Source organism: Pseudomonas sp. TE6288, from assembly GCF_054062095.1.
Genome location: NZ_JBSSEW010000013.1, coordinates 113,396 through 168,401, shown reverse-complemented (window position 1 = coordinate 168,401; position 55,006 = coordinate 113,396). Strand labels below are relative to the sequence as shown.

Sequence of the window (55,006 nt, the reverse complement as noted above, 5' to 3'; positions counted from 1 at the left end):
CGATGCCACCACCCTGGGTGCCGGCTACCAGTACGAGTACAGCAAAGTGGTCGGCGGCGGCTGGGGCGCCAACATCCCGATCTGGTACGGCGACGGCAGCAAGACCGACCTGCCGCGCAGCACCAACGTGGTGCCCAGCTGGAGCTTTGGCGAGTACATCACCCGTACCGCCTTCGGCTCGCTGGCGCACCGTTTCGATAACGACTGGAGCCTGGACCTGAAGGTTGCGCAGAGCAGCGGCGAGGCGCTCAACCACCGTGGCCTGGCCAAGGTCAACTCGTCCGGCCGCGGTGTCTACGGCGGCTACTGGAACCAGGACGGCAGCGGCGCGGTGCTCAACGGCCTGCACAGCTCCACCGACACCACCCAGCAATCGGCGCAGATCGACCTGTCCGGCCCATTCCAACTGTTCGGGCGCACCCATCAGGCGATGGTCGGCTACAACGACAGCCGCACCGTGGCCTGGTCACCGCAGTACACCTGCAGCATGGTTGGCGGCGGCAAGGCAGTGAACAGTGGCGTGGGTTGCCAGTTCCGGGCGAACAATGGCCTGGGGCTGGGCAACTGGCTCGACGGCGTGGACGACGACTACGCCATGCTGGCCTCGAAAACCGGCCTGCACAGCAAGACCACCACCCGTCTGCAGGGCATGTATGCCGCCACCCGCCTGAGCGTCACCGACCCCCTGTCGCTCATCCTCGGTGTGCGCAGCACCGACTATTCGGCCACTACCGTCAGCGTCAACGGTGCGCGCAGCAACCAGCAGAACAATGGCATCGTCACCCCTTACCTGGGCGCGGTGTACGACCTGGACGACAACTACTCGCTGTACGCCAGCTACACCGACATCTTCAACCCGCAGAGCGAAGAGAGCGCCAGCGGCACCAAGGTCGAGCCGATCCGTGGCCAGAGCTACGAAACCGGGATCAAGGGTGAATGGTTCGATGGCCGCCTGAACGCGTCCGCGGCCTACTTCCGCACCAGGCAGGAGAACAAGGCAGTGATGGACGGCGACCTGCTGACGCCGACCGGCGCCACTGCCTACAAGGCCGGTTCCGGCCAGGAAACCGACGGTATCGACCTGGAAGTCGCCGGCGCCCTGACCCCGAACTGGAACGTCTATGCCGGCTACACCTACCTGCACTTCCGCCGCCTGGACAGCGACGGGCGCAGCGATCCTTCGCACCTGTTCAAGGCCTCGACCACCTATCGCCTGTCTGGCCCGCTGGACCGCCTGACCCTGGGCGCTGGCGTGAGTGCGCAAAGCAACATCCGCGCGGTGTCCACCCCTGCCGGGCAGCCGAGCAACGGCGTCAGCCGCAGCGCCACCGACGTCAACTGGTCGGGCTATGCGATCTGGAATGCCATGGCCAAGTACCAACTGACCGACGACACCAGCGTCAGCCTCAACGCCAACAACCTGTTCGACAAGCATTACTACACCCGTTACGGGTTCTATGCCGGGGCAATCTATGGCGACCCGCGCAACCTGGCGGTGACGGTGAGCACGGCGTTCTAGAACAGCTTTTGATACCGTTGATGCTGGTTGATTTTTGATCATGTTCCTTATACGTTACACTCATCTAAACTTGTCACGTATAGAGAACATGGATCACTCATTGATCGTTGAGCGCCTGGGCGCGCAGGTTCGCTCGCGAAGGCTTAACCGGGGATTGACCCAGCAGGCGCTCGCAACCTTGGCCGGTATCACCCGGCAAAAGATCATTGCCATGGAGAAAGGTAGCCTGTCAGTGGCCATCGGGGCATATGCACGTGCATTGGCGGCGCTCGGCTGCGAACTGCAGGTCATAGCGGCGGTGATGCCGACGCTTGACGAAATCGAGGGGATGTTCGAATGACGCCGCTGATAGTCGCGACACCCGAGGGTGACAGTGGAGCATTGCTGACCAGTTCAGGCGACTACCTCTTCCGCTATGGCCCGCACACCGTTGCTGATGCGGCGATCAGCCTGTTGATGCCGGTCCGCACCGAGGAATACAGGCATCGCGAGCTGCATCCGGTGTTCCAGATGAACTTGCCCGAAGGGTATGTGCTCGAGCAATTGCGCAACCGCCTGGCGAAGATCGTTCAGGTCGACCCCATGCTTCTCCTGGCGTTGTCCGGCAGCAGTTCGCCGATCGGGCGTGTGCATGTCAGTTCGCAGGTAGTGGACACATTGCTGCGGCGGCAGACGTTTCCGGGAGAGAAGCTGGCGAACATTCTTTCATGGGATGGGGGAGAGGATATCTTCGCCGATCTGGTGGATCGCTACATTCTGCGCGCAGGCATTTCTGGTGTGCAGCCGAAGGTCCTGGTTCCGGAGCAACTGGACCCGTTGTCACAGCGCTTTACCTCGAAAACAGCCGAGCTGATCATCAAGAGCGGGCGCCACGAGTTCCCGGGCTTGGCGATCAACGAATTCCTGTGCATGTCGGTTGCGCAAACCTCTGGCCTGCCAGTGCCTCAATTCTTCTTGTCCGACAACGGCAAGCTGTTCGTCATGCGCCGCTTTGATCGTGACGAGCAGAACAATCCACTTGGTTTCGAAGACATGGCTGCCTTGATGGGGCTTGGCGCCGAACAGAAGTACAGCAAGAGCTACGCTGCCATTGCCAAGGCGATCCGCCTGTTCTGCGCGCCTGAGCATCTTCGGCTATCGCTGCGGCAACTGTTCGAGATGGTTGCGCTCAGCTGTATCGTCGGAAATGGTGATGCCCATCTGAAAAATTTCGGGTTGTTGTACACCGATCCTCTTCGAGGCGATGCGCGCCTGGCTCCGGCGTACGACATCGTCAATACCACGGCTTACATACCGGAAGACGTGCTGGCGCTTTCGCTATCCGGCAACAAATCCTTGTTTGCGTCGCGGCAAGGCTTGCTGGACTTCGCACCGCTTTGCGACGTGAGCAACCCGGCTGAAGTCATTCGCAATCAGCTTGAAGCATTGGAGCGAACACTGGCCAGGGAGTCCGCGCTTTGCGATCAGGCACCCAAGGTGGTTGCCGCCATCAAGGCGAGCGCGGCGCCGTTCATTCAGACTTTTGGTTGAGCGGCATTTCCTGTCCGGGCGCGGCATGCGAAGTGGCCATGGTCACATCCAGATGATCATCGAGCTGTTCCCAATCCTCGCCGAACAACTCCACCGGGTGCATGGTCCGGTCCGCGCCATTGCCGCAGGCCAGCGCCTTGGCTGGGCAGTACAGGTCGCAGCCCCAGCAGATCCGTTCGGGATGGCTGGGGTTCGTGGGAAATCGCTTGGCCATGGTCTCCCTCCATGAAGTGGATGCCTGCGCTCAGGCTATGCCGCGCATGGCCAAGGGGTTTGATCCGGATCAATACCGCTAGCGGATCGGCCCGGGCGCCTGCACCTGTTTCATCAGGTCGTCATTCCACTGCCCCTCCACCTGCACATGCGCGGCGGCGCCGAGCATCACCGCCTCGATCAGGTTGTGGTTGAGGTAGGTGTACAGGCCGGGCTGGCGGAAGGTGTACAACGCCGCCCCCGCCGCGCCGCCGGGGATGAACCAGGTCTCCAGGTTGCGCTGCGGCGGGTTGGCGAACTTGCCCGAGGCCCAGACGTAGTCGCCGTGGCCGCCGATCAGGTGCGGGCGAGTATCACGGTTGGCCTGGGAATGAACGATCAGCACGGTCTCGCCCACTTTGGCGGTAAGCGCCTGCTTGCCGGTCAGGGCACCGACGCTGCCGTTGAACACCACATGGCTGGGCACCAGCCCCTTCATCAGCTGGCTCATGTCGCCGAAGCTGGCCATGGGGTTGGCGTAGCGCTTGTACTTGCCGTCCTTGTCGCGCGGGATGTAGTAGTCCTGCTCGCCGATGTACCAGACCTTGTCGTACTGCAACGGGCGGCCTTCGGGGTCTTTCAGGCCGTCGCGGGGCAGCACCATGATCGCGCCGTTCATGCCGCACACCACATGCCAGGGAATCATCACCCCGCCCGGCGCGCAGTGATACACGAACACCCCGGCACGGTCGGCCTTGAAGCGCAGCACCACCTGCTCGCCAGGCTTCACATGGGTCAGCTCACCGCCGCCGAGGGCGCCGGTGGAGGCGTGGAAGTCGATGTTGTGCATCATGCTGTTGCTGGTCGGGTTGACCAGCGTGAGCTCCACGTAGTCGCCTTCGTGCACCACCATCAGCGGGCCGGGCACCGAGCCGTTGAAGGTCATGGCGTGGATATAGGCACCGGCGCTGTCGACGGCCAGTTCCTTCTCCTCGATGACCATGCGGAACTCGACAATGCGCGGCTTGCCGGGAGCGCGCTGGCTGTGGGGGTGCACCTGCGGCGGTGCCACCAGTTCGACGCTTACCCGCTCCAGTTTCGCCAGGTCAGGCATCGGGCCGGCGGCGGGCGAAGCGGTCGCGGCCTGGGCCAGGCCACTGCCAAGCGCCGAGGCACCGACGCCCAGCAACACAGTGCCGGCCAGCATGCCACGCCGGGTCAGGGACACGCCTTCTTGCTCGTTCATGGGACTTCTCCTTAAGTCGACGAAAGTCGTCGGGCACAGGAATAGCCGCTTTGAAAGTAGGGTTTATTGAGCGAAAACAAGAAGTGGAGAGGGTGGACAATGTGTCGCAGGAGCGGAAACGAAAAAGCCCCGACATTCGTCGAGGCCCCTGCGATCTGTGGGGAGTGTCCTCTTGAGCGGCCAATCAAGGCGCTGACGGAGTCGGTGGGGGCGGGCGCGATAGAGCTCATCATCAACGGCAGCCCTGCATTCCGCTGCGTGTACGTGGCCAAATTTGCGGACATGGTCGTTGTGTTGCATTCGTTCGTGAAAACGACCAACAGGTCCGACCGGCATGCGATGCAGGTCGCTGAAGACCGCATGAAGGAGTTCAAGCACGAACTGCGGAAGATGGGGTACAGGGTTTAGCTGCCGGGCGTTTGAGTGATCACGATCTGCGCAGGCGAATCGGCATCGTTCGAAGGGAGGGTCAGGCTCGTTCTAAAGCCGAGTTTGTCGAGCATGTCCATCATGGCGTCCAGCGTGAATTTCTCGATCTTGCCATTGGCCAGCTCGGATACCCGGGACTGTGTCACGTTCAGCCTGGCTGCGGCTTCGTGCTGTTTGAGGCCCATTTTTTTGATGCAATGCGTGATGAAGATAGACAGGTCCATCTTCAAGGCCATTTTGCTGGCCGTCTCTGCATCGTGGGTGGCGTGGAAAGGGCTTTCGTGGAATTGAAGCGCCATGGGGTTGCCTCAGCAGAAATATCTAAAATTTAAGATAAAATCGTAGCTGGGCTTGTTTGGCAAGTCAAAGCGTTTGTGTTTGGAGGCGTGTCTTGCTGGGTTGTCAGAGATTGCCGGGGCCGCTGTGCGGCCCATCACAGGCAGCCCGCTCATTGATCGGGTTGGCTTTGAGGGATTTGTTTCGGCTGAGGGGCATGAAAGCAAAAAAGGCCCACCTTTCGGTGAGCCTTTTTTGATACTGCGTATGGTGCGGCACCAGGAGTCGAAAATTTCCGCAACAGTATGATAAATAGAGGTAATTTTTTGTGGCTAGCAATACGCTATCTCTAAAACTATCCATTGGTTCATTTTGGCTTGGATATAGCGATCAATAACAATGAGGTAGTCTGTAAAGTATCATTGTTGGGTATAGGAGGCTGGTAGTTAATTTTATTGGTTAAGGCTAGTAGCTCTTTCCGGACGGAAATTAGCGGGCCAGAAGTGTGCATGTGGCTGACTTCGAGATTGCCAGTTTTTTCGTAAAAGTCGCTTTTCGCCCTATGAATGGGCGATGGTGGGGCAAAAGTACAATCCTTGGTTCGGGAAAGCGACCTCAAAGGCCTCAGGAATGGCATTGGCTTAATGGTGGCAATGGGCTATTCTCACTCCGGTCCCTGGTCATTTGGATCTGTAGCAGCCTCTTCTACCAGCTACCTAGCGCCCCATCAAAACGTTAAAACTTGGAAAAGGATTTTTGCCTTGAATATGCCGGAACAAAAAAATAGATCAGAAATCGCACCTCAATCACAGCATCAGATAATAGCGTTGAATGCAATTACGGTCGATCTCTTCAAAACTCAGAATAAAGGTTTGGCTTATTATGATGCCAAGGTGGGTAAGAGCTGGGATCTCAGTAAAGATACGGCCATTCATTTTGTCAATGTGATTGAGCGAAAATTTGCAAACAATAATAAATTCCATGGTTATTTTTCTCCAACTAGCCAGCATATGGCCCCGGAAGTCTTGTTGAAGTTTGTTGATGGGAAAATATGCTTTGACCAACTAGTTGAGGAGTTTGTCAGCAGTGCCTGCGACCAGGCAAATTCACCAATACGTGGTACATTGACCTTGGGGCACCTGGTGATGGTGCACTATAAAACTCATAATGATCTAGATGACATTGGTAGGTTTCTGGCTGTCCTAGTGGGTAAACAGGATGGGTTTGACTTCGACTCTGATCTTCAGCCTGTTGATCTAACTAGTATCAATACCAGTGAACTTCGACATGCCGCAATGTTTGATTTGACACTTTTTAAAGAGACTTTCCCGAAGAATGACGGAGATGCTTATTTAAAGTTCATTACTGGGAAGTCAAAAAGTGCATTCTTTAAGGACGCATTTGGTTGCGCTGATCATATACCAAACAAGAATAGTGTCGAACAGGTGCGGGTTGCTGTATTAGATTTTCTTGATGACCCGTCGATACCAGAACAACGGCGTATGAAAATTGTAGATGGTGTAAGTAATCATCTTGCTGCTGCTGCAAAGAACAATACTCCTGTATCAATAAGAGATATTCAAAAGGTAATTAATGATTCGCTTCCTTTTGGATCGAAGAAAATTGATGGTTTTAGCGGTTTTGTTAACGAAGGTGGATATACAATCAGCGAAAGGTTCCAGCCGACTCGCCTCAGTGCGCAGACTATGAGAAACGTTGAGATATCAGATGCTAGCGCTGGTTTTAAGTGTAGCGTCAATCTCGAAGCTATTAGCTACGTTGATGCGGAAAACAAAAAAAACATAACAGTGGATGAGAATTTAACAAGTATAAATATTCCACTTACGGCACAGGCTAGAGAAGTGATTAAGAAGATTTTAGGCGAAAGAGTAGAGCCAGGTCAGTCTCGTAACAATTCAAGCGAGCTCGCACTGCCTTGAGGGGGCAGTGCGTTGATTATTTAGGTTTAATGTATGAAATTAATGCATGTTTATATTCAGAGGCATAAGGCGGTTGCAGACCTTAATGTCTCAATGGGTGGTAACGCCGACTACTGGGTTGAGGATCACAGTATTGCTATTGAGTGTAGAGTGAGTACTTCAGGTTACTACAAGGGATATCACTGCTCTGCGATAATTGGGGCTAATGGAGTTGGTAAAAGTTCAATTCTTGATTTTCTTGAGTCGGTATATTTTACGACGGATTCAAGCGGTGTTCTGGTGTTTCAAGACAAATCTTCGAAAATTCATGTGTGCCCGATAAATTATTATGTAAGGCTTCGCTCTGAATTATTTGAAGTGCACGAGAATTATTTGGAATTTGCCAAAGCCCACCAAATATCTTTGGTCAAGATAAATAATGTTTCTACTGCTCAGTCTAAGTTCGGTTACGAGAAAAAATTTAAGCATTCACTGATCCAGGAAAGATCCCTGGAAACGTATGCTGAAAATAATGTTCGACGCAAGAAGTACTTTGAGAATTTGCTTGATTATCTTCGCTGGAGTCAAACCGGGCAGGGCGTTGTTCAGGATGTCGGTTTCGAATTTAAAATTCATGATTCATCTCACAAGCTGAGTTCAATGATTCGGTCTGATGTATATGAAGATACCATTAGGAGCGAGCTTGAATCCGCATATAAGTCCTATCCTGAAAAAGCGAAACTTGCTATTCCTTTCAATACCGATACCGTTTTTGATTATCTGGTCAAGTCACTATCCACGTCAATTATTTTCGAGCTATCTGCGTCCTCTAAGGCGAAGAGATCAATAGTATTCGCTGTCATGCAGGTTTATTTTCTGAAGGCGCTTTATCGCAACGGCATGGATTTCTCACTCAGTATCTCCCATGCAATCGAAGCGTTAAGGTATGAAGAAAATTGGGCTGTTTTCAATAACTCAGAGAATAATAAAATCCTTACTTCGCATGGTGCTGGTGCCGTTGGTGTTGATATAGATAGACTTCAGGTGTTGTACATGGAGTATCTTGATATTCTTAAAGATATTTCTAATTATTTGGCTCCTGGAATTATATCTAGCGAAGAAAATGGAAGTTTAGTGGTTCTGGTAGATGATTTTTCTCCTGCTAGTAAAGTGATTCATCTGGCATCTAGACTTCCTCGAAACGTATTGTCTAATATTAATTGGGGCTGGCGAGGAATTAGTACGGGTGAGATGGCTTACGCCCATCTTTTCTCAGAGACATACAGTTGTGCAAAAAAATCGAAAAACGCAAGCCATATAATTGTTATCGATGAGGCAGACCTTTACCTTCATCCAGAGTGGCAGAGGAGCTTCCTAGACTCGTACCTTGAGTTGCTGGAAAAATTGAACTGGGGTCGTGTAAAGCCGCAGCTACTAATAACTACGCACTCGCCAATTATTGTAAGTGATTTTTTGCCTCAAGATATTGTTTCATTGGTCAAGAGTGATAGTGGTAGAGTCGAGGTTAAAGAGTCTCTAGGGTTCGGAACAAATATTACAAATCTATTTATTGATGGCATGCATCTAGCTTCGACGGTTGGCGAGCACTCTAGAAAGGCTATAGTTTCGTTAGTGAATAAATCGGAGTCCAATGAATTGGATCTTCTGGATAAGGAGTTAATTAGGGGTATGGGCAATAAATTTGTTAGGGAGTACTTGTTGAAAGATGATTAAGTTCGAATATTTGCCTGGTGCCGATCTACGTGCTAAATACGATCTGCACGTTGTCCAAAGTACGCAACAAAAAATGAGAGAGTTCATTCAGTCTCTTCCTCCGGAGCAGCAGGATAAATATGCTTATTTTGATGATGCCAAAATCAATGAGATTTTGAGTTGTCAGCCGGAGGGTATTGTTGATCAAATATATGAAATATATGGCAGGTTCCCAGAGCTTGCCGATAGATATTGGCCTACGTACTTCCTCAAGGATGCCCCTATTCCTCACAATGTCGATGAGTATGGGGCTCGTACGCGAGACGAAAAAAATGTGCTCGATGCCCTTTATGTAGATGCAATTGCATTCCTAGAAGCTGTTACGACTCCGGGTCTGACATATATTAATAGCTTGTTGGATTTGCTAAGGGCTGCAGGTGGCTATGCAAGAAAAAGGGATGCATTAGCAAATATTATGAAAGCCGCTGCGGGGGAAAATCTGGCGACAGAAAAGTTTAAAGAGGATTTTCCTGAGTGGATTAATAGGTTTGAAGGAGTGTTTAATTATTCGGCCCTGTCTTCTGATATTGGCCATGATATAACGGATGAGTGGAAAATATTTGTTTGCTTGTATTGTAATGATGAGCCTATTCAAACAAAAGGGGATCAGGTTAAATTCAGGACGGATCTGGACCATTTTTATCCGCGCACTAAGTTTCCATTTTTGGCTGTGACCCTGTCGAATCTAATTCCGGCCGGGAAAACATGTAACCAGTCGTACAAAAGAAATAAAGATATGATCGGCAGTGAGCATCCGTTTGTAAGAGGCGTCGGTCAGCCTCGCCTGTTTCATCTGGTGACGCCAGTTGGCGAAGCTATCACTGAAAATAATTTTTCTGTGACTGTTCTAGAACAAGGCGGTAAGTTGGATGCAAATTTATCTGGTTTCGAAATTGCTCATAATTATGGGATTAGTGATGAAATAAAAAGTTGGGTGGCCGATGCTTTCGGTGCAGTCGAAATGATTGTTGGATATAACGATCCTAAAGTAAAGGATATGCTATTAAAAGGGTTGGTGAAAGTTGAAAAGCCAGCTTATCGTGAGCGACATAAAAAATTTAAGACTGATTCAATCAATCAATTTGCCGGAAAAGAAATTGTGTCTTTCTTGTGAATGCATATGTAATTCCTTCGCAGTTCCAACAGTGCGTGTGCTTGATGGCCTTGCGTAAATTAGTTGTGAAAATTCTGAGGTGCATCATCTTTCGTAGTTGAAGAAAGATATTGCTGTTGTTTCATATAGATTCTCGCAGTAACAGGATTTCACAAATGGCACGTTGGGTTGTGGACGAAGATTTCTATCGCAAACAGCTTCGTTCAAAGCTTGATAACCCATGACTTTCCTAAACGCCGTACAAGAAGGCGCAACGTCAGTACGTAGTAATATCGCGTTGCCTGACTATGCCACTTTAACCGGTGTTCAATAAACCAAGCTAAATGCTTCATCTGCCAATCCCACGGCGTTACTCGTTGCCAGCGCTCTGCTATTTCAGCATGGATAATTTTCGCTTGCCGCACATGGCGTTTCCGGGTTGCGTGCGAGCCGGTCAACACTCCAGCCATGAACAGCTCCATGTCGAATGGATTACTCATGACTGCCCTCCAATGTAGGCAGTGACCACATCAATCCGACCGTGGCCCAGCTCGTAGCTGATTTGCCTTCGGGCCTCACGATCAAGGTTAATATCTACCTGGCAACATTGGCCGCCGTTGATAGGCGCGGGGTGTTGGGTGATTTGCTCATAGCGTTCACATGCGTAGGCCGCTCGTAGCTCATGGAAGCCTTTGAGCTTGTGTGCATGCAGGACGTCACGCGCTGGACGGATGATTTCCTGCAGAACATTCAGATAGCTTTCGTGTGGCGCAATCAAGTTGCGGCTACTCGCAAGCGACACTTGCCGTGCAAACTCAAGTGCTTCTTTAACATGGTGGTCCACCGCAATCCATCGTGGCGCTGAGACGCCAACTCGACCGCCTTTGGCGCCATCCTGGATGTTGATCCTGCCTAGGTCGTTAGCCTCACGGCTCAGCCGTGGCAAGTCGGCTAGGATGGCCTCACGCAAGCGCATGCCTGTGGCTCGTGCCAACAGAACGATCGCTGCAGCCCTTAGCAGATCATGGCGGCAAAGCGCATCGACGATCTGCTTAACCTGTCTGCGGTCTTGGCCCTGCGGCACTGAGTGTCGAACTCTGCTGCGCTGCATACCCAACGCCTTGCTCGGACTCGGCAATTTCACGCACTGATCACCGCGAAGCGCTGCCATGGTCCTGTTCACGCTGGACAGCCGGTTTTGTGCGGTGCTGACGGCGAGGTCGCAGCGTCTAACCACGTCGCGCAGATACGCCGCATAGTCCGCCAACACCTTCCGATCAATCTGCCGCGCATCATTAATACCAGGCCCCTGTTCGGAACGGCACCATCTGACGAATGCCTGCCACCGATCACAGTGTGCCTTGACCGTGCCGTAGTGGCCGCCGCCGAACATGTCTTTCAACGCCTGCGGCCCTGCATAGCTCAGTTGCCTGCCGTAGCCGAAATTACGGCCATCGCGTCTACCCACCAATGCCATGTCGAATCACCTCATCGCCTGGTCTCCAATCCTCGCCCCACGTCATCCCGCCAAGAATGTTGAGTGTTATCAGGGATCAAGGCCCCTGCGACCTGTGGGGATGTCCTCTAGCGCGGGACTGGCGGCTCCTTACGTCCGGGAGCAAGGGCATCTCATGATCTGGCCTCCTGAGCACCGTTACCGGTGGGCGGGTGGAGGCTGCATTGGCTGACGAGACCAGTGCCGCGAGATCCTGAGCCATGTGCAAGCAGCAATGTGATGACCGGGGCATACCTGACTGTCAGTCAGGTGCAGTCCATACCTTGGTCTGCGGCACCATCATCTACAGCGCTGTTGCTGGTGACATCGGCGTTTGTCACGCCGATTGTCACGACGGGGAATGCCGCAAAGCCTTGTGCGATCAGGGCTGCAGCGGTGGTAGAAGTGCCCGTCTCTTTCCAGAAGAAAGAGACGGGCGCAGGTTGGCGCAAGGTTTGGCCAATCGGATAGGTTGCTGCAGGGCAGCACAGTACGATGTATCTGGCGCACGAGGGCCATAGGTTTAGAGAGCATCCATCACAGGGAAGTGACCGGGCGAGCTGCCGGATGCGAATCGCCCTTGGGAGAACCACCGCGAGAGCGGCGTGGCCTTGAAGGTTCGGGCCACCTAGGGTGCTGTCATCGACAGCTCTTGCAACTCCCGGTCTACGCCTGTGGACAATATTCGTCAAGCAAAGCGATTTCAGGTATTTAGCGCCTGTGGATAAAACTATCCCCCGGTGGACATCAGTGGTTTTCCACAGACGTACTCTGTGCCAGCAGTTTTTTTCTTAGGTATGGTCCATTCAAACGGGGCGGCTTTGCAGCCCCGTTTGAATGGACCCGCGCGGAGGAGCTTCATGCGGTGCTGTGGGTAACTTCACAGCGAGTTGAGGTGGTGGTGCGGCGGGTTACTCGGTCCTCTTGGCACTGCGCAGGCGCGTGACGTTCTCGCCCGTCTGCTTGGCAAACTCATGCGGCGTTACATGGTCCTCGCGGTTAGCCTCCAGAAACCGGCTCCACCAGGTCATGATCATCCGGCGCTCTTCGAGGAACTCGGCCTTGTGGGTATAAGCGGCCCGTACGTTGTTGCGTTCCTTGTGACTCATCTGTCGCTCGATAGCCGTCTCCGACCACAGCCCGGACTCGACCAGCGCACTGCACGCCATGGCTCGGAACCCGTGGCCGCAGATATCCACCTTGGTGTCATAGCCCATCGTCCTTAGCGCGGCATTCACCGTGTTCTCGGACATCGGTTTCCACGGCTTGGCATCCCCCGCGAACACCAGCTCGAACTTGCCGGTGATCGTGTGGATCTGCTCAAGCAAGGCCACAGCCTGTGGCGATAAGGGTACAACGTGGATGTCTCCGGCCATCTTCGTACCCCTTGTGGAGAAGGGCACTCCGTCCAGCGCCGGGCGGGTGTCAGGGATCTCCCAAATTCCGCGCTTGAGGTCGAACTCATTCCAACGGGCGAAGCGCAGTTCGCTGGAGCGTACGAATACATGCAACGACAGCATCACCGTGAGGCGTGTGAGCGGGCGACCTCTGTAGTCCTCAATGCATGCCAATAGCTCTGGAAGCCGCGATAGGGGTAGTGCGGGCCGGTGAGTTACCCGCGGTGTCTTGATCGATCCATCGAGGTCGTGAGCCGGGTTCGCCGTGATCAGTCGCAGCCGTTTGGCTTCACGCATGATGCTTTGCAGGTAATTCTTGATCCTGAGCGCCACGTCGATGGTGCCGCGCTTCGTCACGGCTTCCAGTGGCTGCATGAGGTCGTGGGTGTCCAACTCAACGATTGCTCTGGCACCGATCAAAGGGAATACGTGAGTCTTCAATCGGCTAAGTACAGTCTTGGCGTGGCCGGGCGCCCACTTGGGCACCATGCTGGCGTGCCAGTCGAGCGCAACGCTTTCGAAGGTGCGGCCGTTGATCACGGCTTGGGTCTTGGTTTGTTGCTTGTACTGGATGGGATCTATGCCGTTGGCGAGCTGCTGCTTGATCTCGAAGCGCTTACGGCGTGCGTCGCCCAGCCCGACCACTGGGTAGCTGCCGAGGGCGGTCAGGCCTTCGCGGCCATCGGGTTTCACGTACCTGAGCCGCCAGCCTTTGCGGCCGTTGGGTTGCACAAGCAGGTAAAGACCGTCGCCGTCGAAGAGCTTGTACTCCCGCTCTCTGGGCTTTGCCGTGCGACAGGCGGTGTCTGTAAGCGGGGCAGTGGTGCGTGCCATAAGGGTAGTCTCCGATATCGAAACGGACCTCTATCCTTAAAACTACCCTTATTAGCGCTGGCTACCCTCGGAATCCGACGGAACGCCAAAACGAAAAAACCCGCCAGAAGGCGGGTTTTTCGGGGGTTCCAGAGATTTTGAAAGCTTTCTATGGAACCTTGAATGGTGCCGGCACCAGGAATCGAACCCGGGACCTACTGATTACAAGTCAGTTGCTCTACCATCTGAGCTATACCGGCACAGGGGCGTCATTATAGCGATGGATTCGGCGCTGTAAACCACTTCGTTGCATCCACCGCACAAAACCCTAAGTCACCGAACTGAAAGGAGAATTTTCCTACCAGCCGCGGTGGATGGAGTTGACGCTTGGCTCGGGCTGGCCGGGGTTGAAGAACAGCTTGCCGTTGTCGCAGCCGCGCTTGCGGCAGCTGCCGTCGGCGTTGTGCAGGGGCAGGCCGCGGTCACCGCCCAGCTGCATGCCGGGCATGTTCCAGTTCAGCGGGGCCGGCTTGCTGCTTGGCAGGCTGTTGGCGCAGCCGGTCATGGCCAGGGCGAGGGTCAGCAGGGCGAAAGGCTTGGTGTGTTTCACGATGTTCGAGTCCGTTCCGGGATCAGTCTTTGTTCAGGATGCGCTGGATGGTGCCGCCGCAGGCCATGTAGCAGGAGTCGTAGTCATTGCCGCAACTGTAGCTGCTCCCTGTGTTGAAGGGGTAGCTCGGGTAGTGGCAACTGTGACGCGCTTCCTTCTTGCTCTTGCCGTTCTGGCAGTACTGGTAGGCCCTCATCTCGGCCTGGTACAGCGCACGTTCGCTGTTGTCCTGCAGGCGGGCCATCTGCTGGCAGTGGTTGCGCTCCGTCGAACAGCTGTTGATGCAGTTCATGCCATGCGCGCTGGGCGGTGGCGAGTATCTATAGGTGTAGCTCGGGCCGCAGCCGGTCAGGGCCAGGGCCAGGCAGGCCAGCACGAGGGCGGCCAGGCCATTGTGGAAAAGTGCCATGGGTGTTGCAGTCCTTGATCATTCGTCGCTGAACTCCAGCAAATCGCCGGGCTGGCAGTTCAGGGCGCGACACAGCTTCTCCAGGGTCTCGATCTTGAAACCCTTGATCTTGCCGTTCTTCAGCAGCGACAGGTTCGCTTCCGTGATACCGATGATTTCCGCCAGGTCCTTGGAACGCATCTTGTTCCGGGCCATGACGACGTCGAGGCGGATGATTATCGGCATAGGAAGCAGTCAGACATAACAGTTGTGTTCATCGCTGATGGTCTTGGCGTCACGCATGAGCAGCGAGAAGGCACACAGCAGGATGCCTTTCATGATCTCGTAGACAGCCTGCGATGATACACCGATCGAGAAGCTGAAGCTCCTTTCCCCGGCCGGCAGATCGATGGCCAGGGCCAGGCCCTGCAAGGTGTAGGTCACCGGCCACAGCAACGGGGTGAAGATGCACAGCAGGCCGACCCACCACAGCAATTTGATATTGGCCGAGGTCCAGGTCTGCCCCCGCGAGAGGCGGTGGAAGAACAGGCCGGTCAGGCCGAGGGCCACAACGGAAATCAGCGTGGGAATCATGTCCACCGCCAGTACCAGGCCGACGGCCAGGGGGGATGCCTGGTAGCCGGGTTCGAGCAGCAGCGGCATCTGGTCGCCGTAGGCTTGCAGGTAGCCGTTGAAAATCTCGGGGAAGTCGAAGATGAAGAGCAAGGGCGTGATGGTCAGCTCGACGACCGCGGTTGTCCAGGCCAGGTAGGCGGCGAATGCGCCGATGGTGCGTAGGCGCGAACGCGCATAGGCCACGGATCTACTGTTCATGGGGTGCCTCCGTACAGTGATGAACGGAGCGGATTATTCTTGAATAATTATCGTAAAACAATAATTAATTTTGTATTTTGCCTCATGGCGACGGTTTGTCGCAGGAGGAGGGCCTGCACGTGGCACCGGCCTTGCCGGTGATCGCGGGGCCAGCCCGCTCCCACGCAGAAGACGGTTGCGTAACTGCAGGGCCATCCCCAGAGAACGAACATGGGGAATATAATTTACGAAGCTTTCAGCAGGCTTTAAGGGGATCTTCCTGAAGTCATCTATTTTCCGTGAGAAATAATTAGTCCTAACCTATCGTTTTGACTTAATCGATCAGCTCAGCTAATCTTGTGTTCATTATGTTGAACAGTAAAGCTTTCAAGCTCCTCTCCTCTTCCCGCCTGGTCTCCCGTGAACGTCACTGGACCGGCGACCTCTAGCGCCACCCTCCCTCTACAGCCGTAAACGTCTCTGTCTGGCGCCGATGCCTGTGCGCTCGGCCGCTGTCGCCCATGGGAGGGCACCATGCGTTCCTGGATCTACCTGATCGTTGCCATCACCTTCGAGGTGATCGGCACGGCGTCGATGAAACTCGCCGCCACTCATTTCCCTGTGATGGGGCATGCCGTCATGTACGTCATGATCTGTCTGTCGTATTTCTTCCTGGCCCTGGCGGTCAAGCGCGTGCCGGTGGGTGTGGCCTACGCGCTGTGGGAAGGGTTCGGTATCGTGCTGATCACCTTGATCAGCGTGCTCTGGCTTGGTGAAAGCCTGGGCTGGACCAAGGCCCTGGGCCTGGCGGTGATGATCGCCGGCATCCTGCTGGTCAAGGCCGGTACCCGCGCCAAGCCCGTCGAACGTGAAGGGGAGGCCGTGCCATGTTGATTCCATTTGCCTGGCTGGGCCTGGCCATCGTGCTGGAGGTATTGGCCAACCTGCTGCTCAAGTACTCCGACGGATTCCGCTGCAAGGGCTTGGGCCTGGCCTCGATCCTCTGCGTGCTGGCGGCGTTCACCGCGCTGGCGCAGGCGGTGAAGGACATCGACCTGTCGCTGGCCTACGCCATCTGGGGTGGCTTTGGCATCCTTGCCACCGTGGCCATGGGCTGGGCCTTGTTCGGTCAGCGTCTGGCCGGGCGTGGTTGGTTGGGGCTTGCGTTGCTGCTGGTAGGCATGGGCTTGCTCAAACTGGCTTGACAACTACCCCGCCAAAGCGCTTGGCAAAATTGCTTATGCACAAGTGGCATTGACCGCTTGCGCGAAAGGCATGCCGACAGCCGCTACCACCGGTCTTTGCGCAAAGGCCTGTTTTTACTGGCTTTGAGGCCCACGACGGAATAAGCAAAGCAGCGCAAATAGCCCAAGGATCCAAGATTTCGTGATTTTCATCACAAGCTTGTACACAGAGTTATCCACAGGCTGTCAACCGCGCTGCGGCGTTGCGTCGCGCTCACCCAGCAGCAACAGGTTGCGCGGGGTCAGCGGGTAATCGCAGAACACGCCTAGCCGTACCGAATAGCCTTGCTCCTGCAGGAACAGTGCGCGATCGAGCACCAGCCACATCTCCAGTGGGCGGCGGAACAGGTTGCGTACCTGTTCGAGGTTGCGTACCTGGGCCAGGCGTTGCTGGCCGGCTGCCTCCAGGGCAACCCAGTCGGGTTGGCCGTTGATCGTCAGCTGCTTGAGCTCGGCCAGGTCGCGACAGTAGTGCTCGAAAGGCTTTGCCAGCCAGCTGACCGGCAGCGAAGGGGTGGGCAGGTATTCGTCCACGTCCCGTTGCTGGCGCTGCAGCAGGTCGAACCCGAGGCGGCGGGCCATGGACTGGTCGCGCTGGCGCCGAGTGCGCTGGCTCGAGGTGACCGCTTCGCTCAGTGGCAGGCCCAGGTCTTCCTGGGTCAATGCCAGGGTCGAGGCCTGGGCGGCACCGGAGAGCGGTTGATAGCGCTTGCCCTGGATGCGGTTGTAGCAGCAGGGCGCGACGGCGATCTGTCGGCATCCCTTCTGGCTTGCCAGTTGCAGCAGCCGCACATGCAGGTCGCCGCAGGCGTGCAGAGCGACCGCGCTCTTGTCGCCATCCAGATGCCGGGCGCTGTCCATGGCCATGACGTTCTGGTGGACATGGGTGGCAGCCAGGTGGTGATGCTCGCTCAGGGCCTTGCCGGCACTGACCAGCTCGGCATCGTACTCCAGGCAGGTCAGATGCTGGCCGGGTTGCAGCAGGCGCCTGCCCAGGTGGCCTTTGCCGGAGCACCAGTCGAGCCAGTGCCGCGCAGGCTGGCTGAATGCCAGGCGGCGGCTGAAGGCTTCGATCTGCTGCCACTTGCGGCCAGGGACGTTGACGTCGAGACGGTGCCCGGCGGGGTGCAAGCCGGCATCGGGCAGCTCGCCGACGACGGACAGTGCCTGCGCCTGTGCGGCCAGTTGTGGAAATGGGGCCGGGGCCGCAGGTTGCTCGGGGGCTTCGGCTTGCTCAAGGGTGCGTTGGCGCAGCCAGCGGGATAGCTCGATGTGCTCGTCTTCCCAATCCAGGCGCAAGTGGTTGAACGGGCGCGGGCGCCACAGCTGCTGGTGCTGCAGCAGGAAATGGTCGAGGGCCTGGAAGCGCTCGAGCAGGTGCTGGTCGTGGAGGTAAGGCGTGGTCGGCATGCAGGCACCGCAGCACTATCGATGGGGGCCGCCATGCGGCCCCGATGTTGTTTACATCCTCAACGCCCTTGGCAGGCATCCACGCGCAGCCAGCGCTCCAGCACTTTGAAACCCTGAACCAGCACAAACGAGATCAGCAGGTAGAACACCCCGGCGGCAAAGAAGATCTCCACCGGCAGATAGGTGCGGGCAATGATGGTCCGTGCCATGCCGGTCAATTCCAGCAAGGTGACGGTACTGGCCAGCGCACTGGCCTTGAGCATCAGGATCACTTCGTTGCTGTAGGCCGGCAGGCCGATGCGCGCGGCGCGCGGCAGCATGATGTAGAGCAGCGTCTTGCCCCGTGACATGCCCAGCGCCCGGGCCGCTTCGATCTCGCCCTTGGGGATCGCCTGCAAAGCACCGCGCAGGATCTCGGCGATGTAGGCGGCGGTGTGCAGGGTCATGGTCAGCACCGTGCACCAGAACGGATCGCGCAGGTACGGCCACAGCGAGCTGTTGCGCACCACGTCGAACTGGGCCAGGCCGTAGTACACCAGGAACAGCTGCACCAGCAGCGGCGTGCCGCGGAAGAAGAAGATGTAACCGAAGGGCAGGGCGCGCACATACCAGTGACGCGACGAGCGCGCCACGCCCAACGGTATGGCCAGGATCAGGCCGGCGATGACGGCGATGGCCACCAGCTCCAGGGTCAGGGTGGCACCCTGGGCCAGGCGTGGCAGCCACTTGATGATGACTTCCCAGTTCATTTATTCGGCCCTCATGAAGCCGCGAGCGGCGCGCTTTTCCAGGAAGTGCATGCCGGTCATGGCAATCACGGTCAGGCCCAGGTAGATGCAGGCGGCCACGGCGTAGAAGGTGAACGGCTCCTTGGTGACGGTCACGCCGATCTGCGCGTGGCGCATGATCTCTTCCAGGCCGATCACCGACACCAGCGCAGTGTCCTTCATCAGGATCATGAACAGGTTGCCCAGGCCCGGCAGGGCGATGCGCCACATCTGCGGGAGGATGATCCGCGACAGGATGCGACCCTTGGAGAGGCCCAGGGCCAGGCCCGCTTCACGATGCCCCTTGGGGATGGCCAGGATCGCGCCGCGGAATACTTCCGTGGCGTAGGCGCCGAAGCACAGGCCGAGGGCGATCACGCCGGCAGTGAAGGCACTGAGCTCCAGGCCAGGCATGTTCAGCAGTTCGCCAAGGCTGTTCATCAGCCCGACGGTGCCGAAGTAGATGAGCAGCACCCAGAGCAGTTCGGGAACGCCGCGCACCAGTGTGGAATAAGTGCCGCCAAGCCATTGCAAGGGCTTGACCGGCGAGGTCTTGGCCAGGGCGCCGAGCAGGCCCAGGACCAGCCCCAGCAGCAAGGCGCAGAGCGCCAGTTTTACGGTCATCAGGGTACCGGCCATCATGGCCGGGCCGAATCCGTGCAGGTCGATATTCATGGGTAAGTTTGTTCAAGGGACAGGCACCGCCAAGGCGGCGATGCCTGTCGGGGCGAATCAATAGATGCTGAACGGGAAGTACTTGTCGTTGATCTTCTTGTAGGTGCCGTCGGCGACGATTTCCTTCAGTGCAGCGTTGAGCTTGTTGCGCAGCTCGTTGTCGCCTTTGCGTACTGCGATGCCGACCTTGTCGCTTTCGTTCACCGGGTCGCCTTTGAACTCGTAGTTCTTGCCGGCTTCGGATTTCAGCCAGTCGTAGTTGGCGTACTTGTCGGCGAGGATGGCATCGACGCGGCCGGAGGTCAGGTCGAGGTAGGCATTTTCCTGGCCGTCATACAGGTTGACCTTGAACTCGCCGTCCATGCCGCCGTTGTCGTCCAGCCAGGTAGCCGCCTGAGTGGCGCGCTGGGTGCCGATGGTCTTGCCCTTGAGCGAAGCACGGTCGGTCTTGAAGTCGACGTTTTTCGGTGCGATGAACTGCTGCTTGTTCGAGTAGTAGGGGTCGGTGAAGTCAACGGCCTGCTTGCGTTCGTCGGTGATCGACAGCGAGGAGATGATGAAATCGGACTTCTTGGCGTTCAGCGCTGGGATGATGCCGTCCCAGTCGGAAACGGCCACTTCGCACTCGACTTTCATCTTGGCGCACAGGGCGTCGCCGATGTCTTTGTCGAAGCCCACGACCTGGCCGCTGGCATCTTTGTTGTTGAACGGCGGGTAGGCCGCCTCGATGCCCATTTTCAGTTTCTCGGCTGCCATGGCATTGGCCGAGAACACCAGGGTGGCGGCAGCGGCCAGGAGGACTTTTTTATAGGTCTGCATTCGTGTTGCTCCGTTAGCGGTGGCTGGACATGAATTGCTTGCAACGCGCCGAGGTCGGGTTCTCGAAGACCTGCTGCGGCGATCCTTGCTCTTCGACCAGGCCCTGGTGCAGGAAGACCACTTCACTGGACACCTGGCGGGCAAAGTTCATCTCGTGCGTCACCAGCAGCATGGTACGGCCTTCTTCGGCCAGGGCGCGGATGACGTTAAGCACTTCCTGGACCATTTCCGGATCGAGCGCCGAGGTTGGCTCGTCGAACAGGATGACCTTGGGTTTCATGGCCAGGGTACGGGCGATGGCGGCACGTTGCTGCTGGCCACCGGAAAGCTGGGCGGGATAGCTGTGGCGCTTGTCGAAGATGCCGACCTTGTTCAGCAGCGCCTCGGCATGCTCGATGGCCTCGGCCTTGCTCTGGCCAAGTACGCGGCGCGGCGCCTCGATGATGTTGTCGAGGATCGACATGTGCGGCCACAGGTTGAAATTCTGGAAGACAAAGCCGATCTCGCTGCGCAGGCGGTTGATCTGGCGGTTGTCGGCGGCGATCAGGTCGCCGTTTTTCTGCGCCTTGAGCTTGAGGGCTTCACCGGCGACCAGGATCTCGCCCTGGTGCGGGTTCTCCAGCAGGTTGATGCAGCGCAGCAGGGTGGACTTGCCAGAGCCGGACGAGCCGAGGATGGAGATCACGTCACCGTCGCGCGCGGTCAGCGAAATGCCCTTGAGAATTTCCTGCTCGCCATAGCGTTTGTGCAGGTTGCGGATTTCCAGCGCGGGCGTGGCCTGAGCCATTTGCGGTCCTCATGTGTTCGGGTGCGTTCCCAGCTGTTGGCGGCCTTCCTGGCGAGCGCCACGCTAGCATAGCGGCGCAACGGCGGCCAACCGGGTCGCGGGGTGCTCGGGTCGCTGGTGGGACAGTTTGTCGCATCGCTGCAGTGGACTGTCGCCAGGATGTCCGCAATAGCGTTTTGCCCAGCACCGGAGCCTTGATGAAAAAAGGCGCGATGGTGCCAGCTTTGGCCCGGTCTGGGAAGCCGTTTTTAGCCGGGTGGCACTGTGTCGCGGACTTGACGGGGGCAAGGTTGCGCCTGTTGGTTGCGCTTTCTGTTGCGCAAAATTCGTGCACAGGTGTTACCGAGGAGCACCTTTGGTGCATTTGTAAGTGAGTATTTCCGTAATCCAGACTTGGCATGGGGATTTGGCGACCTTTCGGTCAAAGCTTGGCACAATGCGCTGCAAGCCGCGCCGTTATTGGAGGCAGAAATATTTCAGACGAAAGTCATTCTCACCTGGCCCGCTTATTGCCCTCTGGAAACCACTGAATGCGGCGACGCCTATCCACACCTCGGCGCGCTGGCCAGTCATTCGTGTAGTCCACCTCCTTACAAAGGTAGTTTTATGAGCGGTAACAATTCCAATGACCTCGCTCAGGGGCTCAAGCAACGGCATGTGACCATGCTGTCCATCGCCGGCGTGATCGGTGCCGGGCTGTTCGTCGGCTCCGGCCACGCCATCGCCGCCGCCGGCCCCGCCGTGCTGCTGGCCTACGCCGCGGCCGGTACCCTGGTCGTTTTGGTGATGCGCATGCTCGGCGAAATGGCTGTCGCCTCGCCTGACACCGGTTCCTTCTCCACCTACGCCGACCGCGCCATCGGGCGCTGGGCCGGTTTCACCATCGGCTGGCTGTACTGGTGGTTCTGGGTGCTGGTGATTCCGCTGGAGGCCAACGCCGCCGCCGCCATCCTGCATGCCTGGTTCCCCTCGGTGGACCTGTGGGCGTTCTCGTTGATCATTACCCTGGCGCTGACCATCACCAACCTGTTCAGCGTGAAGAACTACGGTGAGTTCGAGTTCTGGTTCGCCCTGCTCAAGGTGCTGGCGATCATCGGCTTCATCGTCGTCGGTTGCGCGGCCATGTTCGGCATGGTGCCGAGCAGCCAGATCAGCGGCGTCAGCCACCTGTTCGACACCCAGGGCTTCATGCCCAATGGCCTGGGCGCCGTGCTGGCCGCCATGCTGACCACCATGTTCTCGTTCATGGGGACCGAGATCGTCACCATCGCCGCCGCCGAATCGAAGGATCCGGGCAAGCAGATCAGCCGCGCCACCAACTCGGTGATCTGGCGAATCTGCCTGTTCTACCTGGTGTCGATCTTCCTGGTCGTGGCCATGGTGCCGTGGAACGATCCGACCCTGGCCGAGAAAGGCTCCTACCAGACTGTCCTCAGCCTGATCGGTGTGCCGAACGCCAAGCTGATCGTCGACATCGTCGTGCTGATCGCCGTGACCAGCTGCCTGAACTCGGCGCTTTACACCTCTTCGCGCATGCTCTTCTCCCTGAGCAAGCGTGGCGACGCCCCGGCGGTTGCCCAGCGCACCACCAAGGCCGGCACCCCGCACTGGGCCGTGCTGCTGTCCACTGCCGCAGCCTTCCTGTGTGTGTTCGCCAACTTCCTGGCCCCGGCTGCGGTGTTCGAGTTCCTGCTGGCCAGCTCCGGCGCCATCGCCCTGCTGGTGTACCTGGTGATCGCCGTGTCGCAACTGCGCATGCGTGCCCAGCGTGAAGCCAGCGGTGAGAAGATCTCGTTCAAGATGTGGATGTTCCCGGGTCTGACCTGGGCGACCATCGCCTTCATTATCGCCGTGCTGGCGGTGATGGCGCTGCGCGAAGATCACCGTGCCGAGATCATCGCCACGGCAATCCTGAGCATTGGTGTGGTGGCAGCTGGTCTGCTGGTGCACCGCAAGCGTGGCGCTGCTGCGCGTGTGGCGCTGGATAGCTGATCCACAGATGAAATGAAAAGGCCGCGTCCTGTGAAGGACGCGGCCTTTTTTGTCTGCACGGGTTGTGGACGCGGGTGCGGTTCGACTCAGCCGAACTGCTTCTGCTGTTGCTGCTGCTTGGCCACGATCTCCGAGGCGGTGACATAGGCGTCCTGGAACTCGTCGCTCTCCAGCCACGCCATGGTCGCGTCCTCGTCAATGCCGTCGAGCCATGCGCGGTAGGCGGTGAACACCATGACGATGTAGTCGGTGGCGTGCTCTTCCTTGTGGCCCTTGAGCACCAACGCCAGCAGCGGGTCGACCAGGAACACCGAGATCATCGGCACCAGGCCGTTTTCCTGGGCTTCCTTCATTTTTTCGAACAGGCTGTCGTAGCTGCCTGACTCCATGGCCTTGTTGAACACCTGCTCGACACTGGCACTGTCGCCAGCGCTGGCCTTGACCGCCTGGCCGCTGCGCACCATGCGATTCTGCTTGGCCTTGGTGGCGGCGCGCTTGGCGCGTTTCTGTTGCTTGGTGTTGGTGGCCATGGGTGGATCCTTGGGCTGACTGGTAAAGGCGCGTATTGAAGCGTAGTTGCGCGAGAAACCCAAGAGGCCGTCCAACGGCCCCAAAGTGTTCAGCTCACCAGCGCCTCCGGCTCATCTTCCTCGAACCCCCGCGAAGCCCGCCCGACCAGCAACGGATCCGGCGCATGCGCCACGCTGTGGTCCTTGCCTGGATAATCCAGCGAGTGCAGGAAGTGACGAATGCAATTGATCCGCGCGCGCTTCTTGTCATCTGACTTGATCACTGTCCATGGCGCATCGGCCGTGTCGGTATGGAAGAACATCGCTTCCTTGGCAGCGGTGTAGTCCTCCCACTTGTCCAGCGACTTGATGTCGATGGGCGAGAGTTTCCAGTGCTTGAGCGGGTCGTCGCGGCGGGAGATGAAACGGCGCAGTTGCTCTTCGCGGTTCACCGAGAACCAGAACTTGAACAACAGGATGCCGCTGTTACACAGCATGCGTTCGAGGTCAGGTGCCTGGCGCATGAACTCCAGGTATTGCAGTGGCGAGCAGAAGTCCATGACCTTCTCGACCCCGGCGCGGTTGTACCAGGAGCGATCGAAGAACACCATTTCACCGGCGGTGGGCAGGTGTTGCACATAACGCTGGAAGTACCACTGGCCCTTTTCCTGCTCCGACGGTTTCTCCAGCGCCACGATCCGCGCGCCGCGCGGGTTCAAGTGCTCCATGAAGCGCTTGATGGTGCCGCCCTTGCCCGCAGCATCACGACCCTCGAACAGCACGACGATGCGCTGGCCGGTTTCCTTCACCCAGTTCTGCACTTTCAGCAGCTCGATCTGCAGGTCGTGCTTGGCCTTCTCGTAGTCCTGGCGGCGCATGCGCGTGCGGTAGGGGTAGCTGGCCGGCAGGCGTGCCGAGGTGCTGTCCTCGCTGCTGCCCTTGCGCGCGTTGGCCACTTCCAGGGCGGCGGGCTGCTGGCTGACCTGGGTGATGATCTCTGGCGCGGCGGCGCTGGCGGCCGGCTTGCGTTGGCGCGGACGGCGGGTGCGAGGGGTGGGCTTGGCGCTGCTGCCGGTTTCGGCAGGCGACGGCAGGAGAAGGGTGGCGGATTCTTCGCTCATGGAGGTCCTTGCGGGGTCGTTCGAATGTCCACCTTCCATCCTATGAGCGCATGGCGAGTGGCTTTTTGATATCGATCAACCGGGCATGAAGGAGCTAGAAGAAAAATCGCAGGCAACAAAAAACCCGCACTAGGCGGGTTTCTTGTGTCGCTTCGGGTAACTTTGCAACCACCAGAAGCTGAAGGTGGTGCCCAGAGACGGAGTCGAACCGCCGACACGAGGATTTTCAATCCTCTGCTCTACCGACTGAGCTATCTGGGCGACGAGGTGCATTAAATAGATTTCCGAACCGATCGTCAACGACTTTTTTGAAAAAATTTAAATTAATTCCGTCGCTTACGGTTTTCGGGGTCAATTCGAGGGTGGCACGTAGCCTTCGGCCTGGGCGTAGTCTTGGCCTGTGAAGAACTTGTCCATCTCGGCCTGGATGAATTTGCGGTCCTCGGCATTCATCATGTTCAGGCGCTTCTCGTTGATCAGCATGGTCTGGTGGTCCTGCCACTCCTTCCAGGCTTTCTGCGAGATGTGCTCGAAGATGTCCTGGCCCTTGGCGCCCGGGTAGGGTGGGCGGTCGAGGCCTGGGAGCTCTTCGTTGTACTTGCGGCACTTCACGGTGCGGGTCATCGCTTCTCTCCTGCAATCAGTTCGTCGGCCGCGCGTTGCAGCAGCTTCTTGACCGGGGCGGCGAGGCCCAGGCGCGGCGGGGTGGCGAGGTTATACCAGAGCCAGTCGGGCTCGGCCACGTGCGCGCCGACGGGGTCGACACGCACCAGCCAAGGCTCGATGGCCAGCTGGAAATGGCTGAAGGTGTGGGTCAGGCCTGCCAGGGCCTGGCTGCCGGCCAGACGCAGGCCGTGCTGGTAGGCGAGGTCTTCGAGCTGCTCGAGGCTGTCCAGCTCCGGCAGGCTCCACAGGCCGCCCCACAGGCCGGTGGAGGGCCGACGATAGAGCAGGATCGCGCCTTCGTGGTTGGTCAGCAATGGCATCAGGGTCTTGCGCTGGGGCAGGGCCTTGCGCGGCTTGGGCTCGGGGTAGCGGGTCTCTTCGCCGTGCAGATGGGCTTCGCAGCCGCGCTGCAACGGGCAGATCAGGCAACTGGGCTTGCTGCGCGTGCACAGCGTCGCGCCCATGTCCATCATCGCCTGGGTATAGTGATTGGCCCGGGTCATCGGCGTGAAGCGCTCGGCACTGGCCCACAGCTGGTTAGCCACCTTCGGCTCGCCCGGGTAGCCGGCCTGGGCGGTGAAGCGGGCCAGTACGCGCTTGACGTTGCCGTCGAGGATCGGCGCGCGGATGCCCATGCTGATACTGGCGATGGCCCCGGCAGTGGAGCGGCCGATACCGGGCAGCTCGGTGAGCTGCTCGACGCTGCGCGGGAACTCGCCGCCATGCCGTTCGACGACGATCTTCGCGGCTTTCTGCAGGTTACGGGCACGGGTGTAGTAGCCCAGGCCCGTCCACAGGTGCAGCACCTCGTCCTCCGGCGCCTCGGCCAGCGCCTGCACGGTGGGCAGCGCCTGCATGAAGCGGTCGAAGTAGTTGAGCACGGTGCTGACCTGGGTCTGCTGCAACATGATTTCCGACACCCACACCCGATACGGGGTGATGCCCTGTTGCCAGGGCAGGTCATGCCGACCGTGCTGGTCGTACCAGTCCAGCACGGCGCTGGAGAACTGCTGGGGTGTCATCGCTTGAACAGCCCCTTCAATGCATCTTTGAGTTCAGGGCTCACCTTGTCTCCGAGTTTCTCTTCGAGCTTTTCATCGATCTTGTCTTTCAGGCGATTGCCGGCCAGCTTCGCGGCCACCTTGCCCAGGCCGTCCTGGTCCAGGCGGCACGCTTTGGCGCCCAGCTCCAGCGGGCCGCGGCAGCGCAGCGGCACTTCGACGCCGACATAGCGCTCGTTGACCTGGCAGGCCGGGTCGGGCATGGCGCGCTGGTCGCCTTCGACGACCACGCCGACGTTGTAGTCCATGCCCAGCACGCGCAGGTCGAGGTCGCCGTGGCCGTTGACGGTCAGGCCTGGGATGCGCACCTTGAGGTCCGGGTTGCTGGCCACGCCGTTACGCATTACCAGGCTGCCGCGCAACTCCTGGAACGGCGTGTCCTTGCCACGGGGCTCACCGCTGAGCTGCTTGCGGTTGAGGGTGGCGATGGCCTGGCACAGTTGCTGTTCCAGGTTGGCGTTGACCAGCACGCCGTCGTTGATGGTGAAGCTGGCATTGCCATTGAGCGTATCGACCAGCGCCTTCTGGCTGTTGCCAGTGGCGGTAAGGTCGCTGTTCAGGGTCAGCAGGCCCTTGACCGGCGGCGCCTGCTCCGGGGATTCGCGCTTGAGGAAGTGTTCCACTGGCACGCGGTTGATCTTGGTGTTCACGCCGATCTGCGGTACGGCAGGGCGCACATCCACGGTGCCCTTGGCCTCGAAGGTGCCGTTGTACAGGCCGCCGCGCAGGGTCTGCAGGGTGACCAGGCCGCCTTGGCCGCTGGCGGTCAGCTGTGCATCGCTGATCGGCAGCTTGTCCAGCGTCAGGGCGCCGAACGACAGGTCGGCCTGTAGATCGAGGGCGCGCAGGCGGTCGACCGGCAGCAGCTTGTCACTGCTCCAGGCAACTTGCGTCGGTGCGTCGGGTAGCGGCGTGGAGCCGGCGCCGGCGACGGCAGTGGCTTCCTGCTGCTTGACCTCGGCCTGGCGCGCTGCGGTGGCACCCTTGGCTTCCTCGCTCTTGGCCGGCAGGTAGCGGTCGGCGTCGAACTTGTCGCCCTTGAGGCGCACGCGCAGGGCCTGCTTGGCGAAATCTTCCACGGCGACACGGCCGGTGAAGGTGCTGTCGTCCAGCTTCACCGCCAGGTCTTCGAGGGCGAGGCTGTTCGGCGTGCCTTGCAGGCGGGTGACCAGTTCCAACTTCTTGAACGCTGCCGCGTCCGCAGTGGCGGGCAGCGGGTGGCCTATACCGTCGAGGAAGGTGCGCAGGTCGAACTGGGCGATGGACAGGCCGCCGCTGACCTGCGGAGCCTTGTCGAGGTCGCGCACGTTCAGCTCGCCCAGGGCGCGCAACTGGTTGGCCGAGACCTTCAGGCCGCTCCAGGAGGCGACATTGGCCGCCAGGTCGACCAGCACCTGGCCTTGGGCGGCGAAGGTCATGGTCTTGCCGGCCAGTGGCTCGCCCGAGGTCTCGCCAGACAGGCGCATGTCCTCTAGGTTGTAGCGCTTGAGACGGCGATCGAAGCGCAGTTCGCCGGTCAACTCGGTACGCGCCTTCAGGTTCGGTTGGCTGGCGCTGAGGAAGGCGCTGGCCTTGAGCGGGATGTTCACGCCTTCGTGCACGGGGCCGGTGCTCAACTGAATGCTTTCGGCGCCGTAGGTTTGGCCGGCTTTCTCGTCGGTGTACAGCACCCGGGCGTTGTTGACGGTCAGGCTGTCGATGTCGAGCTTGACCGAGCGCTCGTTGCCTTGCGGTTTTTCCGCTTCGGCGGCTGCTGCTTCGCCCGGCGTGGCGGTCGGGGCATTGGCCACGGCCGGGTCGGGCAATGGCTTGCCGATGTCTTCCCAGTTGCCATGGCCGTTGGCATCGCGGGTCAGCGTCAGGTTGAGGCCTTCGACCCGCACGTCGCTCATCTGCACTTCACGGCGCAGCAGCGGCAGTACGCGTACCGACAGGCCGAGCATCTGCAGGTCGGCGAAAGGCACCTTGGGGTTGTTCAGCGTGGCGATGCTGGCCTCGTGCAGCTCCAGGCCCAGCCATGGGAACAGGCTCCAGCCGATATCGCCATTGAGGGTGAGCTCCACGTGGGCCTTGTCGCGGGCCAACTGGCGGATTTCTTCTTTGTAGTCGTTGGGATCGAAGAGGTGGGTCAGGGCGAAGCCCAGCGCCACGATGATCAGCAACAACCCGAGAAGCCCCAGCCCCAGGATTTTGCCGAACGCTTTCATGGGCGAGTCCTTGTAGTCCGATTATGAATTTCAGCGGCGAGTATAGCGCCGTGGGTATAGGCACTGCTTATCCGACATTTCGACAATTGGATTGACGGCAGTTCATTTGTTGCCTGCTCTGGCCTCATCGCGGTGCGCCGATGCGACTTGCCCTGCGATGAGGCCAGAACAGGCGGCACAACCTCACCTGAATACGCGAAATACCGATTCAGCTGACGAAAAAAACACGATATCAGATTGCTTCCATGTCACCCGCTGCTGGTAATCTTGCGCCCGCCCGTGGCGCCCCGCGACCCATTGTCGCGGGTGATGCCTGAACCGGCCGGGCTGCCTTGCGTGCAGCCATACAGAGCCGTCCACGCGCACAGCCCACCTACAAAAGGATCAATCCATGAACAGCAGTATCACGGCGGGAGCGGCGGCGAGCACGCCGGGCTTCCTGTCGAAGGAGCGCATCATCGCCCGCCCGGGCTTCAACCGCTGGCTGGTACCGCCGGCGGCCCTGGCCATTCACCTGTGCATCGGCATGGCCTATGGCTTCTCGGTTTTCTGGCTGCCGCTGTCCCAGGCCCTGGGTGTCAGCGCTCCGGTGGCCTGCGCCGCCGACATGGGCTTCGTCGCCCGCCTGTTCAGCGCCGAGTGCGACTGGCCGATCTCCATGCTCAGCTGGATCTACACCCTGTTCTTCGTGTTCCTCGGCTGCTCTGCCGCGGTGCTCGGCGGCTGGCTGGAGCACGCCGGCCCGCGCAAGGCCGGCCTGGTCTCGGCACTGTGTTGGTGCGGCGGGTTGCTGATCTCGGCGATTGGCGTGAAGACCCACCAACTGTGGCTGATGTGGCTGGGTTCGGGGGTGATCGGCGGGATCGGCCTGGGCCTGGGCTACATTTCGCCGGTCTCGACCCTGATCAAGTGGTTCCCGGACAAGCGCGGCATGGCAACCGGCATGGCGATCATGGGCTTTGGTGGAGGTGCCATGGTGGGCGCTCCTCTGGCCACCGCGCTCATGGGCCACTTCGGCAGCGCGACCGAGGTGGGTGTATGGCAGAGTTTTGTCGCCATGGCCGCGATCTACTTCGTGTTCATGACTGCGGGCGCCCTGGCCTACCGCGTGCCGCCGACCGGCTGGAAGCCCGAAGGCTGGACACCGCCGGCGAAGAAAGCCAACGCCATGGTTACCGACCGTCACGTGCATGTGAGCGTGGCCTGGAAAACCCCGCAGTTCGCCCTGGTGTGGCTGGTGCTGTGCCTGAACGTCTCGGCCGGTATCGGCATTCTCGGCATGGCTTCGCCACTGCTGCAGGAAGTGTTCGCCGGCAAGTTGCTGGGCAACGAGCTGACCTTCAGTGAGCTGAATGCCGCGCAGCTGGCGCAGATTGCCGCGATCGCCGCCGGTTTCACCGGTCTGCTGAGCCTGTTCAACATCGGTGGGCGCTTCTTCTGGGCGTCGTTCTCCGACTACATCGGCCGCAAGAACACCTACTTCGCCTTCTTCGCCCTGGGCGTGGGCCTCTACAGCCTGGTGCCGAACATGGGCCACATCGGCAACGTGGCGCTGTTCGTGGCGGCGTTCTGCATCATCCTGTCGATGTACGGCGGCGGTTTCGCCACCGTGCCGGCGTACCTGGCCGACCTGTTCGGCACGCAGATGGTCGGTGCCATCCATGGTCGCCTGCTGACTGCCTGGGCGGCGGCCGGCGTGCTCGGCCCGGTGCTGATCACCTACCTGCGCGAGGCGCAGCTGGCGGCGGGCGTGGAGCGGGCCGCGGCCTACGACATGACCCTGTACATCCTGGCCGGCCTGCTGGTGCTGGGCTTTATCTGCAACATGCTGGTGCGCCCGGTGGCGGACAAGTACTTCATGACCGACACCGAACTGGCGGCCGAGCGCGCGCTGAGCCATGACAAGGGCGCCGATTCCGCGCGTTCGCTGGAGTGGCACGCGGCGCCGGGCAGCCTGCCGCTGGTGCTGGTGGCCTGGGCGGTGGTGGTGATTCCGCTGGCCTGGGGGGTGTGGATCACCCTGCAGAAGACTGCGGTGCTGTTTCATTGATGGATGACACGGCTGGCTGACTGGCTGGCTTCAAAGGCCCTGTCGCGGGGCAAGTCGCATCGGCGCACCGCCGCTCCCACGCCGATGCGACTTGCCCCGCGATGGGTTCAACAGAAAAATCTGCTTGTATAGACCTGTAGGTCTCTCCCACCCCCGTAATTACTAGTCCTGCCATATGTCATCCGCGTTTCAAGCCGGCGCGTTCTGGGCCTATAATGGAGCCCTTTTCGCCCAATGATTTTGCGGAGCTGGTGATGGTCGAACGTAAGGCTTCCGTCGAGCGCAATACCCTGGAAACCCAGGTCAAGTGCTCGATCAACCTCGATGGCAGCGGCAAGGCCCGATTCGAAATCGGTGTGCCTTTCCTTGAACACATGCTCGACCAGATCGCCCGGCATGGGCTGATCGACCTGGATATCGAGTGCAAGGGCGACCTGCATATCGACGACCACCATACCGTCGAGGACGTCGGCATCACCCTGGGCATGGCGTTCGCCCAGGCCATCGGCGACAAGAAAGGCATCTTCCGCTACGGCCATGCCTATGTGCCGCTGGACGAGGCCCTGTCGCGGGTGGTCATCGACTTCTCCGGCCGTCCGGGCCTGCAGATGCATGTGCCGTATACCCGTGCCACCGTGGGCGGCTTCGATGTCGACCTGTTCCAGGAGTTCTTCCAGGGCTTCGTCAACCATGCCCTGGTGACGCTGCATATCGACAACCTGCGTGGCCACAACACCCACCACCAGATCGAGACCGTGTTCAAGGCGTTCGGCCGCGCGCTGCGCATGGCCGTTACTCTCGACGAGCGCATGGCCGGGCAGATGCCTTCCACCAAAGGGTGCCTGTAAATGCAGACGGTAGCCGTGATCGACTATGGCATGGGCAACCTGCACTCGGTGGCCAAGGCCCTGGAGCATGTGGGCGCCGGCAAGGTATTGGTGACCAGCGATGCCGCGGTGATTCGTGAAGCCGACCGCGTGGTGTTCCCAGGCGTCGGCGCGATCCGCGACTGCATGGCCGAGATTCGCCGCCTGGGCTTCGACAGCCTGGTGCGCGAAGTCAGCCAGGACCGCCCGTTTCTCGGCATCTGCGTAGGCATGCAGGCGCTCCTCGAGCGCAGCGAGGAGAACGACGGTGTCGACTGCATCGGCCTGTTCCCAGGCCAGGTGCGCTTCTTCGGTAAAGACCTGAAGGAAGACGGCGAGCATCTGAAGGTGCCGCACATGGGCTGGAACGAAGTCGGCCAGACCATCGACCACCCGCTGTGGCATGACATTCCCGACCGTGCGCGTTTCTACTTCGTGCACAGCTACTTCATCGAAGCCGGCAAGCCGGGCCAGGTGGTCGGGCGCGGCCACTACGGCGTCGATTTCGCCGCGGCGCTGGCCGAAGGCTCGCGTTTCGCCGTGCAGTTCCACCCGGAGAAGAGCCATACCCATGGCCTGCAACTGTTGCAGAACTTCGTCGCCTGGGACGGGCGCTGGTAAATGAGCAGGTCGCGGACCAAGGCGCCAGTCATCACCCTGGCCCCGGAGCAAGAGCGCGAGGCGCTTGATACGCTCAAGCGCTTTCTCGAAGACCGCTTCGAGCTGGAGCTGGGGTCGTTCGAGGTGGCCGAGGTCCTCGAGTTGTTCAGCAAAGAGATTGCACCGCACTACTACAACAGGGCGATTGCCGATGTTCAGCTGCACCTCAAGGAGCGGTTCGAGAGCATCGAAAGCGACCTGTGGGCGCTCGAGAAGCCCTGAATTCCAACGATTAGACAGGTTGCCAAGATGCTGATTATCCCCGCTATCGATCTGAAGGACGGCGCTTGCGTGCGCCTGCGCCAGGGCCGCATGGAAGACTCCACGGTATTCTCCGACGACCCGGTGAGCATGGCCGCCAAGTGGGTCGAGGGTGGTTGCCGCCGCCTGCACCTGGTCGACCTCAACGGCGCCTTCGAAGGCCAACCGGTCAACGGTGAAGTGGTCACCGCCATCGCCAGGCGCTACCCGAACCTGCCGATCCAGATCGGCGGTGGCATCCGTTCGCTGGAAACCATCGAGCACTATGTCAAGGCTGGCGTCAGCCACGTGATCATCGGCACCAAGGCAGTCAAGCAGCCGGAGTTCGTTGCCGAGGCGTGCAAGGCCTTCCCGGGCAAGATCATCGTTGGCCTGGACGCCAAGGACGGCTTCGTCGCCACCGACGGCTGGGCCGAAGTGAGCAGCGTGCAGGTCATCGACCTGGCCAAGCGTTTCGAGGCCGATGGCGTCTCGTCGATCGTCTACACCGACATTGCCAAGGACGGCATGATGCAGGGCTGCAACGTGCCCTTCACCAAGGCCCTGGCCGAAGCCACGCGCATTCCGGTGATCGCCTCGGGCGGCATCCACAACCTGGGCGACATCAAGGCCCTGCTGGACGCCAAGGCTCCGGGCATTATCGGCGCCATCACCGGCCGTGCCATCTACGAAGGCACCCTCGACGTCGCCGAGGCCCAGGCCTTCTGCGACAACTACCAAGGCTGAGGAGCGACCATGGCACTGGCCAAGCGCATCATCCCTTGCCTGGACGTGGACAACGGCCGGGTGGTCAAGGGCGTCAAGTTCGAGAACATCCGCGATGCCGGCGACCCGGTGGAGATCGCCCGGCGCTACGACGAACAGGGCGCCGACGAGATCACCTTCCTCGACATCACCGCCAGCGTCGATGGCCGTGACACCACCCTGCATACCGTCGAGCGCATGGCCAGCCAGGTGTTCATCCCGCTGACCGTGGGCGGTGGCGTGCGCACCGTGCAGGACATCCGCAACCTGCTCAACGCCGGTGCCGACAAGGTGTCGATCAACACCGCCGCGGTGTTCAACCCGGAGTTCGTCGGCGAGGCGGCTGACCGTTTCGGTTCGCAGTGCATCGTGGTTGCCATCGACGCCAAGAAAGTCTCTGGCCCCGGTGAAACGCCGCGCTGGGAGATCTTCACCCATGGCGGGCGCAAGCCCACCGGGCTGGATGCGGTGGAGTGGGCGAAGAAGATGGAAGGCCTGGGGGCTGGCGAGATCCTGCTGACCAGCATGGACCAGGACGGCATGAAGAATGGCTTCGACCTGGGCGTGACCCGCGCCATCAGCGATGCGCTGGGGATTCCGGTGATTGCTTCCGGTGGCGTGGGTAACCTGCAGCACCTGGCCGACGGCATCCTGGAAGGGCATGCCAGCGCGGTGCTGGCGGCGAGCATCTTCCACTTCGGCGAGTACACGGTGCCGGAAGCCAAGGCCTACATGGCTTCGCGGGGGATCGTCGTACGCTGAACCACTGATTGGGGCTGCGTTGCAGCCCATCGCGGCTGAAGCCGCTCCTACAAGGATTACACGTTTCCTGTAGGAGCGGCTTCAGCCGCGATGGCCGCAAGGCGGCCCCAGTTAAATCACCCGTGATTCTTGCCGAGCAACGCGTGATACAACTCGGTATCCCCGAGTATCCCCACCACCTTGTCGTTATCCTGCAGCACCAGCTTGTTGCCGGTCTGGTAACGAATCTGCAGCGCTTCGCGCATGCCGATATCGGCGTGTACCACGGTTGGCCTGCGCTCCAGCAAGCCGACGTCCTGCCCCGGCGCCCAGTTCTGCATGTCCAGGCCATTCTGGCCCTGGCGTGCGCGCTTGAGCGAACCGCCTTCGCCAAGGTCCAGCCATGAGTCGATGCCCGGGTCCAGGCACACCGAACCGTTGACTCGCCGGCAATTGTCCAGGCTGCGCATCAGGCTGCGGCCACACAGCACGTTGAGCGGGTTGGTGTGGGCGACGAAGGTGCGCACGTACTCGTCGGCCGGGTTGAGCACGATCTCTTCCGGCTTGCTGTACTGGATGATGCGCCCGTCCTTCATGATGGCGATGCGGCTGCCCAGTTTCAGCGCCTCGTCCAGGTCATGACTGACGAACACGATGGTCTTGCTGAGTTTGCTCTGCAGGGCCAGCAGTTCGTCCTGCAGGCCCTGGCGGATCAGCGGATCGAGGGCCGAGAACGGCTCGTCCATCAGCAGGATATCGGCGTCCATCGCCAGCGCCCGGGCCAGCCCCACGCGCTGCTGCATGCCACCGGAGAGTTCGTCCGGTTTCTTGTTGCGCCACTGGGTCAGGCCCACCAGTTCGAGCTTTTCATCCACCAGCTTGCGCCGTTCCTTCTCCGGCCGGCCCTGCATCTCCAGGCCGAAGCTGATGTTCTCGCGCACCGTCAGCCAGGGCATCAGGGCAAACTTCTGGAACACCATGGCGATGCGCTTGGTGCGCATCATCTTCAGCTCTGCCGGGGTGCAGTGGGCGATATCGATGTGCTTGCCTTCGTGCTCGACGAACAGCTTGCCGCGGCTCACGGTGTTGAGGCCGTTGATGCAGCGCAGCAGGCTGGATTTGCCCGAGCCGGACAGGCCCATGAGCACGCATATCTCGCCCTTGTTGATGTCCAGGTTGGCCTTTTCGACGCCGACCACCAGGCCCGTCTGCTTGAGAATCTGCTCGCGGGTCTGGCCTTGGTCGAGCAGGGCCAGCGCCTCGCGCGGCTTGCTGGAGAAAATGACGTCGACGTCTTCGAAACGAATGATGCTCATGCCTCACCCCTTACCGGCAGCTCCGGTTGCTTGCAGATACGGTCGAGCATGATCGCCAGCAGCACGATGGCCAGGCCCGCTTCGAAGCCCAGGGAGATATCGGCGGTGTTCAGTGCGTTGACCACGGGTTTGCCCAGGCCGTCGGCGCCGACCAGGGCGGCAATCACCACCATCGACAGCGACAGCATGATGCATTGCGTCACCCCGGCAGCGATGCTCGGCATGGCGTGTGGCAGTTCGATGCGGGTCAACAATTGGCGACGCGAGCAACCGAAGGCCTTGCCGGCGTCCATCAGCTCCTGCGGCACGTCGCAGATGCCCAGATAAGTGAGGCGGATGGGCGCTGCGATGGCGAACACCACGGTGGAGATCAGCCCCGGCACCACGCCCAGGCCAAACAGGGTCAGGGTCGGGATCAGGTAGACGAAGGTGGGCACGGTCTGCATCAGGTCCAGCACCGGGCGCATGGCGGTGTAGAACATCGGCTTGTGCGCGGCGGCGATGCCCAGCGGCACGCCGATGACCACGCAGACCACCGTGGCGAAGGTAACCTGCGCCAGGGTTTCCATGGTTTCCTGCCAGTAGCCCAGGTTGAGGATCAGCAGGAACGAAAGGGCGACGAAGACGGTGAGCGCCCACTTGCGCTGTATCAGGTGCGCGAGGCCGGCGAACAGGGCGATGAGCACGAATGGGTTGAACCAGGTCAGGGCGCTGGTGACCCCATGGATCATGAATTCCAGGCCTGCGGCGATGGCGTCGAAGTAGCTGGCGCCATTCTGGGTCAACCATTCGACGAATGAGGCGATGTACTGCCCCAGGGGTATTTTCTGATCGATAAGCATGATAGCGAGCTTCCACCTGCAAAGATTGAAATCAGTCCGGGGTGGGCACGGTCCCACCCCGCGGTGTTGCCATGGCGTCTTGCGTTATTGCGTCAGTTTGGCCTTGGCCGCCTCAAGGCCGGGTTTGCCGTCCACGGTGGTCACGCCGGCGAGCCAGGCGTCGAGCTTGCCGGGGTTGTCCTTCAGCCATTTTTTCGCGGCCGCCTCGGGCTTCATCTTGTCGTCCAGGACATAGCCCATCATGGTGCTTTCATCCTTGAGCTCGAACGACAGGTTCTTCAACAGCTGGCCAACGTTGCTGCACTCCTGTGCATAGCCCTTGCGGGTGTTGGTCAGCACGGTGGCCTTGCCGAAGTCGGGACCGAAGTAGGCATCCCCACCGGTCAGGTACTGCATCTTGAAGCGGGTGTTCATCGGGTGCGGTTCCCAGCCGAGGAAGACGATCGCGTCTTCACGCTTCTGCGCCCGGTCGACCTGCGCCAGCATGCCCGCCTCACTGGACTGCACGATCTGGAAACCGGCGTCCTTCAGGCCGAAGGCGTTGTCGTCGATCATCTTCTGGATGGTGCGGTTGCCATCGTTGCCCGGTTCGATGCCGTAGATCTTGCCCTTGAGCTCCTGCTTGAACTTGGGAATGTCGGCGAAGTCCTTCAGGCCCTTGTCATACAAGGCCTGGGGCACGGCCAGCGTGTACTTGGCATTTTCCAGGTTGGCGCGCACGGTCTCGACGGTGCCGGCATCGCGGTACTGCTTGATGTCGTTCTCCATGGTCGGCATCCAGTTGCCGAGAAACACGTCCAGGTCCTTGCCGGTGGCCAGCGACTTGTAGGTCACCGGTACCGAGATCATGGTGGTGTGGGTCTTGTAGCCCAGGGCTTCGAGCACGACGCTGGTGGTCGCGGTGGTGACCGTGATGTCGGTCCAGCCGACATCGGAGAACCGTACCGTCTGGCACTGCTCGGGTTCGGCGGCCTGGGCCAACAGCGGAGCGGACAGCAACGCGACCAGCAACAGCGAGGGTGAACCTTTCATGGATGGACTCCTGTGATTTTATCTTCGGGTTCGCGTGGGCCGCCGGGCGTTCTCAGGGCTCCGGTCGACCAGGCCTGCAGAGGGCAGGATGCGAGGCCGTGCAATACGAGTCGCTTTCGATAATCCTCCAGCGTTCGGCAATCGCCTACTGGTGGCGTCGTATCCAGTACAGGACGGGTCGTATCCAGTACGGACGATGTCGCAACTGGATTTTTCCACCCCCATACCTCGGTTTTTGCGTCGTCCCGCCGCTGGAAAACGGCGCACGAAAGGCCCGTGCAGCGGCGGCGCTGCTGGACAAAAGTACGTCGGTTGCAGACGGCGAAGGGCTGGGCAAAAGCCCGATGATGCGAGCATTCAAGGCGGCTCGACTGTTTCAGCCTAGCAGTTGCTCCGCCCTGCGCCTGGCGCGCAGAGACAAGCCCAGCAAGAGGTGATTCGACAATGGCCATCAGCGTGTTCGACCTGTTCAAGATCGGTGTCGGGCCTTCCAGCTCCCACACCGTCGGCCCCATGCGCGCCGGCGCGCTGTTCGTCCAGGGGCTGCGCGAGCGCGGCGAGCTGGAGCAGGTGCGGCGTATCGAAGTGAGGCTGTATGGATCGCTGTCGGCCACCGGCGTCGGCCACGGCACCGACAATGCCACGATCATGGGCCTGATGGGCGAATGGCCGGACGCCATCGATCCCAGCCAGATCACCCCACGCATCGCCGACCTGCGCGAAACCAACGTGCTCAAGCTCGACAGTCGCCTGCCCATCGAGTTCGTCTGGGCCCGCGACATGCTGCTGCTGGACGAGAACCTGCCGTACCACCCCAATGCCATGACGCTGATTGCCGAAGGCGAGGCGGGCGAGTTGCACCGCGACACCTATTACTCGGTGGGTGGAGGCTTCGTGGTCGATGCCGCCCAGGCCGCCAGCGGCGTGCTGGACGCCGACCAGACCGTGCTGCCCTACGACTTCGACAGCGCCGCCGAACTGCTGCGCCTGTGCAAGCAAAACGACCTGCGCGTGTCGCAATTGATGCTGGAGAATGAAAAGGTTTGGCGCAGCGAAGCCGAGATCCGCGCCGGCCTGCTCAAGCTCTGGCAAGCCATGCAGGAGTGTGTGAACAACGGCCTCAAGCATGAAGGCATCCTGCCCGGCGGGCTCAATGTGCGTCGCCGCGCCGCCCGGCTGCACCGCAGCCTGCAGGAGCTGGGCAAGCCCAACGTGATCGGCTCGACCATGAGCGCCATGGAGTGGGTCAACCTGTTCGCCCTGGCGGTCAACGAAGAGAACGCCGCCGGCGGGCGCATGGTCACCGCGCCTACCAACGGCGCGGCGGGGATCATCCCGGCGGTGTTGCACTACTACATGCGTTTCTCCGACGCGGTGGACGAGTCCAATGTGGTGGACTTCTTCCTCGGCGCGGCGGCGGTGGGCATCCTGTGCAAGAAGAACGCCTCGATCTCCGGCGCCGAGGTTGGTTGCCAGGGCGAGGTCGGCTCGGCTTGCGCCATGGCCGCCGCAGGCTTGGCCGATGTCCTCGGCGCCACCCCGGCGCAGTTGGAAAACGCCGCCGAGATCGCCCTGGAACATAACCTCGGCCTGACCTGCGACCCGGTTGGTGGCCTGGTGCAGGTCCCGTGCATCGAGCGCAACGCAATCGCTGCGGTAAAGGCGATCAATGCCGTGCAGATGGCCCTGCGCGGTGATGGCGAACATTTCATCTCGTTGGACCAGGTGATCCGCACCATGCGCGACACCGGCGCCGACATGCACGACAAGTACAAGGAAACCTCCCGCGGAGGCCTGGCGGTCAGCGTCATCGAATGCTGATGCGCCGTTCTGGCCCGCGCGTGACCGATGCGCCACATTCTGGCGCATTGGTTGTCATCTACCGGCCGTCGCCTGTCGTTACCAGCAGGACCGTTGTCGGTGACACTTAAGTCTGTCGCATCTGGGCAAGCTTCCCACAAGTGCTACCGATTTGCTCAGGGGTGACGCGCAGAGGCGCTGGCTCGCCTGTTTGCGTTTGACGCAAGGCTGATTGCCCAGGCCGCTGGAAGGCGCATGCCGACGTCGCTTTTGGGTTTTATTGGATGGGCGTTCAAATTCAGGCATGCCATTTGCGTTGAGATTGGCAAAGCCCCTGCATACGAAACGGGGCCATTACAAGAACAGTGCTCGCCTGAGGCACACCCTGCATTGTGTGAGGAGAAATCGCGATGACGTCGTACACCTCCGGGACCCCAACCCAGAACCGCACAGCACCCCAGTCCATCGGCTTTCTCCTGCTGGACAACTTCACCCTCATTTCCCTGGCGTCGGCGGTCGAACCGCTGCGCATGGCCAACCAGCTGTCCGGGCGCGAGCTGTATCGCTGGCACACCCTGACCGTCGACGGTGGCCAGGTGTGGGCCAGCGACGGCCTGCAGATTACCCCCGACGCGGCCATGCACAGTGCCCCGCCGATAGACACCGTGATCGTTTGCGGTGGCGTCGGCATCCAGCGCACCGTCACCCGTGAGCACGTCACCTGGCTGCAAGCCCAGGCCCGCCAGTCGCGTCGCCTTGGCGCGGTGTGTACCGGCAGCTGGGCGTTGGCCTGCGCCGGGTTGCTCGACGGCTTCGATTGCAGCGTGCACTGGGAATGCCTGGCGGCGATGCAGGAGGCCTACCCGCGGGTGAACATGAGCACCCGCCTGTTCACCCTCGACCGCAACCGCTTCACCAGCTCCGGCGGCACCGCGCCGCTGGACATGATGCTGCACCTGATCAGCCGCGATCACGGCCGCGAGCTGTCGGCGGCGATCTCCGAGATGTTCGTCTACGAGCGCATCCGTAACGAGCAGGACCACCAGCGCGTGCCGCTCAAGCACATGCTCGGCACCAACCAGCCGAAGTTGCAGGAAATCGTCGCGCTGATGGAAGCCAACCTCGAGGAGCCGATCGACCTCGACGAGCTGGCGGTCTATGTGGCGGTGTCGCGGCGCCAGCTCGAGCGCCTGTTCCAGAAGTACCTGCACTGCTCGCCGTCGCGCTACTACCTCAAGCTGCGGCTGATCCGCGCCCGGCAACTGCTCAAGCAGACGCCGATGTCGATCATTGAGGTGGCTTCGGTGTGCGGCTTCGTCTCCACGCCGCACTTCTCCAAGTGCTACCGCGAGTATTTCGGCATTCCACCGCGTGACGAGCGGGTGGGTTCGAACACAACCCAGCAAGTGGCGATGATGCCGATCCCGCAGGCCATGGCGCTGTCGCCGCATAGCGGGCCGATGGCGGCGCTGAGCCAGGCGCGCAATGAGTCGACCTTTGCCAGTGTGAGGCTCTGAACCCCGCGTTTTCGATGCGGGATAGCTGCAACCAAGCGCTTTCAATAGCGTAGTTGATTACTCTTCAGCCTGGTCGCTCATTGCGACCAGGCTTTTTTATGAGCTACACCTGATATTTCTACTAGTTGTTGATATCTATTTGCGGGCGAATAATGTCTGTGGCGAGTGTCCGAGTAACACTCCTAGTCCGGTAGTCTGAATTTTTTGTATTGTATTTGAGCGAGGTGAAGAAATATGAAAGGAAGATATTATTGCATTGCCTCAATTCTTGCGCTGGGTAACTTCATGATAGAGGCGGCGGCTGCGTCGGAGCCGTTAGCCGATAAAGAAGCGTACAACACAGTAGCGGTGACAGCATATAGGTCTAACTATATGCAAGGTGAAAGATGTACTGTTACTGCGCAACAGGCTTATAAAGTAGAGATGTGTGATGCCGCAAAAAATAAAGAGATCCGATCATTGATGCTTACACAGCTTCCTAATAGCACTATGACACTCTGCTTGACGACTGAATCAAATGAAAACGCACTGTGCATAACAGGTTCGCGCAATGGTAAGGAATTCCAGAGTAGGGAGCTTCTTACGCTGTATCCACTAAACCAAGTTAATCTCCAGCCTTATAGGGTCTCGTCGTATAATGCGGGTTTGTATGACAAGGTCGCTTATGTGACTTACTCGGCTGTAAGGGCCGCCACGGTAAGTATATATCCGCGGGTAGGTAGTTCGCCTCTTTGCAACTTCGCTGTTAACGAAGGAGGCGAGGTTGATGTCAGGGCAATGTGCCCTGGGACAGATTTTTCAAAGACGGATCTTCGCGTGTGGATCTCCGAAAGACCTGGAGCTAGAAAGTTATGTTTTGAAGGGGCGGCTAGTTCTGATAGTGCTTGCTACAGTACTACTAGATCGGAATTTGAGGTGCCGGAGCTGGGCGGGCCCGCCCGTGGCGAGGGGGTGAAGCTTGAGACGAAAGGGGATGTCAGAGGTAAACTGCAGAAGGTGAAGTTCTAGGCTCTGTATGAGAGAGATGTTGCAAACACTGCATGGTACGTGCCAGTGAGACCATGTTGGCGTAGCTTTTCGCGATTTTGTCGAGGCATTTCACGTTCAGGGGGCTCCCTTTCAGCTAGCCAAGCATGTGCTCGAGAATGCGCTGAGGCTCTTTGGACCGATCAATTTGTCTGGGTAAGTCAGATTGCGCTTTGCTTTGTCGAGCGCAGAGTGAAGAGAGGTGACTATGAAGTCCAATAAAATCATGGCGATGGTCGGGGCTATCTTGTGCATGGCGTCATCCGCTTTATGGGGCGCACAGCCCGGTGTCAAAGGCGAGTATGACTTCATTATGCAATTTAGACTGTTTGACGGTGATCAGAAGGAGCTTTGCAAAGTCAAATACTGGGAACTCGGTGAAGCGAAACCTTGCACATGGTCTGGTAACCCTGCTCAGTGGCTGGAGCTCTTTGCTGGCACTGATGATCGGGCCTCTAGTTTCGGTCGCGTGTGTGGAAAAAAACCTACAGGAGAAAGCCTGTTTTGCGTGATATTTGACCTGACTGGGGACGGTTATGGTGCTACGGGTCTTCTCTATCTCATTGAACAGGATGAAAGATCTAGCGTGGCTTTTTATCAGTATCAGCCTTCTCCCTACCCGGAAGTCGAATTGACCTATGAATCTGGGGCAATGTTCGTTGATTTGTATTCTCTCCCGAATTTGCAAGGAAATAAACTGTGTACGCTTGAAGTCAGGCGCGGCGCCTCCGTTCGGGCCTGTGGAGAAAGCGGTGAGCGTGCCCACTCTGCAAAAATAATCGGCCTTCCGAAAAATGGAAAGGCCTGTTTTCGAGCAGTGAAGGACGAGGCCAACCGGTGCTATGAGGGCGTTCGACACGACCATGGCGTCTATACACTTTCTATTCCGGACCTGAATAGCAAGACCGTGCCTAGGGCAGAAGTAACAAGTAAAGGTGATGTATTAGCAACCAAGTTGTACAGTGTTGACCTGTTGCAATAACGCTTATTTGTCGGGAACCGGCCGATTGAGCATTGCTCGGCTTGCACAGGGTCTCGACCTCGCTGCCGCTGGCGGTCTTGGAACGCCACCGTGGTACTGTGATGCCGCGGTGGGGTGAGCCCATTCAATTACGATGGCCAGTCAAAGCTTCAGGCGCGCTTGTTGAACTGCGCCAACGCCGGCAGCAACTGCTTGTCGATAGCCTGACGCACGGCCGGGAGGATGGTCGCGCTGCCGGTGTACAACTGCTCGACCATGCCCTTCAGTGCCCGCGCATTGGGCTCGGTCAGCCCGCGTATCACCACCTCGCAGGCCTGCTCGGCGCTGGCGCCGGCCGGAATGTCGAAACCCCGCGAGCGCAGTTGGCCCAGTAGGTCGTCCTGGTCGATCAAGTCCGCATGCATCATGACTAATGTCCTTCGCTGCTGTTGTTTGCCATCGATTCTGTGTCCGACGCACCAGCACGGCAAGGGCGGATTGTCGCGATGGCCGCTTTGGCTAAGAACAGGTCGTTTACGGCTAAATCGCCGAGGAAGGAAGGCCGCACACTGAAGTCATTCACGGCACCGAGGGTTTGGTCACCCTCACTGCATGCACAGTGGATGTTGCTCACTCTTGGCCCCGGATGCTCACGGCTTTCCGGGGTTGTTTTTTGGACGACCTATTAGTTCTGCTAGTTGTTGGCCGCCGTGCCTGCATCTCTAATGAGGTCATTCGAACAGGAGCAGCGGCATGGCCTCGCTATTAAGAATGATGTTAACAACGGCGTTAGCTATTTCCCTTCTTTCAGCTTGTTCCTTGACCCAGCAGACATCGGCGCCGACGGCGCGTGCGGCGCCAGCGCTTTTCGAGCTTGGGCCCACAATGGACCGTCAAGGCTGGCTTGACATGCAGCGCAAAAGAAACCTTGCAGCTTATCTAAACGACTTGCTTGATGACCCTGCGAATCAGGAGATTCGTTTGGTGACCGTTTTCCCGGAAATTGTCGGGCATGGAACTCGAATGATTTCGGTGCTACTGCCGGGTGAAAAGCAGGTGCACTATCAGCTTCGCTGGTTCGGTGGTGACAAACCGGGTAAGTCCTATTGGTATGGCGACAGGCCGTCTGATCGTAAACAACGCTTCTCGTCATCTGCGGAAGTGGACGTCGATCCATCAAGCTGGGTGTCGCTGGTTCGCTATGGCGATAAAATATTTGGAGAGATACGTGTAGACGGACAACTTTACCGGCTCGATTATGTGGGGGCAGGGCAGCAGGTATTGATAAGAGTGGACGCTTCGAAATCCGTGCAGGCCCAGACTTGTATTCGAGTAGAAGACCCTGATCCGAGCCCCTCCGCCCATCCTTTTGTACGGCAGCAGAGCGCGCGATCGACGGCAGTTAGTACTATCCGGGTAATGATGATGAGTACTGTCGAAGCCCGTGCGGGTTTTTCCCGCAGGCCCGCAGACTATCCCAGCCTGTCAGATATCATGGAAAATTATCTGATTTTTGCAAATCACCAGTTGCAGGACAGTGGTGTTGAAATAAAGTATGAATTTGCCGGGTATGTTGAAAGTATCGCCAGCGAAAAAGGCCTGACACCCAATGCGGTCTTGGACCTGATCCGTAAGGAAGACAGCGATGTGTACACTCAGATGCAGGCTGCTCGTGATAGCTTACGCGCCGATCTGGTGCTCACCGCCATTATCGACCCAACGGTGTTCGGCAGGTATTACCTAGCGGATCGTATAGAGACTGGATTCAGCACCTGGAACGTATTGGGTGATTACCTGGACATGGGGCATGTTCTGGGTCACAACATCGGCGGTGAGCATTACTGGGAACCAGGCGATCCGGATAGTTTTGACCCGCCCTATCAGCACGGCTATCTACTCCCTGGCGGCAATGCCAGAACCATAATGACGGACTATGAAGACTGCCGGGGCTGCACGAGGCTCAACTACTACTCGAGTCCGCTAAAACAGTGGCAGGGTAGGCCATTAGGCACGGCAGAGCGCCATGACGTGGTGCGTCGACTGAATGAGCGGCGGGCGGATGTTGAAAATTTTTATCCTTGATGGCTTATTTCTAAGATTCAATAGGTAGGGCGTAATAAAATTTTCAGCGCTGCAGGAGAATGCTGTGATGAAATTACTTACGAAGATTGGGCGTGTCTGCATGACCATTATTTATTCGGCAGGGCTTTATGCTGGCGAGCCGGTAAAACCGCAGGTGAGTCCGATTGCTTATAAAATATCAAAGTCGTTGGGGCACTGTACTCAGTCGACTATTTGCAGTGATCTACATATGTGACATGGCCCTCGCCAGTAAGGGAGGGCCTTTTTGCGAGCGGGTGTTCAACGTCGGGCAAGTGAGATGGACCGGCCGACAAAGTCAGGGGGAAGTTCGGAATTCTGAGTTGCCACCCATTTTTTCAGTTTGTCCTTGCAGTCATCATCAAACGGCGCCGACTTCGGCCCCGACAGGTCCACATGCAGCAACATCTGCTCACTGGCCGCCAACGCCTCGTCAGACCCCTGCCGGTGCAGGCTGTGGTACAGGTGCAGGCGCTTCCTGTCGAAGCCGATGATCCGCGTCTGCACCCATACCTCGGTATCCAGTTTCACCTCATGCAGGTAGTTGATGTGTGCCTCCAGGGTGAATAGCGAATGTCCGCTCTGGCCGCGAGCATCGGCGTCCAGGCCGATACGCTCCATCAGTGCATCGGTGGCATAGCTGAAAATCAGCAGGTAATAGGCATCGCGCAGGTGGCCGTTGTAGTCGACCCACTCGGGCAACACTCGGGTGCGGTAGGTGATCAGGGCGGGCATCGTTTTCTCCTCAGTCGCTGAAGGCCATGCCGTGCTTGGCCTTGCTGGTTTTCACCGCTTCCAGCACCGCCAGCAGGGTGTCGTCACGATAACGCTCCAGCGCAGCGATGCTGCGTTCGCCCAATTGCTCCGAGGTGCCTTCAACCACGTCGTCAATCAGCTTGTCCGTCAGTTCCGGCGCTGGCAGGTAGGTCCAGGGTAGCTTCAATGCCGGGCCGAACTGGGCCATGAAGTGGCGCATGCCGGCATCGCCTCCAGCCAGGGTGTAGGTGAGGAACGTACCCATGAACGACCAGCGCAGCCCAGCGCCAAAGCGGATCGCATCGTCGATCTCGCCGGTGCTGGCGACACCGTCGTTGACCAGGTGCAGGGCTTCGCGCCATAGCGCTTCGAGCAGTCGATCAGCGATAAAACCGGGGACCTCCTTGCGCACATGCAGCGGGCGCATGCCCAGGCTGGTGTAGATGCTTTTCGCAGCTTCGACGGCTTCAGGGCTGGTCTTGCGACCGCCGACGATTTCCACCAGTGGCAGCAGGTAGACCGGGTTGAACGGGTGCCCCACCACGCAGCGTTCGGGGTGAGTCGCTGACTCGTAGAACTCGCTGGGCAGCAGCCCCGAGGTGCTGGAGCCGATGATTGCGTCGGGCTTGGCGGCGGCGCTGATCTTCGCATGCAGGTCGAGCTTGAGGTCCAGGCGTTCGGGGGCGCTCTCCTGAATGAAATCGGCGTCGCGCACGCATTCCTCGATAGTGGCCACGAACCTCAGGCGATCCTGCGATGCGCCGGGTGCCAAGCCTTGTTTTTGCAGCGCCGGCCAGGCGTTGGCGATGCGCTTGCGCAGCGCGGCCTCGGCACCGGACGCTGGGTCCCAGGCGACCACGTCGAGGCCATGGGCCAGGGCACGGGCGACCCAGCCGCTGCCGATCACGCCGCTACCCAGTGCGGCGAAAGTCTTGATGTCGGTGATGAAAGGCATATCTGGCTCCTGCGGGGATATTAGCGACGCTTGAGGTTCATCTTTTCCCGGCCTTCGGCCGGGGTAAGCACACGGCCACCCATGCGGGTGATGATCTCGGCGGCCCGCTCGACCAGCTGGCCGTTGCTGGCCAGCACGCCACGGTCCAGGTACAGGTTGTCTTCCAGCCCGACCCGCACGTTGCCGCCAAGCAGGACTGCCTGGGCAGCCATCGGCATCTGCATGCGGCCGATGCCGAAACCGGCCCAGGTGACGTTGGCAGGCAGGTTGTCGACCATGGCCTTCATGGTGGTGGTGTCGGCCGGGGCGCCCCACGGGATGCCCAGGCACAGCTGGAACAGCGGGTCTTGCAGCAGGCCTTCCTTGATCATCTGTTTGGCGAACCACAGGTGACCGGTGTCGAAGATCTCCAGCTCGGCCTTCACGCCCAGCTCGGTGATGCGCTTGGCGCCGGCACGCAGCTGCGCCGGAGTGGAGACATAGATGGCGTTGCCATCGCCGAAGTTGAGGGTGCCGCAGTCCAGGGTGCAGATCTCCGGCAGCAGCGCTTCGACATGGGCCAGGCGCTCCAGCGGGCCGATCAGGTCGGTGCCCGGGCCGAATTCCATGGGTGATTCGCCTGGGCCGATCTCCAGGTCGCCGCCCATGCCTGCGGTGAGGTTGACGATGATGTCCACGTCGGCCTCGCGAATGCGTTCCATCACCTCGCGGTAGAGGTTGACATCGCGGCTGAAGCGGCCAGTTTGTGGATCGCGAACGTGGCAGTGGACCACCGTGGCGCCGGCCTTGGCGGCCTCGACGGCGGACTCGGCGATCTGTTTCGGCGTGACCGGGACCAGATGGCTCTTGGCGACCGTGTCGCCGGCACCGGTGAGGGCGCAGGTGATGATGACGTCGTGGTTCATTGATCAGTTCCTTGGGGTGTCTTTGCTGGCCCTATCGCCGGCAAGCCGGCTCCCACAGGGTTGCCGATGAACCCTGGTGGTGTGGACGTCCGTGGGAGCAGGCTTGCCTGCGATGAGGCCGTGTCAGTTGGCGGTGAGCTTGAGGTTGTCCGCGGCCGGTTTGCCGTCGAAGGTGGTCACCCCGTCAAGCCAGCGGGCCTTGTCCTCGGGGTGGTCCTTGAGCCACTGTCGCGCCGACTCCAGCGCGTCCTTGTGGTCGAGCAACGGCTGCATCATCCGGCTTTCGTCCTCGGCGCTGAAGCTGAGGTTGGCCAGCAGGCGATGGGCGTTGGGGCAGCGCTGGGCATAGTCCGGCGCGGTCACCGTCCACACCGTGGCACGGCCCTCGTCCGGGCCGAGGGCGTCCTGGCTGTCGCCGAGGTAGACCATGTCGATGTTCACGTTCATCGGGTGCGGCGCCCAGCCGAAGAACACCACCGCCTCCTTGCGCCGCACGGCGCGGTCGACGGCGGCGAGCATGCCGGCCTCGCTGGACTCGACCAGCTGGAACTTGCCGAGGTCGAACTGGTTCTTGCTGATCATCGCCTTGATCTGGGTATTGGCGCCGGAACCGGGCTCGATGCCGTAGAGCTTGCCGCCCAGCTCCTTGTGGAACTTGTGGATGTCGGCGAACGTCTTCAGGCCCTTGTCGGCCAGGTATTTCGGCACGGCGAGGGTGGCGCGGGCGTCTTCCAGACTGGGCTTGTCGAGCACCTTCACCTGGCCGGCCTGGACGAACGGGGTGATGGTCTGGGTCATGATCGGGTTCCAGTACCCGAGGAACATGTCCAGGCGCTTGTCGCGGATGCCGGCGAAGATGATCTGCTGCGAGGCGCTGGTCTGCTTGGTCTGGTAACCCAGGCCGTCGAGCAGCACCTGGGCCATGGCGCTGGTGGCGATCACATCGGTCCAGTTGACCACGCCCAGGCGCACATCCTTGCAGGCGGCGGGTTCGGCGGCGAAAAGCGGCGTGGCTACGGTAGTGCTGAGCGCGAGGGACAACAGGCTGCGGCGGATAAAGCGATGCATGGTGGCTCTCCATCGGCAGTGCGTATTGTTATCGGATCCGGCCTCTGCGGGCCGTGAGAACACGCTACGCTGGCAGCAGGGTGGAAAATCGCACCCTGGCGACCAACACTTGCACGGAGGCGACCACCTTTACCGCGGAGCACGCGATGCTGCAAACCATAGACTTCCTGTTGCTGCCAGGCTTCTCCGCCATGGGCTTCATCAGTGCCATCGAGCCGCTGCGCGTGGCCAATCGCTTCCGCGGCCCGCTGTACCGTTGGCGTGTGCTGAGCCTGGACGGGGGGGCGGTGCAGGCCAGCAATGGCATGTCGGTGAATGCCGACGGTGCGCTGGGGGAGGGTGAACACGGGCGCCTGCTGTTGCTGGTGGCCGGTTTCGAGCCACTGGCGTGCTATGGGTTGAAGTTGCAGCACATGCTGCGTCGTCTCGACCACGAGGGCGTGGTGCTGGGCGGGATCGACACGGGCGCCATGGTACTGGCCGAGGCCGGCCTGCTCGATGGTCACCGGGCCACCCTGCATTGGGAAGCACTGGAGGCGTTCAAGGAACGTTATCCACGCCTGCAGGCGACCCAGGAGCTGTTCGAGATCGACCGCCGACGCATCACCTGCGCCGGAGGCACGGCCTCCATCGACCTGATGCTCGACCTGATCGCCCAGGCCCACGGCAGCGAACTGGCGGTGCAGGTGTCCGAGCAGTTCGTGCTCGGGCGCATCCGCCCGCGTCAGGATCACCAGCGCATGGAGATTGCCACGCGCTATGGGCTGCGCAACAAGAAGCTGGTGAAGGTGATCGGCGAGATGGAGCGCAATACCGAGCTGCCACTCAACACCCAGGTGCTGGCTGATGGCGTGCAGGTGACCCGGCGGCAGCTGGAGAGGCTGTTTCGCCTGCACCTGGACGACACGCCCAGTGGCTTCTATCTGCGGCTGAGGCTGGACAAGGCACGGCAACTGCTGCGCCAGACCGACATGAGCGTACTGGAGGTGGGTGTCGCATGTGGGTTCGAATCGGCATCGTACTTCACCCGCTGTTATCGGGCACGGTTCGAGCGTTGTCCCAGGGAGGATCGGCGGCTGGCGGTGCCGTCATGACGCCTGGACCGGGTCGAGCCTCGGCAAGCCGGCTTCCACAGGTGCCGCGTAGCGCTAAACCTGTGGAAGCCGGTGCGGCTTAGCTGTTGGGCAGCAAGCGGCAGGTGATGCTCTTGATGTAGCGGGTCTCGGCGATGGCCGGGTGCACCGGGTGGTCCGGGCCCTGGCCGCCGCGCTCGAGCAGTTGCAGGTTGCGGTCCAGGTGACGGGCGCTGGTCAGCAGGATGTTGTGCAGGTCGTCCTCGGGCAGGTGCATCGAGCACGAGGCGCTGACCAGGATGCCGTCCTTGGTCAGCATGCGCATGGCCTGTTCGTTGAGACGACGGTAGGCGGCCTCGCCGTTCTTCAGGTCTTTCTTGCGTTTGATGAAGGCGGGTGGGTCGGCGATGATCACGTCGAAGCGCTCTTCAGCGGCTTTCAGCTCGCGCAGGGCTTCAAACACGTCGCCTTCGATGCAGGTCAGTTTTTCGCCGATGCCATTGAGCGCGGCATTGCGCTCTACGCCGTCGAGGGCGAAGCCCGAGGCGTCCACGCAGAACACTTCGCTGGCGCCGAACGCGCCGGCCTGCACGCCCCAGCCACCGATGTAGCTGAACAGATCGAGCACGCGCTTGCCCTTGACGTAGGGGGCCAGGCGGGCGCGGTTCATGCGGTGGTCGTAGAACCAGCCGGTCTTCTGGCCTTCACGCACCGGGGCTTCGAACTTGACGCCGTTCTCTTCCAGCGCGACCCAGTCCGGCACTTCGCCGTAGACGGTCTCGACATAACGCTCCAGGCCTTCGGCGTCGCGGGCGGCGGAGTCGTTCTTGAACAGGATGCCGCTGGGCTTGAGCACCTGCACCAGCGCGGCGATCACCTCATCCTTGTGCGCTTCCATGGTGGCCGAGGCCAGCTGGACCACGAGGATGTCGAAGAAGCGGTCGACCACCAGGCCTGGGAGCAGGTCGGAGTCGCCATACACCAGGCGGTAGCACGGCTTGTCGAACAGGCGCTCACGCAGCGACAGGGCCACGTTCAGGCGGTGTACCAGCAGCGACTTGTCCAGCGGCAGCTTGGCATCGCGCGACAGCAGGCGGGCGCAGATCAGGTTGTTCGGGCTCATGGCCACAACCCCCAGCGGCTTGCCGTTGGCAGCTTCGAGAATGGCCTGCTGGCCGGCCTTCAGGCCTTGCAGCGGGGTCGCGGCAACATCGACTTCATTGCTGTAGACCCACAGGTGGCCGGCGCGCAGGCGGCGGTCGGCATTGGCTTTGAGGCGAAGGCTGGGCAGGGACATGACGTCGCTCCGGGAAAAAAGAGCGGGATTATACCGTGTTGGCCCCAGATTCGCTGGTGGGTGCGACCAAGTGGTCTGCGCCCACGGCTAAAGAAATTCTGGGATCCAACGATCCACTGCTAGTTACCCTGCCGGCGTACAGGGTTAGAATCCCCCGTCCCCAGCGAGAATGCACGTATGTCCCAGGAACTCACCGCCGAACAGATCCAGCAAGCCCTGCAGGGCATCACCATCCCGCCACAGCCGCAGATCATGGTCGACCTGCAGTTCGAGCAGTACATGCCCGACCCGGACCTGGAGACCATCGCCAAGCTGATCGCGCAGGATCCGGGCCTGTCCGGCGCCTTGCTCAAGCTGGTCAATTCGGCGCAGTTCGGCCTGGCGAACAAGATCGGCTCGATCCAGCGCGCGGTAAACCTGCTGGGCAGCCGCTCGATCATCAACCTGATCAATGCCCAGTCGATCAAAGGCGAGATGAGCGACGAGACCATCGTCACCCTCAACCGTTTCTGGGACACCGCCCAGGACGTGGCCATGACCTGCCTCACCCTGGCCAAGCGCACCGGCATCCAGGCCGTGGACGAGGCCTACACCCTGGGCCTGTTCCACGATTGCGGCGTGCCGTTGATGCACAAGCGCTTCCCCAACTACATGGAGGTGCTGGAAGAGTCCTACGCCAAGGCCAATGACGAGATCCGCGTGGTGGACACCGAGAACCGCGTGTTCAACACCAACCATTCGGTAGTCGGCTACTTCACTGCCAAGTCCTGGCGCCTGCCGGAACACATCAGCGCGGCCATCGCCAACCACCACAACGCCCTGGCGGTGTTCCGCGACGAGTCCTCGCGCAATACCCAGACCCAACTGAAGAACCTGCTGGCGGTGCTGAAGATGTCCGAGCACATCTGTGCCTCCTACCGCGTGCTGGGCAACCAGGCCGTGGACCACGAGTGGGACGTGGTTGGCCCGCTGGTGCTGGACTACATCGGCCTGACCGAATACGACTTCGAGCAGCTCAAGCAGAATATCCGCGAACTGGGCGGGCACTGAGCCATGCCGGAACTGCCAGAGGTCGAGACCACGCGGCGCGGCATCGCGCCTCATTTGCAAGGCCAGCGGGTCAGCCGCGTGGTGGTGCGTGACCGACGCCTGCGCTGGCCGATCCCGGAAGACCTGGACGTGCGCCTGTCGGGGCAGCGCATCGTCAGTGTCGAGCGCCGTGCCAAGTACCTGCTGATCAACGCCGAGGTCGGTACCCTGATCAGCCACCTGGGCATGTCGGGCAACCTGCGCCTGGTCGAGCTGGGTTTGCCGGCGGCAAGGCACGAACATGTGGACATCGAGCTCGAGTCGGGGCTGATGCTGCGCTACACCGACCCGCGCCGCTTCGGGGCGATGCTGTGGAGCCTCGATCCACTCAATCATGAGCTGCTGATCCGCCTGGGACCTGAGCCGCTGACCGACCTGTTCGACGGTGAGCGCCTGTTCCAGCTGTCCCGGGGGCGCTCGATGGCGGTCAAGCCGTTCATCATGGACAACGCGGTGGTGGTCGGCGTGGGCAACATCTACGCCACCGAGGCCTTGTTCGCCGCCGGGATCGACCCGCGCCGCGAAGCAGGCGGGATTTCACGGGCGCGCTATCTGAAGCTGGCGATCGAGATCAAGCGAGTATTGGCGGCGGCCATCGAACAGGGCGGGACCACCTTGCGGGACTTCATCGGTGGCGATGGCCAGCCGGGCTACTTCCAGCAGGAGCTGTTCGTGTATGGGCGTCGTGGGCAGCCGTGCAAACTGTGCGGCACCGAGCTGCGCGAAGTGAAGCTGGGCCAGCGGGCGAGTGTGTTCTGCCCGAAATGCCAGCGTTGAGTTCCGAGGCCGCGTTGCGGCCTATCGCCGGCAAGCCGGCTCCCACAAGTTGAAAGCATGCTTGGCCCCTGTGGGAGCCGGCTTGCCGGCGATAGGGCCGGTACAGGCGAGAGCGGATCAGTCGACGATCGCCGCCCGCCCCACGCCCCGCGGATCACTGGCCGCCTCCACAGTCCCGCCAGCCTTGTCCCAATAAAGCACCTGCTGATTGCCGTACTGACGCCCGACATCCTTCAACCGATACCCGCGCCCTTCAAGCTCGGCCTTCTGCCGCGCACTGAACGTGCCCGGCTCATGTTCCACCACATCCGGCAGGTACTGATGGTGATAGCGCGGTGTCGCCGGCCACTCGGCCACCGGCCGGCCCTCCAGGAACCCCAGCACCGACAGCAGCACCATGCTGGGTATGCGGCTGCCGCCCGGAGTGCCAAAGGTGGCGAACTGGCTGGGGCTTTCGATGAAGGTCGGGCTCATGCTCGACAGGGGACGCTTGCCCGCCGCCACCGCATTGGCCTGGCTGCCGGCCAGGCCATAGCTGTTGCTGCCGGCTGGGTCGGCGGCGAAATCGTCCATCTCGTTGTTCAGCACCACACCAGTCCCAGGCACGCTGAACGCCGCGCCAAATGGCAGGTTGACCGACAGCGTGGCGGACACGGCGTTGCCGTCACCATCGATCACCGCGAAATGAGTGGTGTGGTCGCCTTCTCGCCAGGCCGGTGAGGGCGGCAGCGCGGTGCTGGGGGTGGCCTGGTGCACATCGATACTGTCGGCCAGCCCAGTCAGGTACTGGCGCGCCAGTAGCCGGTTGATCGGGTTGCTCACATAGTCCGGGTCGCCGAGCAGGCCGCGGTCGCGGTAGGCGCGGCGCAGCACTTCGATCACATAGTGGCTGCGTTGCACGGGCTCGGCGCTCTGCCAGGGCAGGCGCTGGAGCATGGCCAGGCTTTGTGCCAGGGCCACGCCGCCGGCCGAAGGCGGCGGGCTGCTGATCAGTTCACGCTGGTCGGCCAGTGGATAACGCAGCGGTTCACGCCACGCCGTACGGTAGCCGGCGAGGTCGTCGAGGGTCCAGATACCGCCGGCCTGGCGCACGCCTTCGACCAGGCGGCGGGCCATCGGGCCACGGTAGAAACCGTCGCGGCCCTGCTCGGCCATGGCTTGCAGGGTGGCGGCCAGTTCGGGTTGGCGGATCAGCGTGCCCAGGGCCGGCACGTCGTGGTCACTGAGGAACAGCCGTGCGCTTTCGGCATCGTCGCGCAGGGCACTCAGGCGCATGGTGGCGCGATCGCGATAGATGCGGTCGACGGCGAAGCCCTGGTTGGCCAGGCGGATGGCCGGGGCCAGGCTGTCCTTGAGCGGTAGCTTGCCGTGGGTGCTGGCGAGGTCGGCCAAGGCCTGGGGCAGGCCGGGGATCGCGGCGGCCAGCGGCCCGTTGATCGACAGGCCGGGCTGCACCTTGCCGTCCTTGAGGTACATGTCCGCACGGGCCGCGGCCGGGGCGCGTTCGCGCGCATCGAGGAAGGTATACCGTGGCGTGGCGCCGCTCTCGCGCAGCAGGAAGAAGCCGCCGCCACCCAGGCCCGAGCCATAGGGCTCGACCACGGCCAGCGTGGCGCTGATGGCCACGGCGGCGTCGAAGGCGTTGCCGCCTTGTTGCAGGATCTGTTGCGCCGCCGAGGTCGCCTCGCTGTGCGGGCTGGCGATGGCCGCACGCCCGGGGCCTTGCGCCTGGGCGGCGCACGCCAGCAGGGCCAGGCAGGCGCCTAGGGCTGCGCGCTGTAACGCGGCGACGAACGGCATCAGGCCTTGCCGGTGATCCGGCGGTACTTGGCCATCAGCTCGTCTTCGGTTTCCGGGTGGGCCTCATCCAGGGGGATGCAGTCTACCGGGCAGACCTGCTGGCACTGTGGCTCGTCGTAGTGGCCCACGCACTGGGTGCACAGGTTCGGGTCGATCACGTAGATCTCTTCGCCTTGCGAGATGGCGGCGTTCGGGCACTCGGGTTCGCAGACGTCGCAGTTGATGCAATCGTCGGTGATGATCAGGGACATGGGGACTCCGGCCTGGGCATCGGGCCCGGGCATGTTTCAAAGCGATGGGCGCAATTGTGCCGGATTCGCGCCCGCAGTGCACGCGGGCGCGACATCGTGACCGCGAGGGTTACTTGCGGAAGCGCTCGGTCAGTGCGTCGGCCACGGCCGGGTGCACGAACTTGCTGATATCACCGCCCAACGCGGCGATTTCCCGGACCAGCGTCGAGGAAATGAACGAATAGCGCTCCGATGGCGTGAGGAACAGGCTCTCGACGTCTGGCGCGAGCTGGCGGTTCATGTTGGCCAGTTGGAACTCGTATTCGAAGTCGGACACGGCACGCAGGCCGCGCAGGAATACGTTGGCGCCTTTTTCCTTGGCGAAATGC

General features: G+C 60.3%; 56 protein-coding genes and 2 tRNA genes (2 of these 58 cut by a window edge). 24 read left to right on the top strand and 34 right to left on the bottom strand.

The genetic code is table 11. The features are described 5' to 3' along the window. From ACVWY1_RS15610 to ACVWY1_RS15600, 3 genes are all read left to right on the top strand, one after another. Positions 1–1,519: the 3' portion of a TonB-dependent siderophore receptor gene (locus ACVWY1_RS15610; RefSeq protein ID WP_431196984.1), read on the top strand. The gene continues 758 nt to the left of window position 1, outside the view; only the last 1,519 of its 2,277 coding nucleotides appear in the window; its start codon lies off the left edge, out of view; it ends in the stop codon at positions 1,517–1,519. Between the two features lie 88 nt (positions 1,520–1,607). Continuing rightward, the gene (locus ACVWY1_RS15605; protein WP_110697262.1) at positions 1,608–1,859 is read left to right on the top strand and encodes a helix-turn-helix domain-containing protein; all 252 of its coding nucleotides are present in this window, start codon (positions 1,608–1,610) and stop codon (positions 1,857–1,859) included. Then, positions 1,856–3,049 (top strand): type II toxin-antitoxin system HipA family toxin, encoded by a 1,194-nt coding sequence (locus tag ACVWY1_RS15600; RefSeq protein WP_277502275.1) that lies wholly within the window; start codon positions 1,856–1,858, stop codon positions 3,047–3,049. The genes ACVWY1_RS15605 and ACVWY1_RS15600 overlap by 4 nt, the downstream gene beginning before the upstream one ends. Here ACVWY1_RS15600 and ACVWY1_RS15595 read toward each other — a convergent pair. Further along, entirely contained in the window at positions 3,030–3,263 is a 234-nt protein-coding gene (locus tag ACVWY1_RS15595) for a DUF3079 domain-containing protein (RefSeq protein ID WP_102681821.1), read from the bottom strand. The two genes, ACVWY1_RS15600 and ACVWY1_RS15595, sit on opposite strands and share 20 nt — an antisense overlap. 78 nt (positions 3,264–3,341) lie before the next feature. Further along, positions 3,342–4,487 (bottom strand): copper-containing nitrite reductase, encoded by a 1,146-nt coding sequence (gene nirK, locus ACVWY1_RS15590; protein WP_431196983.1) that lies wholly within the window; start codon positions 4,485–4,487, stop codon positions 3,342–3,344. Positions 4,488–4,586: 99 nt separating this feature from the next. Between nirK and ACVWY1_RS15585 the strand changes: the two genes are divergently transcribed. Beyond that, positions 4,587–4,895 carry a type II toxin-antitoxin system RelE/ParE family toxin gene (locus ACVWY1_RS15585; protein WP_277505513.1) on the top strand — a complete coding sequence of 103 codons (309 nt, stop codon included), beginning with the start codon at positions 4,587–4,589 and terminating at the stop codon, positions 4,893–4,895. On the opposite strand, the gene ACVWY1_RS15580 is transcribed toward ACVWY1_RS15585, so the two are convergent. Further along, entirely contained in the window at positions 4,892–5,215 is a 324-nt protein-coding gene (locus ACVWY1_RS15580) for a helix-turn-helix domain-containing protein (RefSeq protein WP_046853787.1), read from the bottom strand. The genes ACVWY1_RS15585 and ACVWY1_RS15580 overlap by 4 nt on opposite strands. A 744-nt stretch (positions 5,216–5,959) precedes the next feature. On the opposite strand from ACVWY1_RS15580, the gene ACVWY1_RS15575 reads away from it, so the two are divergent. The 3 genes from ACVWY1_RS15575 to ACVWY1_RS15565 are packed head-to-tail and all read left to right on the top strand — an operon-like array spanning position 5,960 to position 9,998. Then, positions 5,960–7,132, top strand: coding sequence for a nucleoid-associated protein (locus ACVWY1_RS15575; protein WP_277505512.1), 1,173 nt, complete (start codon positions 5,960–5,962; stop codon positions 7,130–7,132). A gap of 33 nt (positions 7,133–7,165) precedes the next feature. Continuing rightward, positions 7,166–8,845, top strand: coding sequence for an AAA family ATPase (locus tag ACVWY1_RS15570; protein ID WP_277502274.1), 1,680 nt, complete (start codon positions 7,166–7,168; stop codon positions 8,843–8,845). Beyond that, positions 8,838–9,998, top strand: coding sequence for a hypothetical protein (locus ACVWY1_RS15565; protein ID WP_277502273.1), 1,161 nt, complete (start codon positions 8,838–8,840; stop codon positions 9,996–9,998). Before ACVWY1_RS15570 ends, ACVWY1_RS15565 begins: the two co-directional genes overlap by 8 nt. A gap of 203 nt (positions 9,999–10,201) precedes the next feature. On the opposite strand, the gene ACVWY1_RS15560 is transcribed toward ACVWY1_RS15565, so the two are convergent. From ACVWY1_RS15560 to ACVWY1_RS15525, 8 genes are all read right to left on the bottom strand, one after another. After that, entirely contained in the window at positions 10,202–10,477 is a 276-nt protein-coding gene (locus ACVWY1_RS15560) for a hypothetical protein (RefSeq protein ID WP_277502272.1), read from the bottom strand. Continuing rightward, on the bottom strand, positions 10,474–11,454 hold the full coding sequence (locus ACVWY1_RS15555) for an integrase domain-containing protein (protein WP_277502271.1): 981 nt from the start codon (positions 11,452–11,454) through the stop codon (positions 10,474–10,476). The genes ACVWY1_RS15560 and ACVWY1_RS15555 overlap by 4 nt, the downstream gene beginning before the upstream one ends. Before the next feature lie 929 nt (positions 11,455–12,383). Then, on the bottom strand, positions 12,384–13,703 hold the full coding sequence (locus tag ACVWY1_RS15550) for a tyrosine-type recombinase/integrase (protein ID WP_277502270.1): 1,320 nt from the start codon (positions 13,701–13,703) through the stop codon (positions 12,384–12,386). Between the two features lie 163 nt (positions 13,704–13,866). Beyond that, positions 13,867–13,942, bottom strand: a tRNA-Thr gene (locus tag ACVWY1_RS15545). Positions 13,943–14,040: 98 nt separating this feature from the next. Further along, on the bottom strand, positions 14,041–14,292 hold the full coding sequence (locus ACVWY1_RS15540) for a hypothetical protein (RefSeq protein WP_371918090.1): 252 nt from the start codon (positions 14,290–14,292) through the stop codon (positions 14,041–14,043). A 22-nt stretch (positions 14,293–14,314) separates the two neighbouring features. After that, positions 14,315–14,701 (bottom strand): hypothetical protein, encoded by a 387-nt coding sequence (locus tag ACVWY1_RS15535; RefSeq protein ID WP_046853791.1) that lies wholly within the window; start codon positions 14,699–14,701, stop codon positions 14,315–14,317. Positions 14,702–14,719: 18 nt separating this feature from the next. Then, positions 14,720–14,926, bottom strand: coding sequence for a helix-turn-helix domain-containing protein (locus ACVWY1_RS15530; RefSeq protein ID WP_023629980.1), 207 nt, complete (start codon positions 14,924–14,926; stop codon positions 14,720–14,722). A 9-nt stretch (positions 14,927–14,935) separates the two neighbouring features. After that, a complete protein-coding gene (locus tag ACVWY1_RS15525; protein WP_038706991.1) occupies positions 14,936–15,514 on the bottom strand; it encodes a hypothetical protein in 579 nt (192 codons plus the stop codon). A 513-nt stretch (positions 15,515–16,027) separates the two neighbouring features. Here ACVWY1_RS15525 and ACVWY1_RS15520 point away from each other — a divergent pair. Continuing rightward, positions 16,028–16,387 (top strand): multidrug/spermidine efflux SMR transporter subunit MdtJ, encoded by a 360-nt coding sequence (locus tag ACVWY1_RS15520; RefSeq protein ID WP_023629979.1) that lies wholly within the window; start codon positions 16,028–16,030, stop codon positions 16,385–16,387. Then, on the top strand, positions 16,381–16,698 hold the full coding sequence (mdtI, locus tag ACVWY1_RS15515) for a multidrug/spermidine efflux SMR transporter subunit MdtI (protein ID WP_277502269.1): 318 nt from the start codon (positions 16,381–16,383) through the stop codon (positions 16,696–16,698). Before ACVWY1_RS15520 ends, mdtI begins: the two co-directional genes overlap by 7 nt. A gap of 225 nt (positions 16,699–16,923) precedes the next feature. On the opposite strand, the gene ACVWY1_RS15510 is transcribed toward mdtI, so the two are convergent. The 5 genes from ACVWY1_RS15510 to ACVWY1_RS15490 are packed head-to-tail and all read right to left on the bottom strand — an operon-like array spanning position 16,924 to position 21,195. Beyond that, positions 16,924–18,147, bottom strand: a complete 1,224-nt coding sequence (locus ACVWY1_RS15510) for a methyltransferase (protein WP_277502268.1) — start codon at positions 18,145–18,147, stop codon at positions 16,924–16,926. A 59-nt stretch (positions 18,148–18,206) separates the two neighbouring features. Then, positions 18,207–18,896 (bottom strand): ABC transporter permease, encoded by a 690-nt coding sequence (locus ACVWY1_RS15505; protein ID WP_110697277.1) that lies wholly within the window; start codon positions 18,894–18,896, stop codon positions 18,207–18,209. Then, positions 18,897–19,589, bottom strand: a complete 693-nt coding sequence (locus ACVWY1_RS15500) for an ABC transporter permease (RefSeq protein WP_094010996.1) — start codon at positions 19,587–19,589, stop codon at positions 18,897–18,899. It abuts the gene before it with no gap. Positions 19,590–19,646: 57 nt separating this feature from the next. Then, positions 19,647–20,408: an ABC transporter substrate-binding protein gene (locus tag ACVWY1_RS15495; RefSeq protein ID WP_110604171.1), complete on the bottom strand. Its 762-nt coding sequence runs from the start codon at positions 20,406–20,408 to the stop codon at positions 19,647–19,649. Between the two features lie 13 nt (positions 20,409–20,421). After that, positions 20,422–21,195 (bottom strand): ABC transporter ATP-binding protein, encoded by a 774-nt coding sequence (locus ACVWY1_RS15490; protein WP_046853793.1) that lies wholly within the window; start codon positions 21,193–21,195, stop codon positions 20,422–20,424. A 606-nt stretch (positions 21,196–21,801) separates the two neighbouring features. Between ACVWY1_RS15490 and gabP the strand changes: the two genes are divergently transcribed. Next, positions 21,802–23,187, top strand: coding sequence for a GABA permease (gene gabP, locus ACVWY1_RS15485; protein ID WP_277502267.1), 1,386 nt, complete (start codon positions 21,802–21,804; stop codon positions 23,185–23,187). A gap of 86 nt (positions 23,188–23,273) precedes the next feature. Here the strand turns inward: gabP and ACVWY1_RS15480 are convergent, their stop codons facing one another. From ACVWY1_RS15480 to ACVWY1_RS15455, 6 genes are all read right to left on the bottom strand, one after another. Continuing rightward, positions 23,274–23,717: a hypothetical protein gene (locus ACVWY1_RS15480; RefSeq protein ID WP_277502266.1), complete on the bottom strand. Its 444-nt coding sequence runs from the start codon at positions 23,715–23,717 to the stop codon at positions 23,274–23,276. Positions 23,718–23,806: 89 nt separating this feature from the next. Beyond that, positions 23,807–24,817: a polyphosphate kinase 2 gene (gene ppk2, locus ACVWY1_RS15475; RefSeq protein ID WP_258599713.1), complete on the bottom strand. Its 1,011-nt coding sequence runs from the start codon at positions 24,815–24,817 to the stop codon at positions 23,807–23,809. Between the two features lie 185 nt (positions 24,818–25,002). Further along, positions 25,003–25,078, bottom strand: a tRNA-Phe gene (locus tag ACVWY1_RS15470). Between the two features lie 90 nt (positions 25,079–25,168). After that, complete coding sequence (locus tag ACVWY1_RS15465; RefSeq protein WP_457378475.1) at positions 25,169–25,441, bottom strand: oxidative damage protection protein; 273 nt, start codon at positions 25,439–25,441, stop codon at positions 25,169–25,171. Beyond that, on the bottom strand, positions 25,438–26,505 hold the full coding sequence (mutY, locus tag ACVWY1_RS15460) for an A/G-specific adenine glycosylase (RefSeq protein ID WP_110604173.1): 1,068 nt from the start codon (positions 26,503–26,505) through the stop codon (positions 25,438–25,440). Before mutY ends, ACVWY1_RS15465 begins: the two co-directional genes overlap by 4 nt. Continuing rightward, positions 26,502–28,751, bottom strand: coding sequence for an AsmA family protein (locus ACVWY1_RS15455; protein WP_457378474.1), 2,250 nt, complete (start codon positions 28,749–28,751; stop codon positions 26,502–26,504). The genes mutY and ACVWY1_RS15455 overlap by 4 nt, the downstream gene beginning before the upstream one ends. Before the next feature lie 391 nt (positions 28,752–29,142). Here ACVWY1_RS15455 and ACVWY1_RS15450 point away from each other — a divergent pair, with 391 nt between their 5' ends. From ACVWY1_RS15450 to hisF, 6 genes are all read left to right on the top strand, one after another. Continuing rightward, complete coding sequence (locus ACVWY1_RS15450; protein WP_277502264.1) at positions 29,143–30,801, top strand: OFA family MFS transporter; 1,659 nt, start codon at positions 29,143–29,145, stop codon at positions 30,799–30,801. Between the two features lie 254 nt (positions 30,802–31,055). After that, on the top strand, positions 31,056–31,649 hold the full coding sequence (gene hisB, locus ACVWY1_RS15445) for an imidazoleglycerol-phosphate dehydratase HisB (protein WP_028688464.1): 594 nt from the start codon (positions 31,056–31,058) through the stop codon (positions 31,647–31,649). Further along, complete coding sequence (hisH, locus tag ACVWY1_RS15440) at positions 31,650–32,288, top strand: imidazole glycerol phosphate synthase subunit HisH (RefSeq protein WP_046853802.1); 639 nt, start codon at positions 31,650–31,652, stop codon at positions 32,286–32,288. Next, the gene (locus ACVWY1_RS15435; RefSeq protein WP_139674252.1) at positions 32,289–32,549 is read left to right on the top strand and encodes a DUF2164 domain-containing protein; all 261 of its coding nucleotides are present in this window, start codon (positions 32,289–32,291) and stop codon (positions 32,547–32,549) included. Between the two features lie 27 nt (positions 32,550–32,576). Next, the gene (gene hisA / locus ACVWY1_RS15430; protein ID WP_102681808.1) at positions 32,577–33,314 is read left to right on the top strand and encodes a 1-(5-phosphoribosyl)-5-[(5-phosphoribosylamino)methylideneamino]imidazole-4-carboxamide isomerase; all 738 of its coding nucleotides are present in this window, start codon (positions 32,577–32,579) and stop codon (positions 33,312–33,314) included. Between the two features lie 9 nt (positions 33,315–33,323). Further along, positions 33,324–34,094, top strand: coding sequence for an imidazole glycerol phosphate synthase subunit HisF (gene hisF, locus ACVWY1_RS15425; protein ID WP_023629858.1), 771 nt, complete (start codon positions 33,324–33,326; stop codon positions 34,092–34,094). Between the two features lie 116 nt (positions 34,095–34,210). Here the strand turns inward: hisF and choV are convergent, their stop codons facing one another. The 3 genes from choV to ACVWY1_RS15410 all read right to left on the bottom strand — a co-directional run bounded on the left by choV (position 34,211) and on the right by ACVWY1_RS15410 (position 37,263). Further along, positions 34,211–35,389: a choline ABC transporter ATP-binding protein gene (gene choV, locus ACVWY1_RS15420; RefSeq protein ID WP_102681807.1), complete on the bottom strand. Its 1,179-nt coding sequence runs from the start codon at positions 35,387–35,389 to the stop codon at positions 34,211–34,213. After that, positions 35,386–36,234: a choline ABC transporter permease subunit gene (gene choW / locus ACVWY1_RS15415; RefSeq protein WP_172670914.1), complete on the bottom strand. Its 849-nt coding sequence runs from the start codon at positions 36,232–36,234 to the stop codon at positions 35,386–35,388. Before choW ends, choV begins: the two co-directional genes overlap by 4 nt. An 81-nt stretch (positions 36,235–36,315) precedes the next feature. Beyond that, complete coding sequence (locus tag ACVWY1_RS15410; protein ID WP_111531993.1) at positions 36,316–37,263, bottom strand: choline ABC transporter substrate-binding protein; 948 nt, start codon at positions 37,261–37,263, stop codon at positions 36,316–36,318. Between the two features lie 444 nt (positions 37,264–37,707). On the opposite strand from ACVWY1_RS15410, the gene ACVWY1_RS15405 reads away from it, so the two are divergent. From ACVWY1_RS15405 to ACVWY1_RS15390, 4 genes are all read left to right on the top strand, one after another. After that, entirely contained in the window at positions 37,708–39,084 is a 1,377-nt protein-coding gene (locus ACVWY1_RS15405; protein ID WP_277502263.1) for an L-serine ammonia-lyase, read from the top strand. Positions 39,085–39,473: 389 nt separating this feature from the next. Then, positions 39,474–40,580 carry a choline metabolism transcriptional regulator GbdR gene (gene gbdR / locus ACVWY1_RS15400; RefSeq protein ID WP_028688457.1) on the top strand — a complete coding sequence of 369 codons (1,107 nt, stop codon included), beginning with the start codon at positions 39,474–39,476 and terminating at the stop codon, positions 40,578–40,580. Between the two features lie 234 nt (positions 40,581–40,814). Further along, positions 40,815–41,588 (top strand): hypothetical protein, encoded by a 774-nt coding sequence (locus ACVWY1_RS15395; protein WP_457378473.1) that lies wholly within the window; start codon positions 40,815–40,817, stop codon positions 41,586–41,588. A gap of 226 nt (positions 41,589–41,814) precedes the next feature. Continuing rightward, positions 41,815–42,588 carry a hypothetical protein gene (locus tag ACVWY1_RS15390; RefSeq protein WP_457378472.1) on the top strand — a complete coding sequence of 258 codons (774 nt, stop codon included), beginning with the start codon at positions 41,815–41,817 and terminating at the stop codon, positions 42,586–42,588. A 149-nt stretch (positions 42,589–42,737) separates the two neighbouring features. Here ACVWY1_RS15390 and ACVWY1_RS15385 read toward each other — a convergent pair whose 3' ends face one another. Continuing rightward, positions 42,738–42,995: a hypothetical protein gene (locus tag ACVWY1_RS15385; protein WP_277502260.1), complete on the bottom strand. Its 258-nt coding sequence runs from the start codon at positions 42,993–42,995 to the stop codon at positions 42,738–42,740. A 325-nt stretch (positions 42,996–43,320) separates the two neighbouring features. On the opposite strand from ACVWY1_RS15385, the gene ACVWY1_RS15380 reads away from it, so the two are divergent. Beyond that, entirely contained in the window at positions 43,321–44,649 is a 1,329-nt protein-coding gene (locus ACVWY1_RS15380; protein ID WP_457378471.1) for a hypothetical protein, read from the top strand. A gap of 279 nt (positions 44,650–44,928) precedes the next feature. Here the strand turns inward: ACVWY1_RS15380 and ACVWY1_RS15375 are convergent, their stop codons facing one another. The 4 genes from ACVWY1_RS15375 to choX form a co-directional block, all read right to left on the bottom strand. Further along, on the bottom strand, positions 44,929–45,402 hold the full coding sequence (locus ACVWY1_RS15375; protein ID WP_277502258.1) for a thioesterase family protein: 474 nt from the start codon (positions 45,400–45,402) through the stop codon (positions 44,929–44,931). A 10-nt stretch (positions 45,403–45,412) separates the two neighbouring features. Beyond that, positions 45,413–46,378, bottom strand: coding sequence for an L-carnitine dehydrogenase (locus ACVWY1_RS15370; protein WP_277502257.1), 966 nt, complete (start codon positions 46,376–46,378; stop codon positions 45,413–45,415). A 20-nt stretch (positions 46,379–46,398) separates the two neighbouring features. Beyond that, positions 46,399–47,283, bottom strand: a complete 885-nt coding sequence (locus ACVWY1_RS15365; protein ID WP_139674226.1) for a BKACE family enzyme — start codon at positions 47,281–47,283, stop codon at positions 46,399–46,401. 123 nt (positions 47,284–47,406) lie between these two features. Further along, positions 47,407–48,351: a choline ABC transporter substrate-binding protein gene (gene choX, locus ACVWY1_RS15360; RefSeq protein ID WP_102681800.1), complete on the bottom strand. Its 945-nt coding sequence runs from the start codon at positions 48,349–48,351 to the stop codon at positions 47,407–47,409. Between the two features lie 146 nt (positions 48,352–48,497). Here choX and ACVWY1_RS15355 point away from each other — a divergent pair, with 146 nt between their 5' ends. Continuing rightward, complete coding sequence (locus ACVWY1_RS15355) at positions 48,498–49,445, top strand: GlxA family transcriptional regulator (protein ID WP_277502256.1); 948 nt, start codon at positions 48,498–48,500, stop codon at positions 49,443–49,445. Between the two features lie 79 nt (positions 49,446–49,524). Here ACVWY1_RS15355 and ACVWY1_RS15350 read toward each other — a convergent pair whose 3' ends face one another. Next, positions 49,525–50,721, bottom strand: a complete 1,197-nt coding sequence (locus ACVWY1_RS15350) for a class I SAM-dependent rRNA methyltransferase (protein ID WP_046853814.1) — start codon at positions 50,719–50,721, stop codon at positions 49,525–49,527. A gap of 231 nt (positions 50,722–50,952) precedes the next feature. On the opposite strand from ACVWY1_RS15350, the gene ACVWY1_RS15345 reads away from it, so the two are divergent. Both ACVWY1_RS15345 and mutM read left to right on the top strand, forming a co-directional pair. Further along, entirely contained in the window at positions 50,953–51,771 is an 819-nt protein-coding gene (locus ACVWY1_RS15345) for an HDOD domain-containing protein (protein WP_173862409.1), read from the top strand. A 3-nt stretch (positions 51,772–51,774) separates the two neighbouring features. After that, positions 51,775–52,587, top strand: a complete 813-nt coding sequence (gene mutM / locus ACVWY1_RS15340; RefSeq protein WP_023631621.1) for a bifunctional DNA-formamidopyrimidine glycosylase/DNA-(apurinic or apyrimidinic site) lyase — start codon at positions 51,775–51,777, stop codon at positions 52,585–52,587. 117 nt (positions 52,588–52,704) lie between these two features. Here the strand turns inward: mutM and ggt are convergent, their stop codons facing one another. The 3 genes from ggt to coaD form a co-directional block, all read right to left on the bottom strand. Next, on the bottom strand, positions 52,705–54,387 hold the full coding sequence (ggt, locus tag ACVWY1_RS15335; RefSeq protein WP_457378470.1) for a gamma-glutamyltransferase: 1,683 nt from the start codon (positions 54,385–54,387) through the stop codon (positions 52,705–52,707). After that, positions 54,387–54,638: a YfhL family 4Fe-4S dicluster ferredoxin gene (locus tag ACVWY1_RS15330; protein ID WP_011531711.1), complete on the bottom strand. Its 252-nt coding sequence runs from the start codon at positions 54,636–54,638 to the stop codon at positions 54,387–54,389. The genes ggt and ACVWY1_RS15330 overlap by 1 nt, the downstream gene beginning before the upstream one ends. A 109-nt stretch (positions 54,639–54,747) precedes the next feature. Further along, positions 54,748–55,006 carry the 3' portion of a pantetheine-phosphate adenylyltransferase gene (coaD, locus tag ACVWY1_RS15325; RefSeq protein ID WP_023631729.1) on the bottom strand. The gene runs 221 nt beyond the window's last position, so 259 of the gene's 480 nt are visible here — the last part of the coding sequence; its start codon lies beyond the right edge, outside the window; the stop codon is at positions 54,748–54,750.

What these genes read in the sequence shown, in the direction of transcription:
- ACVWY1_RS15600 (WP_277502275.1), top strand. Translation starts at nt 1,856, where the DNA reads ATGACGCCGCTGATAGTCGCGACACCCGAGGGTGACAGTGGAGCATTG.
- ACVWY1_RS15455 (WP_457378474.1), bottom strand. Translation starts at nt 28,751, where the DNA reads ATGAAAGCGTTCGGCAAAATCCTGGGGCTGGGGCTTCTCGGGTTGTTG.
- ACVWY1_RS15465 (WP_457378475.1), bottom strand. Translation starts at nt 25,441, where the DNA reads ATGACCCGCACCGTGAAGTGCCGCAAGTACAACGAAGAGCTCCCAGGC.
- choV (WP_102681807.1), bottom strand. Translation starts at nt 35,389, where the DNA reads ATGAGCATCATTCGTTTCGAAGACGTCGACGTCATTTTCTCCAGCAAG.
- ACVWY1_RS15330 (WP_011531711.1), bottom strand. Translation starts at nt 54,638, where the DNA reads ATGTCCCTGATCATCACCGACGATTGCATCAACTGCGACGTCTGCGAA.
- ACVWY1_RS15450 (WP_277502264.1), top strand. Translation starts at nt 29,143, where the DNA reads ATGAACAGCAGTATCACGGCGGGAGCGGCGGCGAGCACGCCGGGCTTC.
- ACVWY1_RS15375 (WP_277502258.1), bottom strand. Translation starts at nt 45,402, where the DNA reads ATGCCCGCCCTGATCACCTACCGCACCCGAGTGTTGCCCGAGTGGGTC.
- ACVWY1_RS15410 (WP_111531993.1), bottom strand. Translation starts at nt 37,263, where the DNA reads ATGAAAGGTTCACCCTCGCTGTTGCTGGTCGCGTTGCTGTCCGCTCCG.
- ACVWY1_RS15365 (WP_139674226.1), bottom strand. Translation starts at nt 47,283, where the DNA reads ATGAACCACGACGTCATCATCACCTGCGCCCTCACCGGTGCCGGCGAC.
- ACVWY1_RS15350 (WP_046853814.1), bottom strand. Translation starts at nt 50,721, where the DNA reads ATGTCCCTGCCCAGCCTTCGCCTCAAAGCCAATGCCGACCGCCGCCTG.
- ACVWY1_RS15535 (WP_046853791.1), bottom strand. Translation starts at nt 14,701, where the DNA reads ATGGCACTTTTCCACAATGGCCTGGCCGCCCTCGTGCTGGCCTGCCTG.
- ACVWY1_RS15395 (WP_457378473.1), top strand. Translation starts at nt 40,815, where the DNA reads ATGAAAGGAAGATATTATTGCATTGCCTCAATTCTTGCGCTGGGTAAC.
- nirK (WP_431196983.1), bottom strand. Translation starts at nt 4,487, where the DNA reads ATGAACGAGCAAGAAGGCGTGTCCCTGACCCGGCGTGGCATGCTGGCC.
- ACVWY1_RS15370 (WP_277502257.1), bottom strand. Translation starts at nt 46,378, where the DNA reads ATGCCTTTCATCACCGACATCAAGACTTTCGCCGCACTGGGTAGCGGC.
- ACVWY1_RS15435 (WP_139674252.1), top strand. Translation starts at nt 32,289, where the DNA reads ATGAGCAGGTCGCGGACCAAGGCGCCAGTCATCACCCTGGCCCCGGAG.
- ACVWY1_RS15495 (WP_110604171.1), bottom strand. Translation starts at nt 20,408, where the DNA reads ATGCAGACCTATAAAAAAGTCCTCCTGGCCGCTGCCGCCACCCTGGTG.
- gbdR (WP_028688457.1), top strand. Translation starts at nt 39,474, where the DNA reads ATGACGTCGTACACCTCCGGGACCCCAACCCAGAACCGCACAGCACCC.
- ACVWY1_RS15550 (WP_277502270.1), bottom strand. Translation starts at nt 13,703, where the DNA reads ATGGCACGCACCACTGCCCCGCTTACAGACACCGCCTGTCGCACGGCA.
- choX (WP_102681800.1), bottom strand. Translation starts at nt 48,351, where the DNA reads ATGCATCGCTTTATCCGCCGCAGCCTGTTGTCCCTCGCGCTCAGCACT.
- ACVWY1_RS15525 (WP_038706991.1), bottom strand. Translation starts at nt 15,514, where the DNA reads ATGAACAGTAGATCCGTGGCCTATGCGCGTTCGCGCCTACGCACCATC.
- mutY (WP_110604173.1), bottom strand. Translation starts at nt 26,505, where the DNA reads ATGACACCCCAGCAGTTCTCCAGCGCCGTGCTGGACTGGTACGACCAG.
- ACVWY1_RS15560 (WP_277502272.1), bottom strand. Translation starts at nt 10,477, where the DNA reads ATGAGTAATCCATTCGACATGGAGCTGTTCATGGCTGGAGTGTTGACC.
- ACVWY1_RS15565 (WP_277502273.1), top strand. Translation starts at nt 8,838, where the DNA reads ATGATTAAGTTCGAATATTTGCCTGGTGCCGATCTACGTGCTAAATAC.
- ACVWY1_RS15520 (WP_023629979.1), top strand. Translation starts at nt 16,028, where the DNA reads ATGCGTTCCTGGATCTACCTGATCGTTGCCATCACCTTCGAGGTGATC.
- hisF (WP_023629858.1), top strand. Translation starts at nt 33,324, where the DNA reads ATGGCACTGGCCAAGCGCATCATCCCTTGCCTGGACGTGGACAACGGC.
- hisA (WP_102681808.1), top strand. Translation starts at nt 32,577, where the DNA reads ATGCTGATTATCCCCGCTATCGATCTGAAGGACGGCGCTTGCGTGCGC.
- ACVWY1_RS15605 (WP_110697262.1), top strand. Translation starts at nt 1,608, where the DNA reads ATGGATCACTCATTGATCGTTGAGCGCCTGGGCGCGCAGGTTCGCTCG.
- ACVWY1_RS15505 (WP_110697277.1), bottom strand. Translation starts at nt 18,896, where the DNA reads ATGAACTGGGAAGTCATCATCAAGTGGCTGCCACGCCTGGCCCAGGGT.
- gabP (WP_277502267.1), top strand. Translation starts at nt 21,802, where the DNA reads ATGAGCGGTAACAATTCCAATGACCTCGCTCAGGGGCTCAAGCAACGG.
- ACVWY1_RS15390 (WP_457378472.1), top strand. Translation starts at nt 41,815, where the DNA reads ATGAAGTCCAATAAAATCATGGCGATGGTCGGGGCTATCTTGTGCATG.
- ACVWY1_RS15530 (WP_023629980.1), bottom strand. Translation starts at nt 14,926, where the DNA reads ATGCCGATAATCATCCGCCTCGACGTCGTCATGGCCCGGAACAAGATG.
- ACVWY1_RS15585 (WP_277505513.1), top strand. Translation starts at nt 4,587, where the DNA reads ATGTGTCGCAGGAGCGGAAACGAAAAAGCCCCGACATTCGTCGAGGCC.
- hisB (WP_028688464.1), top strand. Translation starts at nt 31,056, where the DNA reads ATGGTCGAACGTAAGGCTTCCGTCGAGCGCAATACCCTGGAAACCCAG.
- ACVWY1_RS15385 (WP_277502260.1), bottom strand. Translation starts at nt 42,995, where the DNA reads ATGATGCATGCGGACTTGATCGACCAGGACGACCTACTGGGCCAACTG.
- ACVWY1_RS15570 (WP_277502274.1), top strand. Translation starts at nt 7,166, where the DNA reads ATGAAATTAATGCATGTTTATATTCAGAGGCATAAGGCGGTTGCAGAC.
- ACVWY1_RS15555 (WP_277502271.1), bottom strand. Translation starts at nt 11,454, where the DNA reads ATGGCATTGGTGGGTAGACGCGATGGCCGTAATTTCGGCTACGGCAGG.
- ggt (WP_457378470.1), bottom strand. Translation starts at nt 54,387, where the DNA reads ATGCCGTTCGTCGCCGCGTTACAGCGCGCAGCCCTAGGCGCCTGCCTG.
- ACVWY1_RS15595 (WP_102681821.1), bottom strand. Translation starts at nt 3,263, where the DNA reads ATGGCCAAGCGATTTCCCACGAACCCCAGCCATCCCGAACGGATCTGC.
- ppk2 (WP_258599713.1), bottom strand. Translation starts at nt 24,817, where the DNA reads ATGAGCGAAGAATCCGCCACCCTTCTCCTGCCGTCGCCTGCCGAAACC.
- ACVWY1_RS15575 (WP_277505512.1), top strand. Translation starts at nt 5,960, where the DNA reads ATGCCGGAACAAAAAAATAGATCAGAAATCGCACCTCAATCACAGCAT.
- ACVWY1_RS15510 (WP_277502268.1), bottom strand. Translation starts at nt 18,147, where the DNA reads ATGCCGACCACGCCTTACCTCCACGACCAGCACCTGCTCGAGCGCTTC.
- mutM (WP_023631621.1), top strand. Translation starts at nt 51,775, where the DNA reads ATGCCGGAACTGCCAGAGGTCGAGACCACGCGGCGCGGCATCGCGCCT.
- ACVWY1_RS15500 (WP_094010996.1), bottom strand. Translation starts at nt 19,589, where the DNA reads ATGAATATCGACCTGCACGGATTCGGCCCGGCCATGATGGCCGGTACC.
- ACVWY1_RS15380 (WP_457378471.1), top strand. Translation starts at nt 43,321, where the DNA reads ATGGCCTCGCTATTAAGAATGATGTTAACAACGGCGTTAGCTATTTCC.
- ACVWY1_RS15580 (WP_046853787.1), bottom strand. Translation starts at nt 5,215, where the DNA reads ATGGCGCTTCAATTCCACGAAAGCCCTTTCCACGCCACCCACGATGCA.
- ACVWY1_RS15480 (WP_277502266.1), bottom strand. Translation starts at nt 23,717, where the DNA reads ATGGCCACCAACACCAAGCAACAGAAACGCGCCAAGCGCGCCGCCACC.
- hisH (WP_046853802.1), top strand. Translation starts at nt 31,650, where the DNA reads ATGCAGACGGTAGCCGTGATCGACTATGGCATGGGCAACCTGCACTCG.
- ACVWY1_RS15405 (WP_277502263.1), top strand. Translation starts at nt 37,708, where the DNA reads ATGGCCATCAGCGTGTTCGACCTGTTCAAGATCGGTGTCGGGCCTTCC.
- ACVWY1_RS15490 (WP_046853793.1), bottom strand. Translation starts at nt 21,195, where the DNA reads ATGGCTCAGGCCACGCCCGCGCTGGAAATCCGCAACCTGCACAAACGC.
- ACVWY1_RS15355 (WP_277502256.1), top strand. Translation starts at nt 48,498, where the DNA reads ATGCTGCAAACCATAGACTTCCTGTTGCTGCCAGGCTTCTCCGCCATG.
- mdtI (WP_277502269.1), top strand. Translation starts at nt 16,381, where the DNA reads ATGTTGATTCCATTTGCCTGGCTGGGCCTGGCCATCGTGCTGGAGGTA.